This window comes from Kosakonia sp. H7A (assembly GCF_003028445.1).
Classification (GTDB): domain Bacteria; phylum Pseudomonadota; class Gammaproteobacteria; order Enterobacterales; family Enterobacteriaceae; genus Kosakonia; species Kosakonia radicincitans.
On sequence record NZ_PYTZ01000012.1, the window covers coordinates 56673 to 97490 of the forward strand.

Here is a 40818-nt window from a genome sequence, read left to right on the forward strand (position 1 = left end):
CAACCATCATGCCACACGTGATTTACCTGCATTCGTCGCTGACGCAGCATCTGCATCAGGGCACGCAGCACGAGCGCTACTCTGCGACAAAATGGGACGTGGGCATTGCCATGACCATTGCCGGCTTTGTTAACCTGGCGATGATGGCGACGGCAGCGGCGGCGTTTCATTTCAACGGACATACCGGCGTGGCCGATCTCGATCAGGCTTATCTGACGCTGGAACCGCTTTTAAGCCATGCTGCGGCAACCATTTTTGGTCTGAGCCTGGTGGCGGCTGGTCTCTCTTCCACCGTGGTGGGGACGCTGGCGGGACAGGTGGTGATGCAGGGATTTGTCCGCTTTCACATTCCGCTGTGGGTGCGCCGCAGCATTACCATGATGCCGTCGTTTATCGTGATCTGGCTGGGGCTTGATCCGACCCGCATTCTGGTGATGAGCCAGGTGCTGTTGAGCTTCGGCATCGCACTGGCACTGGTGCCGTTACTGGTCTTTACCAGCGACCGTAAATTGATGGGCGGGCTGGTAAACAGCGCGCTGGTAAACCGCATAGGCTGGTTAATTGTGGTGCTGGTGGTGAGCTTGAATGGCTGGCTGCTGGTCGGAACACTTGCAGATTTATAATGAAAATGCCCGCAGCCGTTTGGCGTTGCGGGCAGGGTGTTGAATGCCGGTTAGCAGAGCGCTTCCGGCACGAAAATTAGTGGTGATGGCCGCGCCCTGGGCCGCGATGATCATCACGGTCACGCCAGCCTTCACGATAGCCGCGCTCGTAAGCATCGTGTTTATCCCAGCCGCGATGCCAACCGCGATCGTGTCTGTACCAGCGATTACCGCGCCATTCATAGTGGCGGCCCCAGTAGTCCCGGTCACGCCAGCGTCCGCCGTCCCAGTAGTTACCATAGTTATCGCGATCGCCAATTTGTAATTTAATCGACGGCAACAGGGTGATTTCGCCAGCATTAGCGACCAGCGGCGCTGAAGCCATTAACACTGCTGCCAGAATCAGTGACCTGAACATACTCTTCTCCTCACGATCGGGCCGAAACGGCCTGTTACAACAATTTTACGGGGCGGCAATACCCCGTATTATTGGCGGAACTCTTAAATCGTGAATGGCAGCACTTTTTGCTAAAAATGTATTTATTTTGTACCGTTCAGAATCCCATCGATCTTAGCACGTTCATCCGCAGTGAAGTGACGGTTTTCCAGCATGCCAACCGCATCGTCAAGCTGGCTTATCTTGCTGGCACCAATCAGCACTGACGTCACCTTATCATCCCGCAGTACCCATGCCAGCGCCATCTGCGACAGCTTCTGACCACGCCGTTGCGCCAACGCATTCAACGCGCGCACGATGTCCAGTTTTTGTGTGGTGAGCTGCTCCGGATTCAGAAAACGGCTGCCGCTGGCAGCGCGCGAATCCGCTGGGATCCCCTGCAAATAGCGGTCGGTTAGCTGGCCGCCAGCCAGCGGAGAGAAGGCAATGCTGCCCACCCCTTTTTCCTGCAGCACGTCCAGCAATCCGTCTTCAACCCAGCGCTCAAACATCGAATATTTGGGCTGATGGATCAGGCAAGGTGTTCCCAGATCATTAAGAATATCAATTGCTTCCCGCGCCTGTGCTGCCGGGTAGTTAGACAGGCCGACATACAGCGCTTTGCCCTGGCGCACAATATGATCTAGCGCGCGCATCGTCTCTTTCAGCGGTGTTTCCGGGTCCGGGCGGTGATGGTAGAAAATATCCACATACTCAAGCCCCATCCGATGCAGGCTTTGATCGAGGCTGGCAATCAAATACTTGCGGGAACCCCAGTCGCCATACGGGCCATCCCACATGGTGTAACCGGCTTTAGTGGAGATAATCAGTTCATCCCGCAGGGAGTGAAAATCCTCATGCAGTATGCAACCAAAATTGCGTTCAGCCGATCCCGGCGGTGGTCCATAGTTATTGGCAAGGTCAAAGTGCGTAATACCGAGATTGAAAGCGTGCCGCAATAACTGACGGCTGTTTTCCAGCAGCGTGGTATCACCAAAATTGTGCCACAGCCCAAGGGAAATGGCCGGAAGCTTTAATCCGCTGTCGCCGCAGCGACGATAAGCCATGTTTTGATAACGCCCAGGATCTGCCTGATAAGCCATGCCGTACTCCTTTATGTCTTTATTACGTGAGTGTATACGTTTACACAAACTGGCCTTCCTGAGCGTACACCGGGTTGTGTCGTAAAGCTTACTTTCCACCTGAAATATGACCTCTAACCTGGATTCTCATCACACTTCTTTAATACTCAGATCAATGTTAGAGGTCAGGGATCAACGACATGCAAAGTGATTACTCAATTGCCGACTACTTACTCGACAGGCTTGCTGGCTGCGGTATCCACCACCTTTTTGGCGTGCCGGGCGACTATAACCTGCAATTTCTCGATCATGTGATTCAACACCCGGCTGTGCAGTGGGTGGGTTGTGCAAATGAACTTAATGCCGCCTATGCCGCTGATGGTTATGGGCGTTGTCGGGGAGCGAGTGCGTTATTAACCACCTTCGGCGTGGGCGAACTGAGCGCAATCAACGGCGTTGCTGGCAGCTATGCCGAATATGTTCCGCTATTACATATCGTTGGTGCGCCCTGTAGCGGCGTACAGCAACGGGGTGAATTGTTGCACCACACGCTTGGCGACGGCGATTTCCACCATTTTTACCGGATGAGTGAGTCGGTCACCGCCGCACGCGCCATTTTAACAGTGCAAAATGCCTGCTATGAGATCGATCGTGTGCTCGAAGTGATGCTGACACAGTCCCGTCCAGGCTATCTGATGCTGCCTGCTGATGTGGCGAAAATGCCTGCCATTCCGCCTGTAAACGCTCTCAAAATTTCCCCGTTCCCGGTAAACGAAGCGTGCCTGAATGCCTTTCGTCAGCATGCGCAGGCGATGTTATCAGCCGGTTCCTGCGTGGCGTTGTTGGCCGACTTTCTCGCCCGCCGTTTTGGTGTTCATAAAATGCTGCAATGCTGGATGAAAGATTCACCGCTGCCGCATGCCACACTGCTAATGGGGAAAGGGTTATTTGATGAAACGCAACCCGGTTTTGTTGGCACCTACAGCGGCGCGGCCAGCCCGGCGCCAGTGCGAGAGGCGATAGAGGGTGCGGATACGCTAATCTGCATCGGTACACGTTTTACCGATACGCTGACCGCCGGGTTTACCCAGCGACTTGCGCAGGAGCGTACCATTGAAATCCAGCCGTTTGCCGCCCGCGTCGGCAATGTGTGGTTTAGCGGTATTCCGATGCGGGAGGCGATAAATGCATTGATTCCCCTCGTGCGTGCCAGAGCGCATTCCGTAGCAAATCATCGCCCGTCGCAGGTTGCTCATGCCCCGGTTCATCAGGGGACACTTAATCAGGAGACATTCTGGCAGACCGTACAGGAATTTATTCGTCCTGATGACATTTTGCTGGCGGATCAGGGCACGGCGGCGTTTGGCGCAGCCTCCCTGCGTCTGCCTGCCGGAGCGGATCTGCTGGTACAGCCGCTATGGGGATCAATTGGTTTTTGCCTGCCCGCCGCGTTTGGCACGCAAACCGCCTGCCCGGAACGCCGGGTGGTGTTGATCACTGGCGATGGCGCGGCGCAACTGACGATTCAGGAACTGGGATCGATGCTGCGTGACGGGCAACGGCCGATCATTTTACTGCTCAACAATGATGGCTATACGGTCGAACGCGCTATTCACGGCGCAAAACAGCGCTATAACGACATTGCCCGCTGGAACTGGACCCATCTTCCCCATGCTTTAAGCGTGGACTGCCAGGCAGAATGTTGGCGCGTGAGTGAAACCGTGCAATTGGCGGAAGCGCTGAAAGCGGCGGCGCATCACCACCGCCTTGCGTTGATAGAAGTGATGCTGCCAAAAAACGATCTGCCGGATCTGCTACGGGAAGTCACCCACGCGCTCGAAGAGCGCAACAGCTAAGCGTTATTGATCGCGCCGGGGAACAATCATCATCGGTTTCCCGGCAAGCAGCAGCCAGGCGGGAAGGATCACGATGCACAACAGCGGCAGCAACGTGGTATCCGGCACCACCACGGCGGCAAGAAACAGGCTCAGCCAGCCATCGCGCGTTACCACCAGCACCATACCGAGCACCGCGCAAGAAACCGTCACGGCGGCGGGTACGGCATCGACATGCTCATGCAGCATCAGCCCGAGTGCCACACCGACAAACACCGCCGGAAAAATACGCCCGCCGCGAAAACCGCAAGCGGCAGCAACCACCAGTGCAGCCAGTTTTACCACCGCAAACAGCAGGTAATCCGTCACCGTTAGCGTCTGGGCGAAGGCCAGTTGTTGCATCTCGTCCAGCCCCTTAAACAGCGTGACCGGGCCACCAATGATCCCCAACAGGCCAAGCAGGAAGCCGCCAACGCCAAGAACCATCACCGGGTTATGCAGCTTGTGCATCAACCGGTGCAGGCGCGGCAGGCACCAGACGGCAACCATACCCAGCGCGATGGCAAAAACAGTGACCACCGCGCCGCTGATGATATCGACGATATGCAACTGGGGATAATGGGGGATTGGCAGGGCAAAATGGGGCAGGGAGAACAAGCTGGTGGTCAGCGCGCCAGCCGCGGCGGCCATCAGCGGCGCGAATAAACGGTCCCACAGCGGCACGTCATTGCTGGCGGTCAGGGTTTGTGAAAATACTAGCGCTGCCGCTACCGGCGTACCGAACAGCGCGCCAAGGGTGCCCGCCGACGCGAGGATGGTCCAGTCCAGCGGCGCTACGCGCGGGAAGATGCGTGTGCCCAGCGCCACCGCGAGCGCAATATTTAGCACCATTACCGGATGTTCCGGCCCAAGGCTAACGCCACCCGCCAGCCCGAGGATCAGCGCCAGCACCAGGCCGGGCAATGCTTTGAGGGACACTGGCGCATTGATCAGCGGGACGGTCACCGGATCCGGACCACCGTGTTCGCGACTGAAACGGATCACCAGACCAACGGCGATCCCGGTTAGCGTCAGTATCGATAAGATCCAGCCTGGCGAATCGGGCGCAATGCCCAGTTGCCACGGAATGCCGCTCCACAAAACGGCTTGCAGCAGCGAAGCGATCTTCATTACCAGTTGCAGCACAAGGCTGGAGGCCACGCCGATAGTCAACGCAGGCAGGGCCAGCAGTAACAGTGTTCTGGCTCGCGGATGAAGCATACATAGGTCCTTGTAAAGACGTCGGGGCGACGCAGAACAATCTGGCGGCAGCCCGCGGGTTAATCTGTGACGTAGATCGATTATCCTGGGGCACTCGTGTTATCGTCGTTGTTGTTACAGCGCCTTGAATTTACAGTGTGCCAAAGATTTATTCTGACTTTAGCGGAGCCGTAAAAGAATGACAAAGTATGCTTTAGTGGGAGACGTGGGCGGTACCAACGCGCGCTTAGCGTTGTGCGATGTCGACAGTGGTGATATCTCCCGGGCCAAAACTTATTCCGGCCTCGATTACCCGAGCCTGGAAGCCGTAGTGCGCGTTTATCTTGAAGAACATGACGTCAGCGTGGAAGACGGCTGCATCGCTATTGCTTGTCCGATTACCGGCGACTGGGTGGCGATGACGAATCACACATGGGCTTTCTCGATTGCGGAAATGAAGAAAAACCTCGGCTTTGCGCATCTGGAAATTATTAATGATTTTACCGCCGTATCAATGGCGATCCCGATGCTGAAAAAAGATCACCTGATCCAGTTTGGCGGCGGTGAGGCGGTGGAAGGCAAGCCGATCGCTGTTTACGGCGCTGGTACGGGTCTTGGCGTTGCGCATCTGGTGCATGTCGATAAACGCTGGGTGAGTCTGCCGGGCGAAGGCGGTCACGTCGATTTCGCACCGAACAGTGAAGAAGAGGGGATTATCCTCGAAGAATTGCGGGCGGAAATCGGCCATGTCTCCGCCGAACGTGTACTCTCTGGTCCTGGGCTGGTCAATCTTTACCGGGCGATTGTGAAATCTGACGGTCGTTTACCGGAGAATCTGCAACCCAAAGATGTTACCGAACGAGCGCTGGCGGACAGTTGCATTGACTGCCGCCGCGCATTGTCGTTGTTCTGCGTCATTATGGGGCGTTTTGGCGGTAACCTGGCGCTGAATCTCGGTACATTCGGCGGGGTGTATATCGCGGGCGGGATCGTGCCTCGCTTCCTTGATTTCTTTACCGCCTCCGGTTTCCGTGGCGGCTTTGAAGATAAAGGGCGTTTCAAGTCCTATGTGCAGGACATTCCGGTCTATCTCATTGTGCACGATAACCCCGGCCTGCTCGGCTCTGGCGCACATCTGCGCCAGACGCTGGGTCATTTCCTTTAAAGATTCATTAGCTGCCTGAATTCTTTAACTTTGCTGCGGCTGACGGGCACCTGAAAATCCAGGTCCCGCAGCCGCAAGATATAGGTGTTGTTGAACCACGGTTCGATCTCGCGAATTTTATCCAGATTCACGCAGTACGAGCGGTGGCAGCGAAAGAAATGCGCCGTTGGCAGCTTGCTGCAAAACTCAGTGATATTCATCGGCATCACGTACGATTCCCGCTTCGTATAGACGAAGGTCATTTTTTCATGCGCTTCCGCATAATAAATATCGTTAATGTTGGTAACGATAATGCGTTCGTCTTTCACCAGATTAATCGTGGCATTTTCCCGCGATTGCGGGCTGCTGGCGGTACCCGATTGCTGCTGCCAGGCCGCTTCCAGCTTCCGCAGCATGCTGATTATTCGCGACTCCTGGTACGGCTTCAGAATGTAGTCAAACGCTTCCAGTTCGAAGGCTTCGACTGCATGCTCTTTCCACGCAGTAATAAACACAATAAAGGGTTTATGTGCGAACTGGCTGATGTTTTGCGCCAGCAATACGCCATCCAGCGACGGAATATTGATATCCAGAAAAATGGCATCAACCTTGTTGTGCTGTAAATATTTCAGCACATCAAGGCCATCGTCAAAGGTACCGACGATCTCCATCTGGCTGTGCTCTTTTATCAGCCAGCTCAACTCCTGTTGCGCCAGGAATTCATCTTCAACAATGATGACCTTCATCGACTTCTCCAGTTAGGGCAACAATGTGGCGGACGGCGAGCGCGGAACATAAAAGGCGATTTCGGTTCCCGGTGTCAGGCGGCGAATATGTAATCCTTCGCCGTAGAGCAATTTTACGCGCTGGTGAACGTTAAGCAGGCCAATCTTATTGCCCGGCATTTCATCGGCCTCAACGCGGGCAATCATCTCCGGTGCGATGCCGTTGCCGGTATCACGAACCGCGATACGTACGCGGTTGCCGCACTCTTCCACACTTATCGTTACCACGCCTTTGCCTTTACAGGGCTGAATGCCGTGCACAATGGCGTTTTCTACCAGCGGCTGGATCAGCAGACTGGGGATCACACAACTGACCTCTTCATCAATGTCATAAATAACGGTCAATTTGTCGCCAAAACGCGCCTGTTCGATCGCAATGTAATCTTTAATTTGATACAGCTCTTTTTTGATGTCGATCTGCTCATCGTCTTTTAATTCAATGTTATAGCGCAGATAACGCGACAAATTGAAAATCAGTTGTCGGGCGGTATCCGGGTTGAGACGAATAGAGGAAGAAATCGCATTCAGGGCATTAAACAGGAAGTGCGGGTTTATTTTGCTTTGCAGTGCGCGCAGTTCTGCCTTGTTCGCCATTTCACGCAGTTGCTCAGCGCGGGAAACTTCCAGTTGGGTCGAGATAATTTGCGATAACCCGACCGCCATCTCCTGTAAAGAGGAGGTGATCTGATGAGCATGGCAATAGTAGATCTTCAACGTACCGGTGACCACACTCTGCTCCCGTAACGGGATCACCAGCATGGAGTGAATTTCAGGCGTGCGGTGGGCTTCATCATTGTTTTTAATGATAATTTCGCCTGTGCTGATCGACTGATGCGTGGTCGGGCTGAGAATATCGTCGCTGTCGCGATAGTTATTTTCGCCGACACCAACGTACGCCAGCACATGATCGGTATTGGTGATTGCCACGGCATCGGCTTTTATATCGCGACGAATGATATCGCATATCTGACGCAGCGAGTCGCTATTGACGTTACGGAATAATGGCAATGTTTTATTCGCAATATCCAGCGCCAGCTTTGCCTGGCGACCCGCGATAGCCTCTTTTTCCCCTTCGACACTTTGCACCAGCAACACAATAAAGCCGATACAAACGCTGCCGAGGATCATCGGCACACCGATTTTGGAGACAATATCCAGCCCCAGCGCGATGCTTGGTGCCCAGACAACTACCAAAATCATGGTCAGGCTTTCGCAAATCATGCCGCCAATGATCCCCACGCGCCAGTGCTGCGCTTTGGGAACTTTTCGGTTAATCATTCCCGAAAAAATCCCGGCAATAATACTGGTGATAAAGCATGGAACTGCGGTAACGCCACCAATGTCGATCAGATAGCGGTGTACCCCGGCGATGACGCCGGTAATAATTCCGACCCACGGGCCAAACAGAATCCCGCCGGCCATAACGGCAATAATACGCACGTTAACCAGCGAACCTTCAACCGGCACGCCGGACCAGGTGCTGAACAGGGCGAACATGGAGAAGATCGCGGTAACCGCAAGCAATTCTTTTGGCGTGTGGGCGGTTTTATGCAGCAGTTCGCGAAACAGGCGCATGCGGATCAAAAAGAACAGGCAGATCAGCATTAATGCTGCGCGATCGAAAACCGCCAATAACATATCGAATATTTCGTGCACAGGGGACTCGGTGAATGACGTCAAAAAGCTATGATAAGGAACCCTGTCGCAGATAACCAGTCACCACATTCATTCGTTCAATGGGGAAAGACCATATTTCCAAAAGGGGATTAAAAGATGCTCAAAGGATAGTGGCGAATGGCGAAAGATACTGAAAAATAAAAGTAATTACATTGATATCATATTGTTAAATTTAGCACTCAATTTAGTGATAAGAGGATGAGATTGACTCCCCTTTCCTAAATCGATGTTCCTCTTTTATACCTGACCATTATTTTTCTTTTTTCTCTCGACAGCAGGAAATTTTTCAGGATATGTTTTAAGCACGCTGTGTTGACAGCGACGTCGCTCGGACGGTCCGGGCGCTAACGTTACTCCGAGGAATCTATGGCTGACTTCAGTCCTGAACGTCGTTTTACGCGTATCGATCGTCTTCCCCCTTATGTTTTTAATATCACCGCTGAACTGAAAATGGCTGCGCGTCGTCGCGGTGAAGATATTATCGATTTCAGTATGGGCAACCCGGACGGCGCAACACCAGCGCATATTGTTGAGAAACTTTGCACGGTTGCCCAGCGTCCGGATACTCACGGCTATTCAACTTCGCGCGGCATTCCTCGGCTGCGTCGGGCTATTTCCCGCTGGTATCAGGATCGCTATCAGGTCGAGATCGATCCGGAAACTGAGGCCATTGTGACCATCGGTTCGAAAGAGGGGCTGGCGCATCTGATGCTGGCGACACTGGATCACGGTGATACCGTCCTGGTGCCGAACCCAAGCTATCCGATCCACATTTATGGCGCGGTGATTGCGGGTGCGCAGGTTCGCTCTGTGCCGTTGGTTGAAGGTGTGGATTTTTTCAATGAGCTCGAACGCGCGATCCGTGAAAGTTACCCGAAACCAAAGATGATGATTCTGGGTTTCCCGTCCAACCCAACGGCACAATGCGTGGAGCTGGAATTCTTTGAGAAAGTGGTCGCGCTGGCTAAACGTTACGACGTGCTGGTGGTTCACGATCTGGCTTATGCCGATATCGTTTATGATGGCTGGAAAGCGCCGTCGATTATGCAGGTGCCGGGCGCGCGCGACGTTGCGGTGGAGTTTTTCACACTCTCGAAAAGCTACAATATGGCCGGCTGGCGCATTGGATTTATGGTCGGTAACCCGGTGCTGGTGAACGCGCTGGCGCGCATTAAAAGTTACCATGACTACGGCACGTTTACGCCATTGCAGGTAGCCGCGATTGCTGCGCTGGAGGGGGATCAGCAGTGCGTACGCGATATTGCCGCACAGTATAAGCGCCGCCGCGACGTGCTGGTGAAAGGGCTGCATGAAGCGGGCTGGATGGTTGAAATGCCAAAAGCCTCAATGTATGTATGGGCGAAAATTCCGGAACCGTATGCGGCGATGGGCTCGCTGGAGTTTGCCAAAAAGTTACTGCAAGACGCCAAAGTGTGCGTCTCTCCTGGCATTGGTTTTGGTGATTACGGCGACACCCATGTTCGTTTTGCCTTGATTGAAAACCGCGATCGTATCCGTCAGGCGGTACGCGGCATTAAGACGATGTTCCGCAACGACGGGCTACTGCCAGTGACGCAAAAAAGCGCAACAGAAGATATTGAACCCTAAAAAAAAGGAGCCGCGAGGCTCCTGTTTTTTTCCGCATCAATAGCTCAGGTCAGATCATCAGGGCGAAAGTGCCGGCCCACACAATGACCATCACAGAAATGCCCATAAAGAAATATTTCACGTTCATCGCTCCGCATACGTTTCAGTATGCACTTAATGACCTTAACAAGGACTGAGTATAGAGAGGTGAAACTACGCCAAAACCAAATTGAGAATTATCTCCATTCTGGCCACAGCTCCATCTCAGAATTTCGGGTGAATTCCTCACCAACGGGGGCTAATGTACGCTTAATTTTTTGGCCTTACAAGAGGCTTTTTTTTATGAAATTTTAGTGACTTACAATGTGTCGGGCTTTGGCGACACAATACTTTCGTTGCTAAATAAATTGCCTTTGAGCGACGCAAAAAACGCAAGGCTGAAACGGTTCATTTCCACTTGAATTCTAAGACTTATTTTTTGATGGTGGTCACGTTTTGCACACCAGAAGCATAATGCATACTTATGTCATGAGTAAGAATAGGGGCTTAAATCATATGGTGGAGCGAGCGACATGACTGGCCAGGCGTTGTATAAAACCGTGATTGCAGGCGCAATATAACAAAACTGTATCTTTCTTGTTAAAAGCTGGCTTGCGTGGATATGTATAGACAAGTATATGTATTTATATCCTCACTGCAGAGACTTTGCTGACAATGAAAAATATCACCCTCATCCCCGGCCAACTCACACTGACCCAACTGCGTGATATCTATAGCCAACCGCACCTGTTAACGCTGGATGAGCGCGCCTTTACCGCCATCAACGACAGCGTCGCTTGCGTCAATGCCATCATGGCGGAAGGTCGAACGGCATACGGTATTAATACCGGTTTTGGATTACTTGCTCAGACGCGTATCGCTACCGACGATCTGGAAAATTTACAGCGTTCTTTGGTGCTTTCTCACGCTGCGGGCGTTGGCGAACCGCTGGATGATGACCTGGTGCGCCTGATTATGGTGCTGAAGATCAACAGCCTTGCGCGTGGCTTTTCCGGCATTCGTTTGCAGGTGATCCAGATGTTGGTGGCGATGGTAAATGCAGGTGTTTATCCCTGGATCCCGGCGAAAGGATCTGTCGGTGCGTCCGGCGATTTAGCGCCTTTAGCACATATGTCGCTTACGCTGCTTGGCGAAGGCAAAGCGCGCTGGCAAGGCGAATGGTTGCCTGCAACTGAAGCACTGAACAGAGCCGGGCTTGCTCCGCTGACGCTGGCGGCGAAAGAGGGGCTGGCGCTGCTCAACGGGACGCAAACCTCGACAGCGTTCGCATTGCGCGGCCTGTTTGAGGCCGAAGATCTGTTCGCTTCTGCAGTGGTTTGTGGTGCGCTGACCACCGAGGCGGCGCTCGGTTCACGCCGTCCATTCGATGCGCGCATTCACGAAGTGCGTGGTCAGCGTGGGCAGATCGACGCGGCGGCTCTCTATCGCCATGTGCTGACTGATAATAGCGAGGTTTCACAGTCTCATCACAACTGCAATAAAGTGCAGGATCCTTACTCATTGCGCTGCCAGCCGCAGGTAATGGGAGCGTGTCTGACGCAGCTGCGTTTTGCCGCCGATGTGTTGCTGACCGAAGCGAATGCGGTTTCTGATAACCCGCTGGTTTTCGCTGCTGAAAATGAGGTGATCTCCGGTGGTAATTTCCACGCGGAGCCGGTTGCGATGGCCGCTGATAATATCGCGCTGGCCATCGCTGAAATCGGCTCGCTGGCGGAGCGGCGTATCGCTCTGTTGATGGACAGCCATATGTCGCAACTTCCGCCCTTCCTGGTAAAAAACGGCGGTGTTAACTCCGGTTTTATGATTGCCCAGGTTACAGCCGCAGCGCTGGCGAGTGAGAACAAAGCGTTGTCGCATCCGCACAGTGTCGATAGTTTGCCGACCTCTGCTAATCAGGAAGATCATGTTTCGATGGCGCCTGCTGCCGGTCGTCGGCTCTGGGAAATGGCGGCTAATACCCGCGGCGTGATTGCCGTGGAATGGCTGGCTGCCTGCCAGGGGCTGGATATGCGGGAAGGATTAACCTCCAGCCCGTTACTTGAGCAGGCGCGCCATTTGCTACGTGAACGGGTGTCTCATTACGATAAAGATCGCTACTTCGCGCCGGATATTGAGCAGGCTTCGCAGATGCTGGCGGAGCGTCATCTGGCACTGCTGCTACCGGATATTTTGTCATAAAGGATCACCGGATTGCGGTTCGTTAACTCACTTCCGGTTAAACGCCTGGGTTGGTAAAGTGAAGCATACTGTAACGTGACCAGCAGGGAATTCAGCGTGACCGGAAGAATTGACTATCAGATAGAGAAGTACAGTTTTACGGAAGTGGGTGAAACGCCGCGCCTGACGCAGCAATGGGCCGATGTCGCAGAAGAGTGCCGTCAGACGCAGGCCGGAGCCGAAGAGCGCCTGCGGATCGCGCTGCTGAATGTCGATTATGTCACCAGCTTTGAATTACCTTTCCGGTTGCTGCTTATTCGCGCTCCGCAACTGATCGCCAGCCTGCGTGATGAACTGCAAATCAGCCAGAAAAATGTGCTGTTTAACGGTAAGCGTTTTGGTTGCGTCTACACGTTGAGAAACGATTTGAGCGGTATTCCGGATGAATTTCAGTACCGGCTGTCAACGCGCATCCGTCGGATTGATGCCGAAGGCAATACAGCCGCGCCTTATCAACAGATTGCGAAAGAGACTAAAGCACCGCGTGAGCGTCTTAAAGTTGCGCTGACGGAAGGATTACAGGTAACCGCGCTGGACGGGCTTTTCTGGTTTGGTATTCAGCGAATCGCCGCCGATGTGCAACGACTGAGAAAAACCGGCCTGAAGATAGTCACCGCTGAAACGGACGTTTTTGATAATTTGACCGGAACAACGCGGCGTGTACCAGTCTATCGGCGCGTAGAAGTAGAAAATGAAAGTGCGTGAGGACATTTCTGGCCGGAATATGTGCTCTTTCTTTGCGGTTAATTATTGACTGCATTCTGTTTGGCAGAAGATTAAGCCCTCAGTATGGCTTCCTTTTGCCGTGCATTCACTTTGTCGGTCGAACTGAAAATTCTGATTGCGGGTTTATTTACCATTTCAGGTCGGCCTTAAAATAATTATTGGCCATGTGGTCATATTTTCGACGTGTTTACCTCATCCATTTCTCCTGTCAGTTTCTTATCCTTTCCATTATTTCGCTCTGTAATTACATCTCTTATCGCGAATGGGTATTTTTATTTTCTTAACATTGATGCATGTCATTTTAAAATCGCATTTTTAACAATGCTCTATCCTTTTTTGTTTTTTCGCTATAAAGCTTTATTTTTAGCAGTGATGATAGTTTGTTTTTCTTATTTATCATAATTACTCTCTTCTTAATTAATGGGTGAAAATTCTTAATTTTATTATATATATGGTTTAAGAGTTTGTGTATTTGATATTTTATAGATCATTGTTCTATTATCGCGAGCCAGGAAAGGTCGTGCATGGAAAATATGCGCAAATATAAACAGAGGGACAGGTAAATGGCTGACAGCTTCCAGAACGAAGTGCCTAAGGCACGTATTAATTTAAAACTTGATCTGCATACGGGCGGGGCGAGCAAAAAAACGGAATTACCACTGAAATTATTGGTTGCCGGTGACTTTAGTAACGGGCAGGAAACTGCGTCATTATCAGAACGTAGTAAGGTAAATATTTCCAAAAATAATTTTGATAGTGTTCTTTCTGAATATTCCCCAAACGTCAGTCTGACCGTTAAAAATACGCTGGCTGATGATGGCAGCGAAGACAATATTAGCCTGACATTTCAAAGTATGAAGGATTTCTCGCCGGAAAAGGTGGCCCGCCAAATTCCCCAGCTGAAGGCAATGCTTTCCATGCGCAATCTGCTTCGCGATTTAAAAGCGAACCTGCTGGACAATCAGGCTTTCCGAAAGGAGCTGGAAAAAATTCTCCTCGACCCGGAATTGAGCGCAGAACTCAGAACTGAGCTGTCAGCCCTGGCACCGAAACAGCCATAACGGTCACTGATGATTTAACGGATTAATAAGGAAGATGCTGATGTCTGTAAAAAATGAGAATGCGACTGGCGGCGAAAGCGTGGTTCTGGAACGCCCTGCGGCAGGCGGGGTTTATGCTTCTCTGTTTGAAAAAATTAACCTGAATCCGGTCTCTGAACTGAGTGCTCTGGATATCTGGCAGGATGCGCAGGCAATGTCTGATGCCACAGCCGATGAGCGTCTGACCGCCGGGATGCAGGTCTTTCTGGAGTGTCTGACAAAAGCCGGTTCTAAAATTGAAAAGCTCGATAAGAACCTGATAGACCACCATATTGCAGAACTCGACTATCAGATTAGCCGCCAACTGGATGCCGTGATGCACCATGAGGAGTTTCAGGCTGTAGAGAGCCTCTGGCGCGGTGTGAAGTCGCTGGTGGATAAAACAGATTTTCGCCAGAACGTGAAAATTGAACTTCTGGACATGTCCAAAGAAGATCTGCGTCAGGACTTCGAAGACAGCCCGGAAATCATTCAGAGTGGACTGTATAAACATACATACATCGATGAGTATGACACACCGGGTGGAGAGCCGATCGCTGCGCTGATTTCCGCTTACGAATTTGATGCGTCTGCGCAGGATGTCGCGCTCCTGCGCAACATTTCAAAAGTCTCCGCTGCTGCTCACATGCCATTTATCGGCTCTGCCGGCCCGAAATTTTTCCTCAAGGATTCGATGGAGGAAGTTGCGGCCATCAAAGACATTGGTAACTACTTCGATCGTGCGGAGTACATCAAGTGGAAATCCTTCCGTGAGACGGACGATGGCGCGTGTGACCAGTGCCAAAGATAACGACATCTACGCCTGGCAGGATGCATCCGGCATGTACCGGGTGAAGTTTGATGCTGACCGCGACGATAAACGCCAGGGCATGGAAAGCATGCCGGTGCGCTTTGCCAAACCTTACGGTGGTGACAAGTACGGCTTCCACTTTCCGCTGATACAGGGTACTGAAGTCGCCATTGCCTTCCATGAAGGCGATCCGGATCGGCCGTATATTGCCCATGCCATGCACGACTCCCGCCACGTTGACCACGTTACTGAAGCTAACAGCAGCCGAAATGTGATCAGGACTGCAGGCCTGAACAAACTGCGGATGGAGGACAAGCGCGGCGAAGAGCACATTAAGCTCAGTACCGAATACGGGGGGAAGACCCAACTGAATTTAGGGCACAACGTCAATGCTTCCAGGGTTCTTCGTGGTAAAGGGGCAGAGTTGCGCACTAACGACTGGGTCAGCGTTCGTGGTGGTAAGGGCATTCTGCTTACTGCAGATGCTCAGCCTGACGTCGGCAGTAAAATGCTTGAAATGGACAGGGCTGTAGAACAACTGGAGCAGGCACTCACGCTGGCAAGAAGCCTCCAGGCCGCTGCGAAAGGGGCACAGGCAACAGTATCTGACATCGACAGCCAAAAGACGCTAAACAGCTCACTGAAATATCTAAAAATGCCAGGATTGCTGGCCAGTGCTCCCGCTGGAATAGGCATTATCAGTCCTGAGGCTGTCCGGCTTGCTTCAGGCGGGGCAAGTATTGGCCTTATGTCAGGTAAAAACACGGATATCAGTACCGGGCAATCATTCACTGTAGCGGCAAGCGAAGCTGTAAGTTTGTTTGCACAGGCTGCAGGAATGAAAATGTATGCTGGAGCTGGGAAGGTTGACATTCAGGCGCAGGCAGATGCCATGAATGTCTCAGCATTACAGGACATCACTGTCGCCAGTAGTCAGGGGAGCGTGAAGGTAAATGCCAGCAAGGAACTGATTTTAAGTTGCGGCGGCGCTTATATAAAGCTTAGCGGTGGGAATATTGAACTGGGGTGTCCGGGAAATATTTTGCTGAAAGCGGCCAATGTTAATCAGACAGGTCCTGCCAGTTTAGATACACCACCAGTGACTTTCCCGAAAGGGTACAGTGAAGGGTTTATCACAACGTCATCGGCCAGCGGAGCAGTAAAGCCTTTCACCACATATAAAATTACGACGGCTGAAGGAGATGTTTATGAGGGCATTTCCGGTGCAGAAGGAGAGACTTCTCCAATATTTACGTCTATGCCATCGCAGTTAAAAATCGAATATCCGCGCAATATTGCTGATAGCCAGGAGGGCGAATAACATGACTACCGCTGTATCCTCACTCTGCCGTAAAAATCCCCATGCTCCATGTGAAGAGCAAATGCCCTACTGGGTCGAATTTCAACTGGTTGATGAGCAGGGCGATCCCGTGGCGAATATGCCATGGACTGTGGAAAGCGCTCATCCTGTTTCCGGGCCGGTGGAGGGATTCACTTATTCTGGTCAGAGCGATGCTGACGGGCTAATCAGGATCGATATGCCGCACGGTCTGGAGCTGAGGCTGACGTTAGATGGCAATCAGCTGGCTACGGAAATGGAACAACGTGCTTTACGCGTTAGTCGCGATGCGGAAAATGATTCTATTGTGCGTCCTGAAGCTGAAGAGAAAGGGTATATCTGGCACTATGCAGTTATCGGTGAACTTTGCCGTACCCTTCCTTCCGTTAAACTACGAAAAGGAGAAGTGTGGCCGCCATTTCATTTTCCGGCAGACAAGGTTATGAAAGGGTTGACGATAAGGTCAAATCAGCTTGAAAAACGTCATGTAATAGAAATATGTCCGTTCCGGGCTTGGGAACTTGTCTTACATCATCAGAAAGATTATTCGCTGGCGAATGCTATAAATTTAGGCGGAGGGGCTTGCTTAGCATATGTAGATGATAATGTGTTTGATGAAAAATCAATAACCCGCTTTTTCATAAGTCAATGTCAGGACTTAAAGCAATTACCAAAGTTTCATAAAGGTAGCAATACTTACAATGCCCTTGTATGTGATGTTCCCTATAGCGATCGCTATAATCCACCGGTGTTTATGGATACATCAAAAAATACCGGTGGATCTTCATCTGATGCCGGGAGCACTCCGAAAAATAATAGTACTACAGGCAAAGCCGATGGCGATACTCAGTTATATTACGTTTATAACTCGGATAAAGTGATAGTTTCATGGCGCGGCACAGCAAGTTTATATGACGTTGGAACTGATCTTTCATTTGCTCCGGTAAATACTCAAACATGCAATGCGGATAAGACTGAGTGTGCTGAATTGCTTTCGGCTGGAAAAGTTCATGATGGTTTTTGGAGTGGCTATTGTCGAGCCGAACGAAAATTTGAAGACCAAATGTTAGAGTTGGAACAATTAGCAGGTGGTTTGAAGTTATTCATATGTGGTCATAGCTTAGGTGGTGCATTAGCTTTGATTCACTCCGCGAAGCTAAAGAATTTAGAGCCTAAGCTATATACATATGGAATGCCCCGAACATTTACAAAAGATGCTATCCAGCAGTTATCCGGCATAACTCACTATCGTCATGTTAATGACAATGACCCGGTTCCTGCTGTTCCTCCTGAAGCTAATGTTGATAATGAACTATACAATTTGTGGGGACCAGTTGGTGCATTATTAGGTATGACTTGGTCCGTAGGTGAATTGATGGCATATCAATTGAAATCTTGGGGGGATTGTTTTTGGCATCATGGGAAAATCGTTGCATTTTTCACGGCAACGCAATTTAGAGAATGGAAAGAGTGTAAAATTAGTTTTCCTGAACCAGCTGGATGTATAACTTTGAGTGGCCCGCTACCAATTACAGCAAAGCTTTATCTGGTACCATCATTTGCAGAGGTGGAATCTGAAGAAGCTGGGAAAAAACAGCATGAATATAAAAAATCATTAACAGCAAATGATTTAAGTAAATATTTTCCTGAAGAGCAAAACCCATCCAGATTCGCGGATTTAACTTTTGGGGAGCACTTCATGACATCTTATATGCCTTACATTAATAACAAAATTCTTGGTTTGATTGATAAAAAAGGTCTGAGTAAGAAGAAACACTTTACTGAGCATGCTGAAAATATTGTGAAATTTAAAGATCAAATTTCGGAAGATCAAAAATATATTCCCGACACTGAGATTAAGCGAAATGAATTGTTTCTCTTGCTGGAAGATAGGCTTGATGTGGCATTAAACACTACACTCTCAATGAAAGATGGTGGTAATGCTCTGGAACGTTTTGCTTTGTATGGAGAAGAGGATATGGAAAATGCATAAGTTGATAAAAATTATCGCTGTTTGTCTGTCTGCATTTATTTTGAATAGCTGCGCACAGACAATGGATAAAACACTTTCTCCGCCTTCAGACACGAAGTGGGTGAATGTTGAAGTTAAAAACCCATCGCGTTATACCAAACCTTTTCCACTTGAGGTGACTTACATTTCGCATAAATGTCTTAAAAACAGGACCAGTGGTTTTGATGGTTCGTCGGTCACTGAACCGAGCTATAACGGAACGAAAATCCCGCTCCAGCAGCAGGGTAAAAGCGATGTCTGGATTGCTAAGGTTGCGATGAGAGGCGGTGGGTCATGTGACTGGACATTAAGCGAGTTCAATTTAGGAATTGAGTATATAGATGCAACGCATCTTGGAGAAGACCTTGCTCCTGGAGCTGCAGTAGGTGCAACGATTGCATTTGATAACGATGCATCAAGAAATGGTCAGTTCACCTTTGTGAAGGGGGATGTTAGGTTAACTCCGAAATATTATCCATATATAAGAGAGTGGCATTTGGTAAGGCAAAAAAATGAGCTAACCTTTCTTGCAAAGGAAAGATTTTTTTCTTATAGGGCGGAGGGGGCGACAGCGATATCATATATGCCAATGATTGATGAAAGTAAAGTTGTTAGATATATAGAGCCAAGAAAAAAAACGGATGACTCTCATCCCACTATAATATACCCGGATGGAACAGTTGTATCTGACGGTTCAACTTTTCCTGACTTTGACAAAGTAGATGGAATGAACAGTAAATGATTCTTTTATGATTGTATGGTTGTATCTGTTATATCCGGGGGTATAGGAATGCATAATTCGATAAAAATTATCACTGTTTTTCTGTCTGCATTGATTTTGAATAGCTTTGCACAGGCAATGGATAAAACCTTATCTCCACCGGCGGACACAAAATGGGTCAATTTTGAAGTAAAAAATCCATCTCAGTATACAAAGCCATTCCCGCTTGAGGTTAGATACATCTCGTATGAATGCATGAAAAAGAGAATCAGTGGATTTGACGGCTCAGTTGTCACAGAACCCAGCTATAACGTTATCGGGATCCCAATGATGCCAAGAAGTGGAAATATTTGGGAAGCAAAAGTGGCTATGACTGATGGTGGTTCATGCAAATGGACTTTAAGTGCAGTAAATGTAGGTGTTGAATATATAGATGCGGCCCATCTTGGGAAGGATCTTATCCCAGGCTCTGCTGTAGGTGGAACGGTTGCATTTGATGATGATGCCTCTAGGAATGGACAATTTGAAATCATAAGTTGAAATAGATTCAATTACGCCCCTAAATATTACCCCGTATTAGAACGGTGGAGTACTCAAAAGAATTCTACAAAATCAGATAAGCTGAACTTATTTGGGGGGGGAAGTTCCTTTTTTGATGTTCGTTTGATTGTAAAAGATAATGATGTCTGGGTGAATTACCATCCAATAATCGAAGAAAATAAGAAAGTTGAGATGATATTCCCTTATGAAAAGAAAAAAGGAGTGGCATTCACTTTTGTATACCCCAATGGTGAAAGGGTGTCATCGCGAGAAATAAAACCTGACTTTAAAAAGGTTGATGAAATGAAAGTTAATTGATTGTGTGTTTTTAATAGTCGAGAATTAAATATGACAAAAGGTTTGGTTTTACTTGGTGACAAAACTTCTCACGGCGGAAAAGTGATCTCCGCCTCTTCCAATATTACTGTCGACGGGAAAAAAGCCGCATTGGTGGGTGATATGGTGAGTTGTCCGGTAGATGGGCATGGAACTAATCCTATCGTGGAAGGATCACCGCACCGGACATTTAACGGCCGCGCTGTTGTCGTCGATGGCTGTAAATGTCAGTGCGGTTGTACTGTAATTTCAAGTGCTCAGAACAGCACGGTAGGATAAGCAATGGGCTGGGAAAGGACGAAAGCAACAACGATGGAGTTGCCTCCTGAACCATCTTTTACGGGATGGCTGTTGGCTGGTGGTGTTGCCGCGGTTGTGGGTATTTTGCTGTTTATTCTGCATGCGTCAGGCATGGTTAAGGCACTGGCTGCATTCAATATCTGGTGGCTGGCATCCAGCCCTGTTCTTGGCTGGTTTTTCCTGTTTTGTTTGCGGGGATGGCTGTGGGGCAGAACAGTCAATGAACATCAGTTTTTGCAGAGGGAGGCGGAATACGGACAGCAACGATGGGAAGCCTGGGCTGGACGCTATCTGGCCGTCCTTGGAAGCAGCATACTGCTACCTTCCGGAGTGACCTCTGACGCCATTGCTAAATCTGGTGCTACAGATGCGCCGCAATTTCTTTCACTGACCAGCCATTTTGATGCGCAATCGGTGAATTCCACCTCCTTGCTTGAACTGGGGCTGGCCGGTGTACAAAACGCGATCGCGATGCTGCCTGCGACAGTGCCGTTCAACGTCACCATTGTGAGCGACATGATTTCGTCAGACTTCGAGACCCGGTTTCGCAAATCATGGGGGAAAATTTACCCTGGGCGTGCGCTAACAGGTTCAGTTTCATGTTGTGAAGCCCTTTCTTTTGCCTGGCTCGAGGAGCGCCTTAAAAATCCCATTTTCGATATTGATTTGATCCTGATATTGCAGGACCAGGGTGCTGAACAGTATTCCGATGCACTCGCAGCGATGGTACTTACCAGCGATGATGTTGCTGAAAAATACCAGCTTTCACACTCCGCCCGCATATTGCGACCGATGCCGCTGGACATGACAAATTTCAGGGCTGATATGGGGTTGTTCCTCGAAACACAAACGATCGCCTGTCAGACATCAAACGTGTTCTGTGATTACGGGCACTGGAATGACGGGTTTGCTGATCTAATGACCGCGTCTCAATCACATCTGACACCGTGGGTGCCCCAGGAAATTGATGTACTGGAAAAATATAACGGAATTCCAGGGGGCGGGAGTGCGTGGCTTCTAGCCACATTACTGGCCGACATCGTGTCCGTCAGCAACAAACCTGTTTTAGGGCTGTTTACCTCAGGTACTGATCGTTTTGTCAGTACTGTTACTTCAGGGAGTGGAAATAATGATGCCGGGTAGTACATGGAGCAGAGGGGGGCTTGCCGGCATAATAGCCTGCATCTCAGCGATTATAGTGGCCTTGATCCTGCATTTTGGTCCCTCGTATGGCCTTGATACCCGACTGAAGCAAGTGCTTGCATTTGTTACCGTATGGATAGTCTTGCTGATTGTTTTCTATACGCCGTTCATGTTCCGGTACATGCGGGAAAAGTATCACCGCTGGCGGGAACAGAAGAACAATGCGTTGCCTTCTGATGAATCAAGAGTTGCCCGGACTCCGCCACGCAATGTCACCGTTGATTCCATCCGTGACGCCATGCGTAACCTCTACGGCCGGCGCTGGGGACGTAAAACACGCATCCTGCTGATAACCGGTACGACCGCTGAAGTAGAGCAACTGACTCCGGGTCTGACGGCTCAGCTCTGGCAGGAAGACCGCGGCACACTGTTGCTGTGGGGCGGTGACCTCAATACGCCAGCAGACAGTGCCTGGCTGACCGCGCTGCGTAAGCTGCGCCGTCGTCCGATGGATGGCATGGTATGGGTCACCTCGGCCTTTGACCAGCTCTCAGCACCTGGGCTGGAGCAGCCGCTGCCGGTACCGTCTGAAAGCACCATGGATTCCCTGTCTCATGCTATCAGCGCGCGTATGGATACGCTTGGCTGGAAACTCCCGCTGTATGTCTGGTGCTTGCACCCACGAGCCGGTAAGCCGGAAGGACGCATTACGCAGGCGACCGGCTGCCTGTTGCCTGCCGGTTGTCGTACCGAGGGGCTGGCAGAACAACTTTCCGCCCTGACGCCGGATTTGACTTCACAGGGCCTGCAGCAGACCTGCGGTGAGGTGAAACATAACTTCCTGCTGACGCTGGCTGACCAGCTCATTCGCGAGCCACAGAGCGTGACTGCACCGCTGTCGGTGATGCTCAATCCGTACCGCCCGTTGCCGCTGGCTGGCGTGGTGTTCAGTCAACCCTCAGCTGGTGCTGAACGTGCCGTGCCGCACCACTGGGGCATGGATAAGCGCTGGGATGTTCTGCCTGAATCCGTCCGGACGCTTCCTGCCGGACTGCGTCCGCGCAAACCGGGCATTCCATGGCGCAAAGTGTTTGCGTCAGTTGCTGCCCTGGCGATGGTGGGCTGGGCTGTGTGGATGGGTATCGCGTATGTCACCAACCGCAGCCAGATAGCTGGCGCTAATGTACAGGCCACACTTGCCGCCCGCCAGAATCAGCCGCTGGAACAGCGCCTGCACGCACTGTCTGAACTTCAGAAAACGCTGGCCCGACTGCAGTACCGTTCAGAACACGGCGTGCCGTGGTACGAGAAGGCCGGACTGAGCCAGAATAACGCCCTGCTGGCCGCACTCTGGCCACGTTATCAGGACAGCGCACTACCGTTATTGCGGGATGCGGCTGCGGACCATCTGCAGACTCAGCTTAGTGCCTTCAATGCGCTGCCGCCAGGCAGCCCGCTGCGTGAGCAGATGGCAAAAACCACCTGGGAGCAGCTCAAGCTCTACCTGATGCTGGCGCGTCCGGAACATATGGACGCCGCCTGGTTCAGTTCGGCGCTGCTTCGTGACTGGCCAAAACGTGATGGTGTGAAAGACGGCGTCTGGCAGGGCGTAGCACCGTCGCTGCTGTCGTTCTATGGTGCGCAGCTGGTCACGCATCTAGAGTGGAAGTTCCGTGCTGATGAGGGCATGGTCAGCCAGGCGCGCTCGCTGCTGGTTCGCCTGATGGGTGTGCGCAACAGTGAATCGACCCTGTACCAGAAGATGCTCTCCCAGGTGGCACATCTGTATGTCGATATGCGCCTGGAAGACATGACCGGCGATACCGATGCATCCCGTCTGTTCAGTACCACGGAAGTCGTGCCGGGTAGCTGAGAAAGATATCCGCCTTCAGCCGGGCGGGGCGGTGATGGTGGATATGCCGATGGATGAAAATGCGCAGTATGTCGCAGTGGCTGGTATGTTTATGTCGCCGGACCAGGTGAACAACACCTGGCGGGTGGTGCTGAGCCGTGATGATCTCGATCCGGATAAAGCCCGGGTGATTGAGGCCGGTAACAACCGCCTGACCCTGAAGGCACTGAAAGATGATTGAGTCATCCCGTCCCTCACTGTATGAAACTCTTTATGGCAACTTCACTGGCGGCTTTGACCTGCATCAGGTCAGCGAGCAGAACCAGGTCGTTTTGTCCGTACTTGACAACATGCAGCGCGTTCTCAACTGTCGCGCCGGCACGCTGGCGCATCTGCCTGACTATGGGTTGCCCGATATGACGAAAATCCTGCAGGGAATGCCGGGAACGGCCCATGAGCTTATGGGCACATTGTCTGTCGTCCTGCTCAAATATGAGCCACGCCTGAAAAAGATAGGCGTCGTTCTGCTGGAGCAGAACGTCCCCGGCGAACTGCGCTATGCCATTGATGCTGAACTTAAAGGTATTGGCCTGGTGCGCTATGGCACGGAGTTTATGCCCGAAGGACGGGTGCTGTTGCGACATCTTAAGCAACAGCAATATCTCGACACGACAACCCGTATGTAAAGCCAGAGAATATCCTCTCAGTAAAATCTTGCTGTATATCAGCGATCACTGGAAGAAGCCCTGCTTACCGCTGAAGGTGCACACAGGGAAGATCTGCTAAGAGAGCGCTTTAAACTGGAACAAAAAATCCGGGATGTACATCGGCAATGTAGAAAGCTAAGCCGCATAAATAATAACCCTCCTGTGCTGCATATTAATTAAATGGACAACTGGTCATGAATGACATTCCCTACCGTAAAATTAAAACTGGCGGTGACCCACGCACGCTGGCGGATTATGAAGCTCTGCGCGATGAGCTGGGCAAACTGACTCATCCGGCTCGCCCGGATGTCAACTGGCAGCATGTAGAAAAACTCTGCCTCTCGCTGTTCGGGCAAAATGGCGTCGAACTGCAAACTGCAGCCTGGTATACCCTTGCTCGAACCCAGCTGGCAGGGTTGCCCGGCCTTAATGAAGGTCTGGCAATACTGGAGGCTCTTATAAACCACCAGTGGGGAACGCTCTGGCCACAGCCGGTCCATACGCGGATGGAGATCCTCAGTAACCTGAGCCTGCGTCTACAGCAAGTGATGCGCACTCTGCCACTTAACTACAGTGACCTGAGCCAGCTTTACACAGCAGAACAGCAACTTACCAGCCTTGGAACGATCCTTGAGTGCCTGGAGCTTAAGCACCTGAGCCAGTTCGATACCTTGCGGACGCTGATGCACAATAATGCCGTCAGGCTGGAAAATAGCGACGGCGCATCGGGTTCTGATGTTTTCGTTCAGCCTGGTATCCTGTTGCCGGGGATAATGGATGGCGCGAAAATAACGGCAGAAACCCCTTCTGCGCTACCTCTTCCAAAGAAAAATACAACGAGGTGGGTATATGTTCCCCAGCCGGAACATATACCGAATGTGGACGTTCTGTCAGTGATGCCGGTGCCGATAAAAAAATGGAAATTTTTCGCTGCGGGGATGTGTACCATGCTGGCGATCGGCGCTACAACGCTGTGGAGCTGGCACGTTTTGCGCCAACCTGACCCGCTACAGGTTCAGCTTGCTGCATCTTTGGCACCGTTGCCTGCAACTCTCACTCCTGTGCAGCGGGATTTGCTGAGACAGCAGGCTCCTCTGGAGCAAGCCTTCATTACGCAGACACAGCAGCAACTTACCCGCCTGGAGAAACTTCCCCCTGACTGGAACATTGCCTACAGCCGTCAGTTAATTGAGCAGGCTCAGGCGCTGTGGCCGGAGCAGGCTAAATCCATTGTTTTACAATGGTATCAACAACTTAATGCCAGTGCGTTGTCAAAAGAAGACCTGGACGGCTGGCATCAGGGGATGACGAAGCTAAAGCAGCTGAGCGATCGATTGAACAGGCTGGACGAGCAGAAGGGAAGATACATGACGGTCAGCGAACTGAAGTCAGTCGTATTTTCCGCCATGCAATCCTTTAATCAAACCATACCGGTCGAAGAACAATTGCGGGCACTGTCGCTGACCCCGGCTGGTCAGGCTTTGTCTTTGGCCGATAAGACCCGGCTGGAGATGCGTCTGAAGCAGCTGATTACCCGTTATGCAGAAATAAAGCAGACTGCGTCGGAAGAGTGAACATCATTTACAGGGAAGGGAACTCTGGTGATAAAAAACGTAACGCTGAGCAGGCGCAGAAGCCTAAAACAGGCGTTCCGGAGGGGGAGGGGATAAAGGGGCATCAATAATAGCCAGAGGCCTTCTTCTTCGGTGACAACGATATTTCCCGGCCCCTTCTATATGCCGTTCTGGTGTTCTACGGGACAGGCATTTCGGCTTCCTCTGTTCTGACTGTGGATGCCGGATAGATATGTCACCAGAGCGAGCACCAAACAATCATGCCCCCACAGCGAAATAGAGACTCGTCAGGGTCGTATAAAAAACTGGCGGCACATTATTATAAGTGCGCATACTATATGTTTACTTATTAAGGCTGATGGGGATTTTATGAACAAAGATAACGTCTGGAGTAAATCCTTTACGCTCGCTGTAAACAGCAAGCCGAAAGCAATATGGCAGGCATTTATCGACATAGATAACTGGAAGCGATGGAACCCTGGCGTAAAGTCAATCACTATCGAGGGGCCATTTCATACGGGAACATGGTTCACGATGGAGTTACCGGAAGGTGATGTTGTTCGTAGCCAGCTTATCGATGTTTCTGAAGAAAAGTATTTTATTGATGAGACCAGGGTAGATGAAACGCTGGTCAAAGTTGAACATCGTATTGAAGCATCAGGTACTGGTCACTGCATGTTGATTTATGCTATCAGCACGCAAGGTCCCCAGGCTCAGGCTTTCGGAGAGGGAATAAGCTCGGACTTCCCTGAAGTGATGGCGGGGCTGGCAAAATACCTTGCGGAAACAGGTTCAATGTAAATGACATCTGAAAATAAGCCCCTTCCCAGCGCTTTCGAAGGGCCGGACGAGAGCCCCGGCTATTTACTGTGGAGAGTGTCAAATAGCTGGCAACGCGAACAACGAAATGCCCTGCAACACTTAGGCCTGACACACACGCAGTTTGTCGTTCTGGCTGTAGCCAGTTGGTTTGAGGAAAAGGAGGCGCTGACACAAATACGGTTATCACAGCTAACCGGGAGCGACACGATGACGATATCCCAGGTTGTTCGTGTCCTTGAAAAGGCAGACTATCTGGAGCGTATTCCGCATCAAAAAGACACGCGTTCCAAAGTGATTAGGGTAACAAAAGCGGGGCGGGAGCTGGCTGAACAAGCCGTGCAGGTTGTAGAAGCCACCGATAAAAAATTTTTTATGCCGCTTGAGGATAATGGACAATCCCTGGTGACTTTGTTCCGAAAACTTCTCCGATAACCCCGAATCCTGCTGTTGGCGATGGAATAATAGGGGCGTAGTTAAGTGGGGCGATGGGATTTATGCAGTCGTGAGAGCTACTGTATAACATATTTGACGTATATTTTCGTACGGTTGGGCATCAGCTTCCACTGATGCCAAAGTTTTCGTCGATGCCGACAATGCCCCGCAGCAGGAAGTTTTTGATATGCACAAAGATAAAGAGTTTCGTTTATATCGCCCTTTGAAGGATATTACGCATACTTTCGGCGAAGAGTGGTTTGCGCTGAAAGCAGAAGCCTTCGCACGTTTTTTCGGTACACCGACATTCCTTATTGGGCAGACTATCGCGGTGATCGTGTGGATTGTTCTGAACGCAGCAGGCGTCGTGAAGTTTGACCCCTATCCCTTTATTTTGCTCAACCTGGCGTTCAGTATTCAGGCTGCCTATGCAGCTCCGCTGATCCTGTTAGCGCAAACCCGACAGGCGGAGCGCGATCAGGCGCATGCGCTGGCGGACGCGCAGCACCGCGAAGATCTGGATGACGCAATGGCGAAGCGCCAGATGCTGGCCGAGGAGCAGTCGGCACAACTGTTGGAATTGCTGAAACAAAATACGCATCTGACCGAGCTGACCCGGCAAATGGCCGAGCGTATCGAAACGCTCGCAACGCAGCTTGCGCAGCGTGAGTTGCACTGACAGCAGCAGTCAATTTCTGGTGGTGGCTGGTTTCCACAATCTGCCTGCTGCCAGACAGTTGGCAGTTATCGCTCGCAATGGAACGAAATCACCCGTAAAGCTGGTTCTTAAGCAGACATGACAGGCTGCTATGTGCGATGAACGGATAATGAATTTTTCGGCAGCGCTCTAAAATTGAATGGTTCGAATTACCGATAAACTTAAATTTCAAGTGCCGCAAGGATTGTGGCTTCCATTTTCTCCGGGGTGGTGAACGGCGCAAAACGCTTGAGCGGTTTACCGTCGCGTCCGATCAGGAATTTAGTGAAGTTCCACTTGATCCGCCCACCCAGCACGCCGGGCAATTCGTTTTTCAGATAACGAAACAGCGGGTGCGCTGCACTTCCGTTGACCTCAACTTTCTCGAACATCGGAAAGCTCACACCGTAATTAATGTGACAGGTTTGCGCGATGTCGTCGGCGCCGCCGGGCTCCTGTTTACCAAACTGGTTGCAGGGGAAACCAAGCACCACCAAACCCCGGGCGGCGTATTTCTGGTAGAGCGATTCAAGGCCTCCGTATTGTGGCGTGAAGCCACAAAGGCTGGCGGTATTAACGACCAGAACCACCTTACCTGCGTAGTCGGCCATAGAGATAAGCTGGCCGCCCAGACTGGTGGCTGTAAGTTGATGAAAGGGAGTCATAGCGGAATCCTCAAAGCAGAACCAGTTTGACGTCGGCATTGCCACGTAGCTCGTTATTGCCGGGGCCTGGAGAGTAGATCCTGTTCCTGATTGTGTGGCAGGTCTGGATCGTGTGCGATACATCTTTGCAAAGTCGAACGGAAAGAACAACAAACAGGCGACCGTTGACCTGTGCTCCGGGATAAAAAAGTATTTTTTTTCGAATAGATTCAGAAGGTGTGGCGTTTACCCATCATTAACACACTGATGGAGTCATAATTTATGACTGGAACAACGCAACCGTTAACACGACAGCGCTACGATAGCTTTACCCTGGTACTGCATTGGGTCACCGCAGCCTGTGTCATTTTCCTGTTTGCAAGCGCACATATCTGGGAGCAACTTGAGCGGGGGACGCCGCTGAGAAAAGGGTTGCAGGCTGTTCATATTTCTTGCGGAATTCTACTGGCACTGGTGATGGTAATCCGGCCGCTATGGCGGCTATACAGCCAGCACTCTCCCCATTTATCGATGCCGCCGGTTGAAGGTGCAAGGCTTGCTAAACTGCTCGCACATGGCATGCACGGCGCGCTTTATCTCCTCCTTTTCGCACAAATCGTGCTTGGGTTTCTTTTCCGCTGGTCGCAGCAGGAACCCTTCTCGTTCTTTGGTCTTTTCGACCTGTCTGGCTGGGTGCAGATTACACCAACGCTACGGCATACCCTCGCTCAGTGGCACGGCAATGTGGCCTGGGCACTGGTTTCGCTGGCATTTGTGCATGCTCTGGCGGCGCTTTTCCATCACTACCTGTTACGGGACAGCGTACTGAGCCGTATGCTGCCTGGCCGTGCTTTTCGTTAACCCGGAGTTCACCATGAATCTATTTTCGTTTTCACATTCCGCAATTATTCAACGTCTGCTGCCCGTGGTGTTTGTTCTGCTAACCACGCCGGTTTTTGCCGCAGGTGACGATAATACCAACAGCAAAACGCCGGATTGTCCCACCGGGCAGGTGTATGACAGCACGACAAAACAATGCGTACCCGAGAAAACAAGCCAGCTCAGCGATGAAGATAAAACGCGTTATGCTTATCATCTGGCAAAAAAAGGGGAGTATCAGGCGGCCCTGGATCTGCTCAACACGCTGAAAAATGGCGATACTGCGGAAGCCTGGAATTACCGCGGCTATGCCACACGTAAGCTGGGTCGTACTGATGAAGGTATCGGCTATTATCAGCGTTCAATAGCACTCGATCCGACCTATGCCAAAGTACGTGAATACCTTGGTGAAGCATGGCTGGTGAAAGGGCGTCCTGACCTGGCAAAAGCGCAACTGGAAACCATCGCCACACTTTGCGGCCAGAGTTGCGAAGAGTACAGGGATCTGCAGGCTGCTATCGACGGCCATCCTGAATCCTGAGAATGGTATGAGGATAAAAAAATCACTACCAGTGACGTCCGTCAGCATCTTGCTGAACATCTGACACGCCTGTGGCGCTATGGGCTGGTTCTGTCGCGTAACCGCGAGGTTGCCGAAGAACTGGTGCAGTCTACCTGTGTCCGAGCGCTTGAAAAAAGCGCGCAGTTCACCCCCGGCACACGCATTGATAGTTGGTTATTCACTATTCTGCATTCCATCTGGATTTCAGAGGTGCGTTCCCGCCGGGTGCGGTTGGGGCAGGGGTTCGTTGAAAGCGATGAATTACTGGCGCCGGATACGTATGAACAGGATGAGGCGCGCCTGCACTATGCGAAAATTATGCAGTACGTGAGCGCTCTGCCGGAAGCACAACGCAATGCGGTATTTTTAGTCTATGTTGAAGGTTTTACCTATCAGGAGGCGGCAGATACATTGTCTGTCCCGATTGGCACGATCATGAGCCGGCTGGCTACGGCGAGGGCGAAAATCGCCCAGGTGATTCACACGCCGCACCCTGTACAGGAGAAGCGATATTGAACTCAATGATATTTACAGCACCGTACAGCGATGAAGCGATAGTCGCCTGGCTGGATGGCGAAATGCAGGCAAGTGATGCAGAGCGCTTTGAGGCGGCGCTCGGTCAGGATAAACAACTGGCGGAACGAACAGAAGTGTTAAGGCTCAACCAGACTGATATTGCCCGCGCCTTCGCGCCCCTGCTGAAAGAGGCGCCGCAGTCTCGCCTGGAGGCACAACTGGCCAACATACTCGCCCAACCATCGGCAACCACTTCCGGTGCAAAGGGAGTTAGCCGACGAGCGTTGATCGCGGCCTCGCTCAGTTTTCTGGTTATCGGTTCAGGGCTGGGCTATTTCGCGCGGCCTGCCACAAAGGCTCAGGGTGAGAGCGAAAAAATTCGTGACCTTGAGGCACAGTATATGTCTTTGTACAGTGCAGAAACGTTGCTTGATACAGACAGTTCCCCGTCAGCATTGCAACGTGGACTGGCGCGTACTGCACAAGACATAGGTTTGCAGGCGAATGAGCAGCAACTTGTGCTGCATGGGGCAGAGCTGAAAATGGTGCGTATGCTGCGCTATGACAGCACCTCGATTGCGCAAATCGCCTGGATGCATGCGGATTATGGCCCGATGGCGCTGTGTATTTCACCAGACCGCCAGCCAGCCAGCACAGAACTGAATCAAGAACAGCGCCATACGATGAATCTCATCTGGTGGCATTCCAGAGGCTACCAGTTTGTGTTGATTGGCCGTAACCCTGCTTCCCAACTGAAACAAAACGCACTGACGCTACAGGCTGCGCTTTCATAGCAAAAGGGATGCACCGGTATGCTGGCCGGAGATGTTTATACGGCCTGATGCAGCCGGGCCTGAATCTCAATATTGATTGTCACGTTGTCATCTACAAGCGCAGCGAAACTGTCCATATTGAATGCTGAGCGTGAAATCGTCGTTGAGGCATGCAGATAAATGCTCTCAGCACTGGTGAGCCCGGTGTTTTTCCCCATCAGTAAGGCATCCAGAATGACCGGGCGCGAGACGTTCTTAACCGCCAGTGTGCCAAAAATCCGAAAATGGCCCTGTCCCAATGCCACCACGCGGCTACTGATGAAAGTGATATTCGGATAGCGTCCAGCGTCAAAAAAAAGCGTCCCTTTCATCTGCCAGGTTAACAGTGTGTTAGACGCCTTCAACGTCGCCACCGGAATGGATACATTGATAGTGTCGCCCTCGTCGTTTCCGGCATTGAGTGCAATATCACCCGTTACATCTCCCAGTCTGGCCTCAGAAGTATCGCCAAATGCATGCCAGGAGAGGGTAATCGTTGTTTTCTGCGTGTTGATACTGTAGTTAGCAGGGCTGGCATATAACGAAAAGGGATTGATTAAAAATCCGAGAGCGATTACAGGCACGATACGCGTCATGTTGATAATCCTTGATGTGTTTAGCGTGTAAACGTGCCAGCCGTGTTTTTTATTCGATTCAGGGTTCACCTCCATTGTGCAAATACACTTAAAGCGATTTGCTCCCCCGTTGATTAACACCATCTGAAGTTACAACCTCTGCCCTGGCACAAAGCTGACCGCCTGAAAAGTATCCCCGGCAGGGGAGATTTTCCGTTTTCCAGGTGGGCCTCATATACCCCTTCCATTGTGAATGTACACATATCGATGTGTATCCATCGCTGCCCCGTTATGGTGCGAAAGTTTGCACCATGCACAATATCCTGACGGTTACCTGCAGATTAATGAGTATTTGTGTGCAATGTGCCCACTTCATTGTGTGGCCTCTGCCCAGATATTTTTGGCATATCTCTTGCTCTTTTGTGCATAGCCATTCAGATAGCCACTCAGAGGTTCAACTATGTCAAACAGCAATGATTTTCCGCTCGTCGAAGCGCCTGCATCAGGGCGCAAGGGTATATTTTCGATTTCCATGGTTCTGTTCAGCTTTACTTTCTTTACCGGCACGATGTTCGCGGGCGGTAAGCTCGGCGTCTCTTTTTCCATCGTTAACCTGTTGTGGATTGCCGTTATCGGTAACTTTTTGCTGGCCCTCTATGCCGCGTCGCTCGGCTGGATTGCTGCGCGCAGCGGGCTGAATACCGTGCTGATGGGGCGTTTTTGCTTCGGTGAAATAGGCAGTAAGCTCGCCGATTTTATTCTCGGTTTCGCTGAACTGGGATGGTACGCCTGGGGGACGGCGACCGTCGCCATTTCGCTGGTCAAAATCCTCGCCATACCTGAAGCCATGACCATTCCGCTGATGATCCTGTTCGGTATTCTGTTCTGCGTGACCGCGCTGGTCGGCTACAAGGGGCTGGATGCGCTGTCGCGCGTGTCGGTGCCGCTGATGTTCATTCTGCTGGTTATTTCTATGTATATTGCTGCCCATCACGCTGGCGGCTGGCAGGCGATGACCAAAATCGAGCCGGGCGGAAGCGAAACCATGGCCTGGTCAGCGGCTATCACCATGGTGTTCGGCACTTTCGCCAGCGGGGCGACCCAGGCGACAAACTGGACGCGTCTGGCCAACTCCAGCCGCACCGCCATCGTCGCCAGCATGGGCAGCTTCCTTGTCGGTAACGGGCTGATGATTGTTGCCGGAGCCTGGTGCGCTATTGTCTACCAGCAGGCTGATATCGTGGAAGTGCTGATTTTGCAGGGGCTGTCCGTCGCTGCGGTAGTGATGCTGTGCCTCAATCTGCTGACGATTCAGGGGCCGACGATTTATAACGTCTCGGCTGCCGCCTGCCATCTGCTGCGCAGTGAGCGCCGTCGCACCCTGACTATTGTCGCCGCTGGCGTTGGCATTCTGCTGGCCATTGGCGGTATGTATGAAATGCTGATCCCTTTCCTCGTCTTGCTGGGCAGCATCATTCCGCCCATCGGCGGCGTTATCCTCGCCGACTACTGGTTTTATCGGGGCGGCCGCTATCCGCTGTTGCAAACTGCACGTTTGCCGCGCTTTAACTGGTCGGGGCTTTGCGCCTACGCCGTGGGAGCCGTGGTGGCTTATCTGTCGCCATGGATCGCGCCACTGGTGGGCATTACCGTTTCTGCGCTGGTCTACATCGCCCTGACTCGCCTGAGTAAACGTCAGCCTGCCGCTGATTCGGTTGCGGAGCAGTAACCATGAGCCTGACGGTCAGAGAAATCCTCGCCCTTGAGGAACTCTCCGCTATGCGCCTGCGCGCGGGCAAGCAGGGACTGCAACTGGCGGTTCGCTGGTACTACGTCGCAGAAAATGAAAATATCGCCGAATGGATCATGGGCGGGGAACTGGTGTTTATCACCGGGATCAACCATCCCCGCGATGAAGACAACCTGATCCAGTTGCTGATGGAAGGCAAGCAGCGCGGGATCGCCGGAATGGTGATCCTGACCGGAGGCGACTATATCCAGTCAATCCCGCTGCGTTTGATAACCCTCGCCGATGAGTTGGGTATTCCACTGATCGAACAGCCCTATCTGCTGAAGATGGTGATTGTTACCGAACGCATTGGCACCGCACTGGTGCGCAGTGAAAACGCTCTGCAGTCGCAGCGCGATATTCTGATGCAGCTGTTAACCGGGGATTATCCCGATCTGCAAATCCTGCAGCAACGCGCGATCCATCAGCGACTGGATTTTACCCGCCCGCTGCGGGTCGCGGCATTACGCCTTGAGGGAATACAGAACCTGTTTCGTCAGTTTCCACCCGAGCAGGCGGAAGCATGGTTACAGCAGGCTCGCCGTAGCGTACGCCAGCGATTGCAGCAGCAACTCAATCAGCAGGGCAACCCCTTTCCGCTGGTAGAACGCAGCAATATGTTTATTTTCCTGCTTCCGGATGAGGAAGGTGAGTTTTATCAGCAGAAAAAGTGGTTACAGCAGTGGCTGCTCGCGCTGGCGGATAGCGACGATGGGTTGTCGCTACTGTGCGGCCTTTCCGCAAGAGTGCAGCAATTACAGGATTATCAGCGCGCGCTGTCGCAGGCGCGTCAGGCGCTGGACCTCAGCGATAATCTGCGTCCGGCCCAGCGCATTAGCGACTATCAACAACTGGGCTTTATCAAACTACTCTCTGCCATCGGCGACCCTGCGCTGCTGAGCGATTTTATGCATGACACCCTCGGCTGTCTGATAGAACGCGATCGCAAAAGCCCATGGCTGTTAATGGAGACGCTGGAAACGCTGCTCCAGGAGAACGGTAACGTGGTCAGGGCCGCCGAACGGCTTGGTATCCACCGCAACACATTACATCAACGTATTCAACGAATTGAAAAGCTGACCAGCTATCCGATCAGCCATCCGCAATTCCATCTCAACGCCTCGGTCGCTTTAACGATCTGGCGTATGTCGCAAAATCATTTACGGGAACATCCATGAAAATTATCAACGCGCGCCTGCGCCATAAAGAAGCGCTCTATACCCTTGAATTACAGGACGGTGTGATTAAAAGCATCACTTTGCAGACCTCAGCGCAGGTAGCTGAGGTCTGCGATATCGACGCGCAACAAAAACTGGTTATCCCGCCGTTTGTCGAGCCACATATTCATCTCGATGCCACCCTGACGGCGGGCGAGCCGGAGTGGAATATGAGCGGTACTCTGTTTGAGGGGATCTCCCGCTGGAGCCAGCGAAAAGAGAGCGTAACGGTTGAAGATACGCGTCAACGCGCGCTGAAAACCATCGGTATGCTGCGTGATAACGGCGTGCAGCACGTGCGCACCCATATTGATGTTACCGATCCCTCCCTGACGGCGCTTGAAGCCATGCTGATGGTGAAAAAAGAGGCGGCTCATCTTATCGACCTGCAAATCGTTGCCTTCCCACAGGAGGGCATCGAATCCTTCCCCGGCGGGCGAGATCTGATGACTCGTGCCATTGAGATGGGGGCCGACGTGGTGGGCGGCATTCCGCACTACGAAAACACCCGTGACAAGGGCGTCAGCTCACTTGTTTTTCTCATGGATCTGGCCCAGCGCCACGGCTGCCTGGTCGATGTGCACTGCGATGAAATCGACGATCCGCAGTCGCGCTTCCTGGAGGTGCTGGCGGAAGAAGCCCGGGTACGTGGAATGGGCGCGCAGGTTACCGCCAGCCATACCTGTGCCATGGGATCTTACGATAACGCTTACTGTTCGAAGTTGTTCCGGCTGCTAAAAGTGTCGGGCATTAACTTTATCTCCTGTCCGACCGAGAGTATTCATTTACAGGGGCGCTTCGACACCTGGCCGAAACGTCGCGGCGTGACGCGGGTGGCTGAACTGGACCGCGCCGGGATCAATGTCTGTTTTGCTCAGGATTCCATCCAGGACCCGTGGTATCCGCTGGGCAACGGCAATATTATGCGCATCCTCGACGCCGGCCTGCATATCTGCCATATGCTGGGGTATAAAGATTTGCAGCGCTGCCTCGATCTTATTACCGATAACAGCGCCCGGGCGCTGTGCCTGGGTGATAATTACGGCATTGTCGAAGGACGCCCGGCTAACCTGCTGATCCTTGACGCGGAAAATGACTATGATGCGGTCTGTCGCCAGGCCAAAGTGCTGACGTCAATTCGCCACGGTGAAATAATCATGCAGCGCCAGCCGGAACAGATTGGCTATCCAGCCTGACACGTTAAGCCCGGCCAGTTAACCTGCCGGGCTTAAAACGCGCACCTTATCCGGCCCCGATCCGCTGGTTTTCATCATTGTGGACAACTGGATAAGGTGCGCTTTCAGCGGCTTAAACGTCGGGTAGGGTTGACCTGCTCTCAATAGATGAATGTTGCGTGTGTAGTTCAACCGAGGGAGGTAGCGGCAATTGTAGGGGGCTCACTTTTCCTTGAACAGGGCATTTATTGATTCACGTTGAAACTGGTAGATATCGGCTGATGCCGCATAGCTAAAGTTGAAGGTAATATAAGGATGCTTATTGCATTCGGCAGACGTCAGGAGAGGGATATATGGTGTCCTGCAGGAATCGAATGTATAAATAATTATATGATTTAATAAAGAAAGTTTATAGTTGTTCATATTTGTTCCAACATTTATACCAACAAATAATTAAAGACTTTTCAACAGTATGTAGAAAGCCTTAGAACTTGAATATGTCGAGTAAGTCTGACAAGTTCAACACTAACAGATTATGGACTTTTGTTGGAGTATACACTTATGAAAAATTGGTCTCCTGAACATACGAAAGAGATCAAATCTTGGCTCGACATTGATACTTACCGCAAATTCGAAGAGCCTACATTTATACGGTTCTATCATGAGTTATGGGCAAGAACATTGTTCTTCAAAAGCTACAGAGAAAATTTTGAGAGCAAAGCTCTTATGGGATACTTCTCGAAAATCTTTAGTGGGAATCCTTTTCTGATAGAAGAAGAAAGGCTTGGGTATATGACTCCCGAAAACAAGTTGTTTCAACCACCTCATTTCTTGCTTACTACGACAGATGATATTGCTCGATTAAGCATACTTTCTATGAAAAGAGAAATGTATTTCTGGAGTGGTGGGGATGAGTATGCTGTAAATAAAGAATTTGAAGAAAAACCTGTTTCTGAGAGTATGCCAGATCAGTTTCCCCGGACAGTTATGTTTGAAATAGATTTAACAAGTGGGACTGACGAGGAAATTGCTGAATCACTTAAGGCTGCACTACCGCAATGGCGAAAAATTAAGGGTATAGAAGAAAATCCCCTGGAATCAGTTCGGTTTGGGTATGGAACTATCAAGAAACTGATCAACTATCGTGTAATACCTATGCTGGATATTCTGGTCTGGGCAGCCATTAAAAAATCCGCGTCTCTGATGACAGACTATCCAGGTTTCTATATACAGACGACGAAGCAGAAAGTGAAATGAGGCTACCCCAGCAAATTAAGGATACTGACCGACCTCTTGCTCTTAAAGCTTGCACGATTAATTTTATCAGGCAGTTCCATTTTTTTATAAACAAGAATAGTCACTTAAAAGAAATGAAGGTTTCTGACGTAATTAGACTTACAGATTAACAATGTGGTATATGCTGTGATGATTATATTTGTAATTGTATTTATTAAAGTTTTATTTTTTGACAAAAAATAAGTTAATGGTATAATGGAATAGCATTTTTTATAAAAATGGAGTGGGGTATGAAAAAGTACAAAGCTACAGATATCGCTAACTGGTTTATATACAAATTTGCGGAATCTGGAGATCCAATAACACATCTTAAAGTACAAAAATTGCTCTATTATGCTGAAGCATGGTATCAGGTTATAAACAATAGCGAACTTATTGAAGGGGAGTTCCAAGCATGGGCACATGGACCTGTCGTTCCTGAAGTTTTTCAGGCTTTTAGAAAACATGGCTGGAATACTTTACCCATGCCAGATAAAAGTGCATTGCCAAAAATTTCATCAGATGCGGAAAATATACTAAAGCAAGTATTGGACTCTTATGGGGAATTACCAGCTAAGACACTTGAAAACATGACACATAAAGATGAACCGTGGATTAAAGCAAGAGATGGTTTTGAACCAGAAGAACGTTGTGAGAATATAATGCCTAAAAGCGAAATAAAAAAATTCTTTAAACATAAATATGATATGTAAATCATGGCAAAAAAAGACAAAAAAATACCTAAAGATAAGATTAAAGATGAGTCTGAAAGTGTCTCCGGTTCAGTAATTGCAACCGAACTTGAAAAAATAATCTTTGATTTTCCTGGGTTAAAGAAGAATGGTGAGAGAGACAATAGTATAAAGAAAAAACCTTATGTTGTTTTGAAGTATTTTCAGGAAGGGTGGGAATGTTTTTCTGACTGGACACCAATAGAACTGAAGGCTTTTTCAAATTTTCTTAATATTCTTTCTAACCAGACATGGGAAATGGTCTATAAATCTGGCGGTAAAGGGCAAAACAAAGGAAGTTTAGGTTATACACAATACAATATTGCACAAATGAAAGCAGGGAAGGATATTCTGGAAGGTATCAGGAGTAAGCTTTCACCTGATATTAACTTTTTTGAGCTAAGAGTAACAGATAAGCTCAGAGTTCATGGGTTTCAATCGCAGGCTGCATTTTTTCTTGTCATGCTTGATCGGGAGCATAAGGTTTTTCCTCAATGAATATCGACCTTAATTTGTATTAGTCGCGGCTAATACAGTTTATAGTCTGCAAGTTCAAGACCGTTTTAATTCTTTTGGTAAAAAGGCATCAATTTCACTATCTGAAAAACTCATATCTTCCAGTTCTTGTAAAGCCATCTGCGCGGCTATATAAGCCTTGTAATTTGTGCTCGGAGAACCTGCGTATACAGACTGTAATTCTTTTGTTAGTTTATCTCTTTTTTCTCTTATTTTATCAAGGGAGATATCCCCAATGCGAATATCAGTCAACAATGAAAGATATTCTTCTCTTATAATCCATAGATCACAGCCAGCTTGCCGATGCTTTTGAGCCAGTTCTCCTAAATCATAATTTTTTGTATATGTATTTAAAATCAAAAGGATGGTTGAGAGGACAACACTGATAATAGCGCTAACGTTGCCCTTTTCAAAGAAAGTTGAAACTATTCCACCTGTAACTAAGGCTGACACGACTATTTGCCATAATTTTATGTTTTCATGCTTACGGATAAGTATGTCAGCACATTTTTCATGAGTTTTATGGGAGTAAACGACCCGTCCGTAACATTCTCTTATCTGCCCTTCAAGGATTAAACGGTCTTCATTCATCACGGTTCCCCTCGATTACTATTGGTACATGAATTCTATCTTTGGCAACGACAACTCCGTCTTTAACACAATAGCATTCGACAATGTGATCCCCACGAAAATTGGTGGACTCTATTTTCTGTCTCATCCCTGCATCTGCAACTATTTGTCCTCGAATATTATTTTTTCTCTTTGCCACTTCACCTCTATTCAATACTTTCCAGTATATATCATAAGGTTGTATAACTGAAATCTCTTTCACCTCAAACCTTAAATCCTTTTTATTTCGTAGAGGAATATGTCTTGAGATCATATCACGCAGAAAAAACTCTCTAAAACCATTTTGTTTCACTTCACAATCAATTTTTATGTTTTCTTTAATATCCACAGGGAATTTATCTTCGATAAATTCTTCTGTGTTTTTCCATGTTGCGTGGGTATGGAACGAAAGGGATTCCTTTGATACAGTTTCAGCTTTCGGGAACGGGCGACCATAGACCTTTTTCCATTTATCATTTTCATTCGATTGACCGTTAGCATCAATTGCTTCAAGACACAGATGGTATGCTTTTTTAGCTTTCTTTTGAAATTTTTTCTTAACTTTCACTCGTTGACGACTGCCAGGGGCTGAATACTCAGTCTGTTCTTCAAGTTAATGAATATATTTGAAAAAATCTCTACTTAACCAATCATAATAGTGATAGCTCTTATCATCATACTCAGTTGTTGAGTTTAGAAAATTGTATACCAGAGTATCAATCAGAAGCCCTCCCATAGCTAAGCCATGTTTGTTACGCCATGCCCTTATCATTTTACATAGCCGACGGAGGTTGCTATTTTTGTTTGCGTCAAGGTCATTTATAGCTGTCATTTCATCTCTGGGCTTCGTTATTTTCCAACTGCCACCGTTTTTCGTGTCAGGATATTTATAACTACAATCCTCTTGTTCAAAAACGGGCTGAACTTCAACATGGAAATTGGTATAAGTTACAGTAACGACAAGTCTGTCCACACGAACTTTCGTCGTCGGATACCTTTTTAATATTGCTGATTTGACATCTTGAAGTAGTTCTAATTGTTTACCGTCTTTGTAATTATCCCATTTTGATTTAGGCATAATATATAGCATATCTAGATCTGAAATACCTCTGATTCCCGTTTTTCTCCCAAATGAACCCACTTGTAAAGTATTTGCTGTATTAGATTCGGTATCTCTGAACTGTTTGTTTAAAGCAGTGGTTAATTCGCCATAGCGAGAGCTGATTGTTTCTGCATTATTGATAGATAAATTTGATATAAACCCTGAAAACATTTCAGATATAGTCATCGAATGAACTCCTCACTCTTAGATTTTTTGTTTATGTACGCTAAGGGTTTGCTACAACTTCACTTTGGATTTATGCTGTATGAATACACAGTTATATTAGCATAACTTCATCGAACGTTCAGGTGTTTATTTTTATTCATTAACATAATGATCTATAGTTATTTTTATGTAATATGCCCTCTGATCCTACTTGGAGGCACTCCCTACAGAAAAGGCATCAAAGCAGGAATCAAAGCGGCATTTCGGTTTTTTTCGTGGTCGCCGTATTTACATCAACGAAGGAAAGAACGCAAGTTAATCAATCTGTATCTACTTGATTAACATAGAATATGTCATCAACTTCCGCTTCTGGCTGTGAGTTCAACAGGTCGATGCAACGCTATCCTTAATCGAAGGGGGACGTTGCCATGAAACGAAGAACTCGCATCTACTACACACCAGAACAAAAGGCGATTATCCAGGACAGATATAAGCAA

At 49.9% G+C, this 40818-nt stretch carries 37 protein-coding genes and 5 pseudogenes (1 of these 42 cut by a window edge); 31 read left to right on the top strand and 11 right to left on the bottom strand.

Going from position 1 to position 40818, the window contains the following annotated elements; genetic code table 11:
• Positions 1 to 623, top strand: the 3' portion of a protein-coding gene (locus CWM66_RS25400; protein ID WP_007370982.1) for an Nramp family divalent metal transporter. Its footprint begins 616 nt before the window's first position; the window shows 623 of its 1239 coding nt (coding positions 617-1239); the start codon falls outside the window, past its left edge; it ends in the stop codon at positions 621 to 623.
• A 76-nt stretch (positions 624 to 699) separates the two neighbouring features.
• On the opposite strand, the gene ypeC is transcribed toward CWM66_RS25400, so the two are convergent.
• Together ypeC and mgrA are read right to left on the bottom strand one after the other, a co-directional pair.
• Positions 700 to 1020: a DUF2502 domain-containing protein YpeC gene (gene ypeC, locus CWM66_RS25405; protein WP_007370984.1), complete on the bottom strand. Its 321-nt coding sequence runs from the start codon at positions 1018 to 1020 to the stop codon at positions 700 to 702.
• 122 nt (positions 1021 to 1142) lie between these two features.
• On the bottom strand, positions 1143 to 2141 hold the full coding sequence (gene mgrA / locus CWM66_RS25410) for an L-glyceraldehyde 3-phosphate reductase (RefSeq protein WP_035889040.1): 999 nt from the start codon (positions 2139 to 2141) through the stop codon (positions 1143 to 1145).
• Positions 2142 to 2320: 179 nt separating this feature from the next.
• Between mgrA and CWM66_RS25415 the strand changes: the two genes are divergently transcribed.
• The gene (locus tag CWM66_RS25415) at positions 2321 to 3976 is read left to right on the top strand and encodes an alpha-keto acid decarboxylase family protein (RefSeq protein WP_107147558.1); all 1656 of its coding nucleotides are present in this window, start codon (positions 2321 to 2323) and stop codon (positions 3974 to 3976) included.
• A gap of 3 nt (positions 3977 to 3979) precedes the next feature.
• Here the strand turns inward: CWM66_RS25415 and CWM66_RS25420 are convergent, their stop codons facing one another.
• Positions 3980 to 5215 (bottom strand): ion channel protein, encoded by a 1236-nt coding sequence (locus CWM66_RS25420; RefSeq protein WP_107147560.1) that lies wholly within the window; start codon positions 5213 to 5215, stop codon positions 3980 to 3982.
• Between the two features lie 178 nt (positions 5216 to 5393).
• Between CWM66_RS25420 and glk the strand changes: the two genes are divergently transcribed.
• On the top strand, positions 5394 to 6359 hold the full coding sequence (gene glk / locus CWM66_RS25425; protein ID WP_007370988.1) for a glucokinase: 966 nt from the start codon (positions 5394 to 5396) through the stop codon (positions 6357 to 6359).
• On the opposite strand, the gene CWM66_RS25430 is transcribed toward glk, so the two are convergent.
• Together CWM66_RS25430 and CWM66_RS25435 are read right to left on the bottom strand one after the other, a co-directional pair.
• Positions 6356 to 7084, bottom strand: a complete 729-nt coding sequence (locus tag CWM66_RS25430; protein ID WP_107147562.1) for a LytTR family DNA-binding domain-containing protein — start codon at positions 7082 to 7084, stop codon at positions 6356 to 6358. The genes glk and CWM66_RS25430 overlap by 4 nt on opposite strands.
• 12 nt (positions 7085 to 7096) lie before the next feature.
• Positions 7097 to 8779 (bottom strand): sensor histidine kinase, encoded by a 1683-nt coding sequence (locus CWM66_RS25435; protein WP_090396379.1) that lies wholly within the window; start codon positions 8777 to 8779, stop codon positions 7097 to 7099.
• A 387-nt stretch (positions 8780 to 9166) separates the two neighbouring features.
• Here CWM66_RS25435 and alaC point away from each other — a divergent pair, with 387 nt between their 5' ends.
• On the top strand, positions 9167 to 10408 hold the full coding sequence (alaC, locus tag CWM66_RS25440) for an alanine transaminase (protein ID WP_007370991.1): 1242 nt from the start codon (positions 9167 to 9169) through the stop codon (positions 10406 to 10408).
• A 49-nt stretch (positions 10409 to 10457) separates the two neighbouring features.
• Here alaC and ypdK read toward each other — a convergent pair whose 3' ends face one another.
• Positions 10458 to 10529 (bottom strand): membrane protein YpdK, encoded by a 72-nt coding sequence (ypdK, locus tag CWM66_RS25445; RefSeq protein ID WP_099458783.1) that lies wholly within the window; start codon positions 10527 to 10529, stop codon positions 10458 to 10460.
• A gap of 572 nt (positions 10530 to 11101) precedes the next feature.
• Here ypdK and hutH point away from each other — a divergent pair.
• From hutH to CWM66_RS25530, 17 genes and pseudogenes are all read left to right on the top strand, one after another.
• Positions 11102 to 12625 carry a histidine ammonia-lyase gene (gene hutH / locus CWM66_RS25450; RefSeq protein WP_007370992.1) on the top strand — a complete coding sequence of 508 codons (1524 nt, stop codon included), beginning with the start codon at positions 11102 to 11104 and terminating at the stop codon, positions 12623 to 12625.
• 96 nt (positions 12626 to 12721) lie between these two features.
• Positions 12722 to 13369, top strand: coding sequence for a hypothetical protein (locus CWM66_RS25455; RefSeq protein ID WP_007370993.1), 648 nt, complete (start codon positions 12722 to 12724; stop codon positions 13367 to 13369).
• Positions 13370 to 13953: 584 nt separating this feature from the next.
• On the top strand, positions 13954 to 14451 hold the full coding sequence (tssB, locus tag CWM66_RS25460; RefSeq protein ID WP_107147564.1) for a type VI secretion system contractile sheath small subunit: 498 nt from the start codon (positions 13954 to 13956) through the stop codon (positions 14449 to 14451).
• 34 nt (positions 14452 to 14485) lie between these two features.
• Positions 14486 to 15253: pseudogene (locus tag CWM66_RS25465) on the top strand (type VI secretion system contractile sheath domain-containing protein); the annotation flags it as partial.
• Positions 15234 to 16601, top strand: a pseudogene (locus CWM66_RS25470) (DUF2345 domain-containing protein); the annotation flags it as partial. The pseudogenes CWM66_RS25465 and CWM66_RS25470, both read left to right, overlap by 20 nt.
• A gap of 1 nt (position 16602) precedes the next feature.
• A complete protein-coding gene (locus CWM66_RS25475) occupies positions 16603 to 18612 on the top strand; it encodes a lipase family protein (RefSeq protein ID WP_090396387.1) in 2010 nt (669 codons plus the stop codon).
• A complete protein-coding gene (locus CWM66_RS25480) occupies positions 18605 to 19372 on the top strand; it encodes a hypothetical protein (RefSeq protein WP_090396388.1) in 768 nt (255 codons plus the stop codon). The genes CWM66_RS25475 and CWM66_RS25480 overlap by 8 nt, the downstream gene beginning before the upstream one ends.
• 48 nt (positions 19373 to 19420) lie before the next feature.
• Positions 19421 to 19891: a hypothetical protein gene (locus CWM66_RS29340; protein WP_233218428.1), complete on the top strand. Its 471-nt coding sequence runs from the start codon at positions 19421 to 19423 to the stop codon at positions 19889 to 19891.
• Between the two features lie 348 nt (positions 19892 to 20239).
• The gene (locus tag CWM66_RS25490; RefSeq protein WP_071531985.1) at positions 20240 to 20506 is read left to right on the top strand and encodes a PAAR domain-containing protein; all 267 of its coding nucleotides are present in this window, start codon (positions 20240 to 20242) and stop codon (positions 20504 to 20506) included.
• 3 nt (positions 20507 to 20509) lie between these two features.
• Positions 20510 to 21670, top strand: coding sequence for a hypothetical protein (locus tag CWM66_RS25495; protein ID WP_007371007.1), 1161 nt, complete (start codon positions 20510 to 20512; stop codon positions 21668 to 21670).
• Positions 21657 to 23537 (top strand): annotated as a pseudogene (locus CWM66_RS25500) (ImcF-related family protein); the annotation flags it as partial. The gene CWM66_RS25495 and the pseudogene CWM66_RS25500, both read left to right, overlap by 14 nt.
• Positions 23524 to 23763: pseudogene (locus CWM66_RS25505) on the top strand (type VI secretion lipoprotein TssJ); the annotation flags it as partial. The pseudogenes CWM66_RS25500 and CWM66_RS25505, both read left to right, overlap by 14 nt.
• Positions 23756 to 24208 carry a type VI secretion system baseplate subunit TssE gene (gene tssE / locus CWM66_RS25510; protein ID WP_007371013.1) on the top strand — a complete coding sequence of 151 codons (453 nt, stop codon included), beginning with the start codon at positions 23756 to 23758 and terminating at the stop codon, positions 24206 to 24208. The pseudogene CWM66_RS25505 and the gene tssE, both read left to right, overlap by 8 nt.
• A gap of 215 nt (positions 24209 to 24423) precedes the next feature.
• A complete protein-coding gene (locus CWM66_RS25515; RefSeq protein WP_107147566.1) occupies positions 24424 to 25803 on the top strand; it encodes a VasL domain-containing protein in 1380 nt (459 codons plus the stop codon).
• Positions 25804 to 26172: 369 nt separating this feature from the next.
• Complete coding sequence (locus CWM66_RS25520) at positions 26173 to 26604, top strand: SRPBCC family protein (protein ID WP_007371015.1); 432 nt, start codon at positions 26173 to 26175, stop codon at positions 26602 to 26604.
• A complete protein-coding gene (locus tag CWM66_RS25525; RefSeq protein WP_035889059.1) occupies positions 26605 to 27057 on the top strand; it encodes a MarR family winged helix-turn-helix transcriptional regulator in 453 nt (150 codons plus the stop codon).
• Positions 27058 to 27244: 187 nt separating this feature from the next.
• Positions 27245 to 27736, top strand: a complete 492-nt coding sequence (locus CWM66_RS25530; protein WP_007371017.1) for a DUF1003 domain-containing protein — start codon at positions 27245 to 27247, stop codon at positions 27734 to 27736.
• Between the two features lie 200 nt (positions 27737 to 27936).
• On the opposite strand, the gene CWM66_RS25535 is transcribed toward CWM66_RS25530, so the two are convergent.
• Positions 27937 to 28419, bottom strand: coding sequence for a glutathione peroxidase (locus CWM66_RS25535; RefSeq protein ID WP_107147568.1), 483 nt, complete (start codon positions 28417 to 28419; stop codon positions 27937 to 27939).
• A gap of 261 nt (positions 28420 to 28680) precedes the next feature.
• Between CWM66_RS25535 and CWM66_RS25540 the strand changes: the two genes are divergently transcribed.
• Genes CWM66_RS25540 through CWM66_RS25555 form a run of 4 tightly spaced genes read left to right on the top strand, consistent with a single transcriptional unit; the run spans position 28681 to position 31149 of the window.
• The gene (locus CWM66_RS25540) at positions 28681 to 29259 is read left to right on the top strand and encodes a cytochrome b (protein ID WP_007371019.1); all 579 of its coding nucleotides are present in this window, start codon (positions 28681 to 28683) and stop codon (positions 29257 to 29259) included.
• A gap of 13 nt (positions 29260 to 29272) precedes the next feature.
• Positions 29273 to 29818, top strand: coding sequence for a tetratricopeptide repeat protein (locus tag CWM66_RS25545; RefSeq protein WP_035889061.1), 546 nt, complete (start codon positions 29273 to 29275; stop codon positions 29816 to 29818).
• A 60-nt stretch (positions 29819 to 29878) separates the two neighbouring features.
• Complete coding sequence (locus tag CWM66_RS25550) at positions 29879 to 30355, top strand: sigma-70 family RNA polymerase sigma factor (RefSeq protein WP_202625989.1); 477 nt, start codon at positions 29879 to 29881, stop codon at positions 30353 to 30355.
• Positions 30352 to 31149 (top strand): anti-sigma factor, encoded by a 798-nt coding sequence (locus tag CWM66_RS25555; protein WP_090396401.1) that lies wholly within the window; start codon positions 30352 to 30354, stop codon positions 31147 to 31149. The genes CWM66_RS25550 and CWM66_RS25555 overlap by 4 nt, the downstream gene beginning before the upstream one ends.
• A gap of 35 nt (positions 31150 to 31184) precedes the next feature.
• Here CWM66_RS25555 and CWM66_RS25560 read toward each other — a convergent pair whose 3' ends face one another.
• Positions 31185 to 31763 (bottom strand): YceI family protein, encoded by a 579-nt coding sequence (locus CWM66_RS25560; RefSeq protein ID WP_107147569.1) that lies wholly within the window; start codon positions 31761 to 31763, stop codon positions 31185 to 31187.
• A 439-nt stretch (positions 31764 to 32202) separates the two neighbouring features.
• On the opposite strand from CWM66_RS25560, the gene codB reads away from it, so the two are divergent.
• The 6 genes and pseudogenes from codB to CWM66_RS25590 all read left to right on the top strand — a co-directional run bounded on the left by codB (position 32203) and on the right by CWM66_RS25590 (position 38427).
• Positions 32203 to 33471 (top strand): cytosine permease, encoded by a 1269-nt coding sequence (codB, locus tag CWM66_RS25565; protein WP_090396403.1) that lies wholly within the window; start codon positions 32203 to 32205, stop codon positions 33469 to 33471.
• Between the two features lie 2 nt (positions 33472 to 33473).
• Positions 33474 to 34709: a PucR family transcriptional regulator ligand-binding domain-containing protein gene (locus CWM66_RS25570; protein WP_007371025.1), complete on the top strand. Its 1236-nt coding sequence runs from the start codon at positions 33474 to 33476 to the stop codon at positions 34707 to 34709.
• On the top strand, positions 34706 to 35944 hold the full coding sequence (codA, locus tag CWM66_RS25575; protein ID WP_079517612.1) for a cytosine deaminase: 1239 nt from the start codon (positions 34706 to 34708) through the stop codon (positions 35942 to 35944). The genes CWM66_RS25570 and codA overlap by 4 nt, the downstream gene beginning before the upstream one ends.
• A 540-nt stretch (positions 35945 to 36484) precedes the next feature.
• Positions 36485 to 37329, top strand: a pseudogene (locus CWM66_RS25580) (DUF6387 family protein).
• Positions 37330 to 37449: 120 nt separating this feature from the next.
• Entirely contained in the window at positions 37450 to 37911 is a 462-nt protein-coding gene (locus CWM66_RS25585; protein ID WP_107147571.1) for a Panacea domain-containing protein, read from the top strand.
• Positions 37912 to 37914: 3 nt separating this feature from the next.
• The gene (locus CWM66_RS25590) at positions 37915 to 38427 is read left to right on the top strand and encodes a hypothetical protein (protein ID WP_107147572.1); all 513 of its coding nucleotides are present in this window, start codon (positions 37915 to 37917) and stop codon (positions 38425 to 38427) included.
• Between the two features lie 54 nt (positions 38428 to 38481).
• On the opposite strand, the gene CWM66_RS25595 is transcribed toward CWM66_RS25590, so the two are convergent.
• Genes CWM66_RS25595 through CWM66_RS29350 form a run of 3 tightly spaced genes read right to left on the bottom strand, consistent with a single transcriptional unit; the run spans position 38482 to position 40342 of the window.
• Positions 38482 to 39036: an SLATT domain-containing protein gene (locus CWM66_RS25595; protein ID WP_107147574.1), complete on the bottom strand. Its 555-nt coding sequence runs from the start codon at positions 39034 to 39036 to the stop codon at positions 38482 to 38484.
• Positions 39029 to 39622: a hypothetical protein gene (locus CWM66_RS29345; RefSeq protein WP_233218429.1), complete on the bottom strand. Its 594-nt coding sequence runs from the start codon at positions 39620 to 39622 to the stop codon at positions 39029 to 39031. The genes CWM66_RS25595 and CWM66_RS29345 overlap by 8 nt, the downstream gene beginning before the upstream one ends.
• 45 nt (positions 39623 to 39667) lie before the next feature.
• Entirely contained in the window at positions 39668 to 40342 is a 675-nt protein-coding gene (locus CWM66_RS29350; RefSeq protein WP_233218430.1) for a nucleotidyltransferase, read from the bottom strand.
• Positions 40343 to 40818: the final 476 nt, after the last annotated feature.

Bases quoted from the DNA above. Each gene is read 5' to 3' on its own strand.
- ypeC (WP_007370984.1), bottom strand. From the start codon at position 1,020: ATGTTCAGGTCACTGATTCTGGCAGCAGTGTTAATGGCTTCAGCGCCG.
- mgrA (WP_035889040.1), bottom strand. From the start codon at position 2,141: ATGGCTTATCAGGCAGATCCTGGGCGTTATCAAAACATGGCTTATCGT.
- CWM66_RS25415 (WP_107147558.1), top strand. From the start codon at position 2,321: ATGCAAAGTGATTACTCAATTGCCGACTACTTACTCGACAGGCTTGCT.
- CWM66_RS25420 (WP_107147560.1), bottom strand. From the start codon at position 5,215: ATGCTTCATCCGCGAGCCAGAACACTGTTACTGCTGGCCCTGCCTGCG.
- glk (WP_007370988.1), top strand. From the start codon at position 5,394: ATGACAAAGTATGCTTTAGTGGGAGACGTGGGCGGTACCAACGCGCGC.
- CWM66_RS25430 (WP_107147562.1), bottom strand. From the start codon at position 7,084: ATGAAGGTCATCATTGTTGAAGATGAATTCCTGGCGCAACAGGAGTTG.
- alaC (WP_007370991.1), top strand. From the start codon at position 9,167: ATGGCTGACTTCAGTCCTGAACGTCGTTTTACGCGTATCGATCGTCTT.
- hutH (WP_007370992.1), top strand. From the start codon at position 11,102: ATGAAAAATATCACCCTCATCCCCGGCCAACTCACACTGACCCAACTG.
- tssB (WP_107147564.1), top strand. From the start codon at position 13,954: ATGGCTGACAGCTTCCAGAACGAAGTGCCTAAGGCACGTATTAATTTA.
- CWM66_RS25475 (WP_090396387.1), top strand. From the start codon at position 16,603: ATGACTACCGCTGTATCCTCACTCTGCCGTAAAAATCCCCATGCTCCA.
- CWM66_RS25480 (WP_090396388.1), top strand. From the start codon at position 18,605: ATGCATAAGTTGATAAAAATTATCGCTGTTTGTCTGTCTGCATTTATT.
- CWM66_RS29340 (WP_233218428.1), top strand. From the start codon at position 19,421: ATGCATAATTCGATAAAAATTATCACTGTTTTTCTGTCTGCATTGATT.
- CWM66_RS25490 (WP_071531985.1), top strand. From the start codon at position 20,240: ATGACAAAAGGTTTGGTTTTACTTGGTGACAAAACTTCTCACGGCGGA.
- CWM66_RS25495 (WP_007371007.1), top strand. From the start codon at position 20,510: ATGGGCTGGGAAAGGACGAAAGCAACAACGATGGAGTTGCCTCCTGAA.
- tssE (WP_007371013.1), top strand. From the start codon at position 23,756: ATGATTGAGTCATCCCGTCCCTCACTGTATGAAACTCTTTATGGCAAC.
- CWM66_RS25515 (WP_107147566.1), top strand. From the start codon at position 24,424: ATGAATGACATTCCCTACCGTAAAATTAAAACTGGCGGTGACCCACGC.
- CWM66_RS25520 (WP_007371015.1), top strand. From the start codon at position 26,173: ATGAACAAAGATAACGTCTGGAGTAAATCCTTTACGCTCGCTGTAAAC.
- CWM66_RS25525 (WP_035889059.1), top strand. From the start codon at position 26,605: ATGACATCTGAAAATAAGCCCCTTCCCAGCGCTTTCGAAGGGCCGGAC.
- CWM66_RS25530 (WP_007371017.1), top strand. From the start codon at position 27,245: ATGCACAAAGATAAAGAGTTTCGTTTATATCGCCCTTTGAAGGATATT.
- CWM66_RS25535 (WP_107147568.1), bottom strand. From the start codon at position 28,419: ATGACTCCCTTTCATCAACTTACAGCCACCAGTCTGGGCGGCCAGCTT.
- CWM66_RS25540 (WP_007371019.1), top strand. From the start codon at position 28,681: ATGACTGGAACAACGCAACCGTTAACACGACAGCGCTACGATAGCTTT.
- CWM66_RS25545 (WP_035889061.1), top strand. From the start codon at position 29,273: ATGAATCTATTTTCGTTTTCACATTCCGCAATTATTCAACGTCTGCTG.
- CWM66_RS25560 (WP_107147569.1), bottom strand. From the start codon at position 31,763: ATGACGCGTATCGTGCCTGTAATCGCTCTCGGATTTTTAATCAATCCC.
- codB (WP_090396403.1), top strand. From the start codon at position 32,203: ATGTCAAACAGCAATGATTTTCCGCTCGTCGAAGCGCCTGCATCAGGG.
- CWM66_RS25570 (WP_007371025.1), top strand. From the start codon at position 33,474: ATGAGCCTGACGGTCAGAGAAATCCTCGCCCTTGAGGAACTCTCCGCT.
- codA (WP_079517612.1), top strand. From the start codon at position 34,706: ATGAAAATTATCAACGCGCGCCTGCGCCATAAAGAAGCGCTCTATACC.
- CWM66_RS25585 (WP_107147571.1), top strand. From the start codon at position 37,450: ATGAAAAAGTACAAAGCTACAGATATCGCTAACTGGTTTATATACAAA.
- CWM66_RS25590 (WP_107147572.1), top strand. From the start codon at position 37,915: ATGGCAAAAAAAGACAAAAAAATACCTAAAGATAAGATTAAAGATGAG.
- CWM66_RS25595 (WP_107147574.1), bottom strand. From the start codon at position 39,036: ATGAATGAAGACCGTTTAATCCTTGAAGGGCAGATAAGAGAATGTTAC.
- CWM66_RS29350 (WP_233218430.1), bottom strand. From the start codon at position 40,342: ATGACTATATCTGAAATGTTTTCAGGGTTTATATCAAATTTATCTATC.